The organism is Rhodococcus sp. GQ147 (genome assembly GCF_059759155.1).
Window position 1 is genome coordinate 1 of the sequence record NZ_JCAXDU010000005.1, and the last position, 56,551, is coordinate 56,551.

Sequence of the window (56,551 nt, forward strand, 5' to 3'; positions counted from 1 at the left end):
TGTGCCGACTTTACCCATCGACTGGGTGACGCCGAGGTCGGCGCAGAGGGAAGCGAAATCCTTCGAGGTGTATTGCGCGCCGTGATCGGAGTGAAAGATAGACCCGGACAATCCATTACGATCTCCATGAGCAGCAAGGAGAGCGTCGGCGACGAGGTCGGTGCGCATATGGTCGGCGATCGCCCAGCCGGGCGAGTTTGCGGGAGTAGCAGTCGATCACCGTCGCCAGATACAGGTTGGCACCGCCCTCGATCGGTAAATATGTAATGTCGCCGACGTAGATACAGTTCGGTGCAGGGGCGGTGAAGTCCCGCTCGAGCAGGTCGGGCACCTTCTGGTCCGCAGGTTCGGGGACGGTGGTCGTGACCCGTCGTCGACGGCGGTAGCCGACAATGCTGTTCTGACGCATCACCCGGGCCACCCGCTTGTGGTTGACCCTCTCGTTCACGGTGACGCCATCGTTGAGTTCTGCGGTGATCCTGGGTGCTCCGTAGGTGTTGTCCTCGGTATGGATCGCCCGGATTCGTTCGGCCAGCTGCGCGTCGGCCGCGGCGCGAGCGGTCCTGTCCGGCTCGGCGGATTTCCAGGCGTAGTAGGACGAACGCTCGAGCTCGACGAGCTCGCACAACCGCTTCACCTGATAGGTGTCGGAATGGTCGGCGACGAACTGGAAGCGGGTCACCAGTTCGTCTCCCCGGCGAAATACTTGGCCGCCTTACGAAGGATTTGGCGTTCGGTGGTGAGCTTGGTTGCTTCCGCTCGTAGGGCGGCGTTCTCGGCTTCGAGACGGGCGAGTTTCTGCTCGACGGTCTCCGATTCGCTACCCGTGCCGGAGCTCAGGCTATGAGGCCGTGCCGGAGTATGCACCCGGGTGCCGTCGACGTGGGTTTTGGTGCCGGTCCCGTACTGGTCGATCCAGCCTGTCAAGGTACCGCGCACGACCCCGAGGTCAGCGGCGATACCTCGGATCGTCGCGCCCGGCGTGGACTCGTACAACTCGACCGCCTGGCGCCGGAACTCCTCCGAGTAGTTCTTTCGTGACATGACTGAAGATCATCTCGCTTCCCCAGCAGATGCTGGATTCAGCGTGTCCAAGAACCGGGGTCAAGGCCCTGTCTTGCCTATGAACTGTCCGGCTGCGGTGGGTGACCGGCGCCTTCCCGGCCCACCTCAGTAGCTTGATCAGAAGCATGCCCGACCTCGCGGTCGTGGCTCATCACAGGTATGCCCCGAAGTGATCCTCTCCGGGCCGGCGCCGGTCGTCAGCGACCGAGTCATCACCCATCTCAGGAAAGGACCGGGTCCCTGTGAGCACCATTGTCGCGCACACTCATCTGTTCGTCATCGGCGTGGACACTCACGCTCGAACCCACACCTACGCCGTCCTCACCGCAGCCGGCGAGCACCTCGGGACGAAAGACGTTCCCCAACACCGCGGCGGGCCGTTCCCGGGCGATCTCCTGGGCCGGGCGCCGTGCCTGCGGCGCCGCCGACGCCCTTTGGGTGATCGAAGGAGCCAACACCGGCTACCGCGTCGTGGAAGCTGCCCGGATGAGCGGTGGCCGGTACGGGATCGGCAAGTCCGACCCCATCGACGCGCACCGCATCGCCGACGCGGTGCTGTCCTTACCCGCCGACCAATTGCGCAACCCGCGTCAGGACGAGGGTGTGCGCGCTGCGACGCAGATTCTGCTGACCGTGCGCGACGAGCTCGCTGGGGAGCGGACGCGAGCAGTCAACGCGCTTACCGCCCTGTTGCGCATCACCGACCTCGGCATCGACGTTCGTCGCCCCCTCGGTGCTCGCCGGATCGCGGAGGTCTCACGTTGGCGAACGCGCGAGGAGCACATCGCCACCGCGATCGCGCGGACCGAGGCGATCCGGATGGCCAGACGCATCCTCAATCTCGACGCCGAGCTCGACCAGAACGTAGCGCGCCTCCACGAGCTTGTCTAGGACAGCCCGGCCGCCGACCTGCTGCACAAGACGGGCATTGGGCCTGTCACAGCGGCGAGGACTCTCGTCGTGTGGTCCCATCCGAGCCGGATCACCAGCGAATCGGCCTTCGCTGCGGTCGCGGGAGTGAACCCCATTCCGGCGTTCTCGGGCAACACCACCCGGCACCGTTTGAACCGCGGCGGAGACAGGCAAATCAATCGAGCTCTGAACGTCATTGCGATGGTGAGAATGGTCCACGACCCCAATACCCGCGCCTACGTCAACCGACGCCGTGCCGAGGGCAAGACCGACCGTGAGATCCGTCGTATCCTCAAGCGTTACCTCGCCCGGAGCATCTACCGACACCTCAACGCGGCCTCGAACACACAATTGCGGGGTTGACGAGATATAGAAGCTTCATAAAAGCGTCCTTTTGGGTGAGGCTTATCCTCGCCCAGGAACATCGACGCCTGCCGGATGATCGACAGCTCCATTTCGAGCTCCCGGATTCGCTTGCGCGCCGCGCTCAGCTCTGCAGATTCGGCCGTGGTGTTGCCGGGGATCTCCCCGCGATCGATACGGTCCTGCTTGAGCCATGTGTGCAGACATCCCGCACTGATGCCCAGTTCGTAAGCGGTCTGTTTGACCTGTTTACCGGATCGAACCAACGCGACAGCACGGGCGCGGAACTCGGGAGGATAGGGACGAGGCATGGTCGGAGCCTTCCAGGAAGGCCTTCGACTCATCACCAGATTTGGTGACCTAACCGTAGGGCAGGTCAAAACTGTCACCAAATCGTGCAGTAGTCCCAACCTCCTGGCTTGGAACATCTAAGCGCGTAAGAGAATAGTTGATGTTAGTCGGCTGTCTCTACCTCTACTCCACGGTAGGTAGAAGCAGCGCGATGCGCAGTTTTGAATCGATAGTCTGCCCCAGTTGCAACGAGGTATCAAGGAGAGGAGCCAGAGCCTGAACCTTCGCGTTGGCATCGGACAGGGTGGAAACGATCTCTCCTGCTGGTACGGCGGCGGCATTCGCCTGATCGGTTGCTGCCGCACCGGCTGCGATGATTCCGACGAGTGGCGCATCGGCCGCCATCAGGGCATTGCCGAGAGCGCCTAATTGCGTGCCGAGTTCTCCGAGAGTCTGATCCGCGCGACTAAGCGAATCAAGGACGCCCATGACGTGCGGCAGACCTTCGTTTACCGCAGCATTCGCAAAGGGCAATTCGGCAGCACCCTCAAGGGCCTGATCCGTAGTTCTGTCAACCAACTCAGCCTGACGCACACCATCTTTGAAAATGTCATTGGTCACGGCAAGATCGCGCGTGACAATCAGAATCCCACTCAACAACGCAATCGTGAAACCGGCAGCGATTGCCCAAGAGATCCGAAGCATTATGTGCACTTTGCCTTTCGCAGTGAGTGGAAGCCATCGGTGTCACCGAGTCTCAGTGACACCGATGGCGGGGAGATCGAGGGAGTTGACCGCAGGACCGAGAACGGCCAGAAGTGGACCAAATACCTGGACGTGCCGCGCTTCCTCCCGCACGTTTGCCAACGTCGCCGAGATCGCTGCAGCGCGGGGACCGAGTGAAGTCAGACTCGATCCAACTGTCGCTAGTCCATCATTGATGGCTTCGAGTTGCGCTGTGACAGAACCCACAGCGGTTGAGAGACCGGAAACTGTCGGCCTTGCTTGATTTGCACGGCCCGTAATGTTGGCGATCAGATCCGGAAGAGGCGCAGCGATCGAACTGACGTTAGCGGTTGATGAGTTGAGCGTTCTTGCCTGTGTCGTTAACCCAGATGCGTTGTCGGTGAGAACAGCTAGGTCGTCGGCTAGAGGCCCCAGGGCCTGGATGTCACCGGAAAGATCGGCATGTTTAGGCACCAGAATTTCCGTCAATAAGTCGAACTGATGAGCAGAGTCGATAACTTCTAGACTGAGTTGCGAAGGCCTTCCTAGAGGATCAATCAGATCCTCGGCCCCCGGAAGGAACCGATTGACTGCGCACAGAACGATTGCCGGCAGGGCTCCGAGTGCAAGCACAGTCGCGAACCATACCTTTTTGGTGATCATTCAGTTACCTCCCGGTGCGGGAATAAGCGAATCTTGCGGAGGAATGAGTGCCAGTTTGTTGGTGGTGCGCATCAGTTCGGCATTTAGTTCGTTTACGAGATCTGTAACTGTTGTGAGCTCGTTGTCCACTTCGGTGACAGTCTGGTTGGCTGCAGCAGAAATCTGATGCAGCGAGGACGCGGACTGTTGCAGAGACCCGGCGATGATCTCAAGCTGATCAGCGACGGCTACGTCGCCTTGGCCGGCAGCGAGCAAGGCCTGCGCGTCTGGAATAAGGCTTGCAAGTAATTCGACATCGGTGGCTGTTACCGTATTGAGCTGAGCCAGTACGCCTGATAGTTCATCGAGCTGAGCTCGGGCGGTGGCTGGTGCCGAGAGGTCTGCCCGTTGCGCAAAGTAATCGTTGGTCAAGCGAAAGTTGTCCACAATGGTTCGTGCGCTTTCCTGCACAAGTCGGCCCTTGTGGACGGTCATGAGTACCATCGCGAACAGCACGATGGCCAAGACAGCGGCCGTACGGCCCATCCAATTGGTGACTGCGGAATAGCTGGTAATGTGATCTACCGGTTCGGGGGGGTCCGGTATCTGAACATCGAACCGTTGCGGGATGACGCCCTTGCGATACGGCAATGCAGACGCTGGGATGTCGAACCGTCGAAGTTCGTTTAGGTCACGCTGCGAGTTGATTTCTTGCAGCGCATTCGTGCCCAATTCCATGTCGGTCCAGTCGTGATGGTGTTTCGGAAGGATGGTGAATGAGTCGTGGCTTATATCAACCGGGGAGCGGCAGCATCTGATTAATAGTCCGCGCCGCCTCCACAGAGTTCTTGAGATCGCCGGAAATTCCTTGCACAATAGCCAGCAGCTGTCGTCCCTGGCCTCCGAAGGCACTCGCCGACTCGACCAGCGGTCTGACGGTGCCTTGTACTTCGGTAAGGATTTCTTGAACGGTTGTCAATTGCTCATACGTCAACTGGGCGCCATCAGTATTGGATGCCAACATTTGCGCCGCTGGAGAAATGGCGCTGCCCAAACGCTCCAGGAGAGGTCCTAACGCAGAAGTTGCGTCCAAGGCGTCCTGGGCTGTATGAGTCAACTCGGTCAACTGTTGGAGTTGGTTGGTCAACCGGTCGTTGACGTTGACGATTGCGCTTGAGGCCTCGATGCTGGCTTCATTGGCGCGCTGTTGGTTGTCTAACCGCGCATTAAGATTGAATATGACGAACATGAGTAGGACGAGTACACCTACTGCGGTGATAGATAGCACCATTCGGGATGGGCCGCCGCGGCGACCGAAGAAAATCACGGTACGTCTCCTATTTTCCGGACAGATCGTTCGCGGATTCTTCCGCGGCTACGCGTGCATTGTGGATCTTCGCGGCGGTTGATCGAGCGTCGGCGAGAATCGCTTCCAAGGTGGCCCGGTCAGCGACAACAGCTGCGGTAGCGGCGTCCGCTGCAGGTTGCAGTGCGCTGATATGGGAAGTGAGTGTGTCGAGTGAATCTACGAGGCTGGTTACGTTAACGCCGGCATGGTCCAAAGTGGATTGGACATCGTCACTGATCTGGCCGATGAGCAGGTTCAACTCCGCCTCAACCACTGCATCCGTGTTCAGTACGCTGGCCAAGGATGCTTTCATTTTCTCAAGAGCGTCGAATGCAGCGAGCGTGTCTTCTTCGTGCCGAACTATCTGGTGGAGCGCCGGATTATAGTTGTCTGCAGAGACTACAGCGTGGTCGAGGCGATAAGGTGTAGCTGCCAGATCATATATTCTGGGATACAGGTAAAATACACCCACAGGTATCAGCGCAAGTATCAGTAGTCCCCGCGCAATTTTTATCCCAGTCGTTGGCTGTGGACTTCGCAGTACTTCTTTGCAGTTCCCCTCCGAGAGATCGCCTCTCGCTCTGGATCTTTTTCCAATCGCGTGACTCACAACGCGGTATCGCCCAAATCCAGTGTTCATCCGTCGACTACCGAGACCAATGCGATAACCCGTAACGCGGTCACAGTGTGGGTCATCAGTCCGTTAACGACGAGATCGCGTTTAAGGATGCTTTTGAGTACAAAAATTCCTCGACGCGTAAAAAATCCTACCGGCAATAGGCCGCCGGCTTTCATACGAAGTTGAGAAACGTCGAGAATCTGGTCGACAGTAGCTTGCACTGTCACAACGGGTTTGCCAACGATGTCGTTGTACACAATCGCTTCGGTGTCTCCGAAAATGATTGTGCAGGCGGTTTCTGTGTCACTGCTGTAGATTGCCACGGGCCGAGAGATGCGGCGCGCGAGTTTTATCCGGGAGGGGAATGACTCAAGGTTTTGCCCAAGTAACATGCCCACGATGCTGGCGACACCATTGGCGTCTTGTCCGTCATATAGGGATACAACGTAGCCTTGTTCGACTGACGTCATTAATCCGTACCTTCCATCCGATTTGTTGAAACCGTGCGGGGACCCGTTCTCGGAGCGATTCGAGTCCCCGCACGGTTTATTGGAGCTGTCGATCATGCAGGCGATCTGGCTGATCAAACCTGCCAATCGGTAGGAATCTGACCCCAGGTACGCAGAAACGCGTTGAGCGCTCCAGCGTTCTCGATGGCCGCCGACATCGGACCCTTGGCAAATTTGATCTTGCCCTTCATGAGAAGCTTTCCTGCCTCCTCTTCCCCTGCCGCTGCGGTCTGCCAGGTCTCAAGATCACCGTTGATGACCAGCCACAGTTCCGAATCATCAAAGGTTCTCGGCGACCAGGACACGACCTTGCCCTCCTTGAACTCAAGGTGGGTGGCGACAGTTTCGTGGCCGATCACTCCGAACTCCATTTTGTTGGTGAAGGAGGAAGCATCCTTGAATCCAGCAAGGACTTCGGGATTCGCGTTGACCGCGTCGATCGCCGCGTCGCACCACTCCTGCGAAAAGAACTTAAAATTGTTGCTCATGTGATTCATCTCCTTTGGTCGCCGACTCCCCGCTGAGTCGGTGGGATCAGGGTCGTTGATTCGAACCCTGAACGTGGACCGAGCGATTGCTCGGAAGATGCGTAGTTGCACTATTGGCCATGTCCTGCACGCGTCCGCGCCGACGCGAAACTGCCGAGTCTTCATGCTGAGGGGGATTTCACTCGGATCGCAGAGCGCTGTTTTACGACGGCGCTGGATTGCCGGCGCCGTCGGATATACGGTGACAAGAACGCTTGGGACTCCGGGTCGGATCCAGCACCGTATTAGATTCGACGTACAGCTGAGCTGGATGCATGCAAAGTCGTTGTCGACCACAGGGAGAGCTGTAGCCGACAACGACTCGCAATCGCGACACCCTGCGGCCGAGGGGACGTCGAAGGGTGTCACCGAACGGATCGGGAGCCGAGTTAACCCGAACCGTCCAAATCGAAATCAGAGGATGATCGTTACGACCTTCTCCTCGGTGTTAGAGAGAATGCCCGCATAACCGAGTTCACGCCCGATCCCAGAGGTCTTCATACCACCCCAGGGAAGGGCCGGATCGATAGCTGCCCACCCGTTTACCCACACAGCTCCGGCACGTACGCGGCGAGATAGAGTGTGCGCCTGCGCAACGTCTTGCGTCCAGATGCTGGCGGCGAGCCCGTACCTAGTGCCGTTGGCCAGCTTTACGGCTTCTTCTGCGTCATCGAACGCAATGACGGTCCCGACAGGACCGAAGATCTCGTCCTGTGCGATTGTCATATCGTTGTGCGCGTCAGCAAAGACAGTCGGTCGTACGAAGTATCCTGAGCGGTCAAGGGCGGTACCACCGGCTGCGACACGTGCTCCATCCCGCTTCCCCCGCTCGATATAGCTCATTACCGTGTCTTGCTGTTCTGCGCTGATCAGGGCGCCCATTGTCGTGGAGGGGTCGAAGGGATCGCCGAGTATCTGTGCGTCGGCGGCGGTACTGAGCGCGTCTACCACATCTTGGTAGAGTGACCGATGGACCAGCACTCGTGTCCCCGCTGCACAAACCTCGCCTTGGTTGAAGAAGAGTCCCATGGCTGTCCCTCGCACGGCCGCTTCGACATCGGCATCGGCAAGGATGATCTGGGGAGACTTGCCCCCAAGTTCGAGAGTCGTTCGCTTGAAACTGTCAGCGGCCTTCCGTTGAATTAATCGGCCTACCGAGGGGGAACCGGTAAAGCTGATCTTGTCTACGCCGGGGTGTTCGACCAATGCGTTTCCGGCGACGATTCCGATTCCCGGGATGATGCTGACGACACCAGCGGGAAGACCGGCTTCTTGAAGTATCTTTCCCAGGTGGAGAATCGACAGCGGTGCTTGCTCCGGCGGTTTGAGAACGACGGCATTGCCGCAGGCGAGGGCCGGAGCGAGCTTCCAGGCCGCGATCATCAAAGGAGTGTTCCAGGGAACAATCGCTCCGATGACACCGATCGGTTCGCGGACGGTAAACGAATGGGTGGGACGCCCGAAGTAGCCCGCTGTGGGGATGGTACTTCCCGAAACTTTATCGGCCCATCCGGCGAAGTACCGAAAGGTGGCAACAGCGTTAGGAACATCGAGGCTCGCAGGTTGTCCGACTGGTTTTCCTACATCGAGCGCCTCAAGTCGGGCTAACACCTCAGCGTCGCGTTCTATCAGGTCGGCAATTTTGTTCAGGATTTGCCCACGTGTGCTTCCCGATGTGGCACCCCATACACTTTCGAGCTGAGCCCGAGCGCCACGTACTGCTGTGTCCACGTCTGTAGCGGTGCCGGCGGCCACATGAGTCAAGACCTGCTCTGTAGCCGGGTTGACAACGGTGATGGTGCCGCCATCGGAGGCGGGCGACCACTTACCGTTGAGGAAGAGCTCCGTAGGTGTTCCGGACGGAAGTCCCACGTCCACGTCGGCAAAGGTATCTGTAGTCATCATGTCCTTGCAGAGATTGTTACGGCATTGTGGGATAAGCCGTAGTGACAGCGTGGAGACGGCTATAGCCGCTGATCTCGACGCATCGTCTGGAGGTTCACACCAGCAGCATGCGTCCATCTACCTCGATCGGACCACACATCAGTGGTCGAGTGAAGGCTGGTGGTATGTGCTTGCGAAGAACATCAGCGGTGAGCCGTCTTCGGAGTCGCATCGCATGACCCGAGCGAGAAACAGTGTGTGGTCTCCCACGGTGACGGTTTCGAAAACCTTGCATTCGAAGCGTGCAAGACTGCCGAACAAGGTCGGCACCTGGTCACCTGATACGAACTGTGGTTGCCAATCCACATCGCGGCTACCGCAGAAGTAACGAGAGTGCTCCTGCTGACTCTCGGACAGCACACTGACCCCATACCATCCGCTTCGACTGATCAAGTCGTGCGCATAGCCTGGCTTGAGTGAGATCATTACCGTCGGCGGATCGAGGCTAATCGAGGTAAAGCTGTTGATGGTAGCACCATGTACTCCACCGTCGCCGTCCTGCATCGTAACTACAGCGATTCCCGTGGCAAACAGAGCAACGGACTCACGGAATTGAGTGCGGTCGGCAATCCCTTCTTCCATCGCACCCTCGGCCTCGATGACGCGGGTCATGCCGACACTCCTGTCTCTGCGAAAGGGTGGTCGGAGCTCGGCTCCGCTCCGGTTTCATTAGCTTCGATCCAGGCACGCATGTTCGCCGGATCGGAGAAGATGTCCCACTGCTTCTCGGGATAGTTGAAGTTGTTGGTGAACCTATCCGCGAGCTGACGATCGGTGAGCACTCGGCCGAGAAACTCAACGAGCTCGTTCGGCAATTCACGCAGGTTCTTCAGCATGTAGTTCGTCCACCGCGTTGCTCCCAGGACGCGATTGGCGCGCCGCGCATCGACACGTTCGCAGAACAGTTCGTCGAAGACGTCCCGTTCGATGATCTCCTCACCAAGGACGTGAGCGGCGTAGGAAGCCATGTTGCCGCCTTGACCCAGGACTGGATCCACGGTTGCATGGGCATCGCCGAGAAGAACTGCGTACTTGCCGTTTTCGAGCTTTATATGTCCTTGCCGTACGGTGGGAGTCACGCCCCCCTGCAGAATGTCGAGGTGGCTGTTGGCGACATCGAACTCGTCCTCGTCAATCCGTTCCGCCGTGATCGGATAGTACTTGCGCAGCTTCTCGATCATCAGCTCGCGAAAAGCCTGAGGGTCGTCCTCGTATCGAGTGTGTGCCAAGATCTCCAAATCACCACCGATGTGGTTCTCCATCACTAGAGCACTCGCGTTTCCGCTGAAGGTGACTGTTGGGATCTCGATCATTTCGCCAGCGCCGGGGGCGATGCAGAACGTCACCGCTCGGGTCTCTGCCGGCGCGATACCTTTGAACAGTCCCACGCACAACTGACGCTGAGGTTCCTTGAATGGCGAGCTCTGCTCGTCGCGAGCGAATAGTGCCCCCAGCCCGCCCTTTCCAGTACAGATCACGGTGAGGTCGTATGCGTCGGACAGATCGGTCAGCTCCTCAGCCCCGACAGCGCGGTACTCGATCTTTCCGCCCCTGGACTCGAAATCGCGCATCAGCTCAGGCTGCAGAATTCGGTAATCGACAGCGCGGCTCGGCTTAGCGAGGTCTCCGTAGGATCGAATCGGCATATTCGGGATCCCCACATAATAGTAGTGGCCGAAGTAGCCGTCGTTAGGCCAATGGTTGACACCGAGCGCGTCCTCGCGGTCGATCGTCACCGAATGGTGTGCCACCGTATTGAGCAACCGAATGTTCCGGTATTCTTCAGGCCGGCGGTCGGTGAAAATGGTGGCTTCTACGCCCTTCTCAATCAAGTAGAGGCCCAGATGCAGGCCCGCCGTACCGGCTCCGACAATTGCGATGCGCTTGCTCATGGATAACTCCTCATACTGACGCTCCGAGGCGTCGAGTGTGTGACTCGGGAATTTCGGACCCGACTACCGTTTCGCGACTTCAACGCTTGGGTTGGACCAGAGATTCCATTTTTGTGATCCGCATCACGAGTATGCACCGACTTGATGATCGGGTCATGTACATGGACGCACTGATACTTGGAGATATCCGCACACCGCCTCAACTTGCCAGCGCACATGCAGGAAGTAGAAAACGCAGGCGCTCCCTCACCTGTTGATTCCCGGACGGAAAGGCGCACATCCGAAAATAACAAGGTTCCGCCTCCTGCACTGTCGACATAATCCGAACCGGTTCGCCGTCCGGATCGACTGCAAACGAATCGCTAGTCTGCCCATGACATTTTCCCAACGCAACACGCCCGCATACGAAAGGCCGGGAAGAACTAAAACCTTCTGCGGCAATATCGTTTTCGGCGATTTTGGTATTGCATGTTACGCCGTGCACACCACGCGGCAGTAAGATCATGCGTCGAATTCATCAGAAATTTCAACGGCAACCTATGAATAGCCTGCCCTTGCTTCACTACCGCCCAGCGATTTCAACGCTTACGTAAGTACATTGAGACGTCAGGAAACGTGCTAATGCTCAAGAAGCCTCGAACGCGACACCTTGGTTGCAATTTACTTTTTGTTGCTTTTTGTTGAAAGTCGGCACCAGTCTAGACTGCCACAGCAATGACTTCAGTACCCGTACCGCCGAATCGGAATGGTTCCGCGCCGGGCATATGAAGCCTTGCCGGTACGGCCGGCCCTATACTTTTCGAGTGCACGATACGACGAAGTACGACCGACATCCACAGCCGAAAGAGATAAATCTGAGAACGCTCGATTGTTTAGGCGGTCTTTATTGCGCGACTATCTCCACGAAATTCGGCAATGACGATGCCAAAGGAGTCCTTCACAGTGACGTCATATATTCCGTTACGGCCGAACCTAGATCGCTCAATGGCCGTCGCGGTGAGTACCGTGCCGAGACGTGTAGAACGCAGATATCGAATGTCCGCCCGCGCTGCAACAGCCGGCTGATCGTAACTGTTGCACGCTAGTGCAAAGGTGGTATCTGCGAGCAGGAATACGTATCCCCCATGGGTGATTCCGTGCCCATTGACCATTTGCTCCGTCACAGTCATCGATGCGGTGGCTCGTCCCTCGGCCAGTTCGATTACCTCGATGCCGAGGGTTTGCGACGCGTTGTCGGCGGTAAACATGTCGTGGGCGACACGGAAGCGATGTGGGTCCAGTATTGCCATCAGACCTCCTCGGTACATGGCGTGGAACGGATCCAGGAGCCGCCGGAGATTTGGGTAATGACGAAATCCCGGCAGCCCCTGGAAGCAGTCATCGAATGATCGAGTCGAGTTGCTGGGTATACATCGCTACCCCACCGGTCGCGAAGTTGCGCACATCCCTCCCAGCTGATTTCATCTCGTCCGATGTCAACGCCTTCTGCAGATCCTCGGCGTTGTTGAATTTCAGGTGAGCAACTGCGTAGTAAACCGGTTCACTGCCATCAAGGGCGGCGCACTTTCCCCATGTGAAGCCAGAGAGCCCCGGGATCGTAGCAGCTAAGGGGATGTGAGTGCCTCGGTAGTACTCGTCGAATGCGTCCTGGTCGGCAGGCTCTCCGTAGCAGATGGTGATCTGGTGAGTCACTGGTCTTCTCCTATCTGCTTGGCCACGAGCGTAAGGACGTCGTATGTGGCGACTGTGTCGCTACTCTGGTTGACCACTTGCGCGTCCCAGCGCACCTCGCCGTAGTCGGCGCTGTGACGTGGGGTGATCTGTTTGGCTGTCAGGGTTACGGTCAGATCGTCCTCGGCCTTGACAGGGGTGAGGAAGCGAAGGTTGTCGACTCCGAAGTTTGCCAGTACCGGGCCCGGACGAGGATCGACGAACAAGCCTGCCGCCAGGGACACCACGAGATAGCCGTGGGCCACGATGCCGCCAAAGAGAGGATTTGCGGCAGCAGCCTCGGGATCAGTATGAGCGTAGAATGTGTCTCCGGTGAACTCGGCGAAATGGTCGATGTCCGCCCGGGTGACTTTTCGGGGACCTCCGACGATGGTGTCGCCGAGGGCGAGTTCGGCAAGGTTCTTTCGGAACGGATGCACGGTGCCTTCGGTGCGTGCCGCACCTGCAACCCAGCGGCGGCCTACAGTTGTAAGCACATCTGGTGTGCCCTGTACCGCCGTCCGCTGCATGTGATGAAGCACCCCGCGGATCCCACCGAGTTCCTCACCGCCACCAGCGCGGCCGGGACCGCCATGGACAAGGACGGGAAGTGGCGAACCGTGTCCGGTGGATTCCCGAGCATCGTCCCGATTAAGGACCAGCACCCGACCATGATGGGACGCGACGCCAAGCACGATTTCGCGCGCGATGTCGGTGTCTGTAGTGACCAATGAAGCGACGAGGCTGCCGTTTCCTCGGGCGACCAACTCGATTACTTCGGCATTGTTCCGGTAGCCGAGGATGGTGCTCACCGGCCCGAAAGCCTCGACCTCGTGCGGCTCCGTAGCGTCGCGGTCATCGCATCGCAACAGAATTGGTGACAAGAACGCTCCGGCAGCGGGGTCTGCTCCAACCGAATCAACCGAGGCCGGGTCACCGTACACAATTCGTGCGCTTTTCTGGAGCGCACGAATGGATTTGAGCACCTCATCGCGCTGCTCAATGCTTGCGAGCGCGCCCATGGTGACACCTTCGGCATCCGCCGCGCCCAGAACAACTTTCTCCAGGCGAGCACTGGCAGCTGCGACGATGTCGTCGATCAGATGTTCCGGTACGAACGCGCGGCGGATAGCGGTGCACTTCTGGCCGGCTTTGACGGTCATCTCCGTGACCAGTTGCTTGACGTAGAGGTCGAACTCCTCACTCTCCCGGCTGACATCGATTCCGAGTATCGAAGCGTTGAGCGAGTCGGCTTCGGCATTGAAACGAACACCGGCCGAGACCACGTTCGGGTGTGCCCTTAGGGTTGCGGCGGTATCAGCAGAACCGGTGAAGGCGACCGAGTCTTGACCTCCGAGATGATCAAGTACGCCTCTGGCACTACCACACAGCAACTGAACCGAGCCCTCCGGCAGCAGACCTGTTTCGATGATGCGCCGGAAGACTAGCTCTGTTAGATAAGCTGACTGGCTGGCTGGTTTGACGATCGAGGGAACACCTGCGATGAAAGCGGGGGCAAGCTTCTCAAGAAAGCCCCACACCGGAAAATTGAAGGCATTGATCTGCACGGCGACGCCTCGGCGTGAGGTGTAGATGTGCTGCCCAAAGAAGGTGCCCTTCTTTCCGAGTTGCTCAGCTGGTCCGTCGAGATAGACGGTGTCGTTGGGCAGCTCCCGACGAGCCTTGCTGGCATAGCTGAGCAGAGTGCCGAATCCACCGTCGATGTCGATGGCCGAGTCACGCTGTGTAGCACCGGTTTCGGCAGAGAGGGAATAGAACTCCTCCTTGCCCGACATCAGAGTCAGCGCGAGCGCTTTGAGTGCTGCGGCCCGCTCGTGGAACGTCAGCGCCGCCAAAGCGGATGCGCCTACAGTGCGTGCGTAATCGATCATGCCGGGAACGTCTACACCGGTCGACGAAATGCGGGCGACTTCGTGCCCGTCCACAGCGCTGAGCAGCGGGACGCCCTCGTCAGGCGCGGTGTGCCAGCGCCCCTGTACATAGCTCTGAAGCAAGGTGCTCACGAGATCTCCATATCACCGTACGTTCGGTCAGTAATTACGATCCGTGAGGAGCAGTACATCTGTCAAGGACGAGTGTCGAGCCAGCGTGGTTGAATGGGCCCTCAGGGGCGCCTAAGACCCGTGAAGAGTATGGCTACCACGGTGTCGGCGAGCTCGTCGACACCGCCGTCGGCACGTGGGCGATACCACTCGACGATGGAGTTGACCATACCGAATGTAAGCCTGCTGACCAGTGCGGGATCGACGCCGGAGGGTAGGTCCCCCTCGTCCTCTGCCGCCTGGACCAGTTCACTGACGAACGCATCGAACTCCCGGCGACGTGCCAGCGCCCGCCGCTCCACCGGAGTGTTCCCCCGGACTCTCAACAGCAAGGTTACGTAGGGCAACTCTGCGACGAGGACTTCAACACTGCGCCGGACCAGGTACTCAAGTCGATTGATATAGGGACCGGTTGTAGCACCGTCCTCGGTTGTGGCAGCGAATAGGGCATTAAGTGCGCGAGAGAGAGCAAGCTCGAGCAGTTCCGACTTCCCGGCGACGTGGTGGTAGATAGCTGATTTGGAGATACCAAGACGTCTGGCCAGGACCTCCATGCTGGTCCCGTCGTAGCCCTTGTCGTTGAAGACTTTGACAGCTACGGCCAGCAACGAGTCAAGGTCATATCCGGGCCTGCCGGGGCGTCCCGTTCGATGGACTACGCGCGCCGATGTCATGAATTCATCTTCGCATGCGTCCCTGCTCCATCTAATCTCCACACGATGAAGCTTGTTACCGACCGAACATTCAGTTCATAATCGATCGAGACGCGAACAAGGAGTAGCAGAATGAGTGAGGTCTTTCTCATTGACGGCGCCCGGACCCCGCAGGGCCGTTACGGTGGCGCTCTGGCCGCAGTGCGTCCGGACGATCTAGCCGGACTGGTCGTAGCGGAGGCAGTGCAACGCGCCAAAATTCCCGGTGACGCAGTCGACGAAGTGATCTTGGGCGCAGCGAATCAAGCCGGTGAGGACAACCGTGATGTCGCGCGGATGGCGGTTCTTCTTGCCGGACTGCCTGATACGGTCCCGGGTTTCACCGTCAATCGACTCTGCGCGAGCGGATTGACGGCGGTAGCACAGGCCGCTGCGATGATCCGCAGCGGCGAGGCGGACCTGATAGTGGCAGGCGGCGTCGAGTCGATGACCCGGGCACCGTGGGTGATGGCCAAGCCCGGCGTTCCGTGGGCGCGACCGGGCGAGGTCGCTGACACCTCATTGGGTTGGCGTTTCAGCAATCCACGCTTCCTCGCTTCCGACCACGATATTCCCTCAGGGTCGGGTCCGGAGACACGCAAGATCACCTTGTCTATGGGTGAGACCGCCGAAGAAGTCGCAGTACTTGAAGGCATCACCCGTGAGGAAAGCGATGAGTTTGCACTACGTAGTCAGCACCGCGCCATCGCGGCCGTGGACGCGGGGCACTTCCAGCACGAGATCGTCCCAGTCTCGGTCAACGGCAAGTTGGTGAAAGAGGACGAAACCCCCCGTCGAGGTGCAACGCTCGAAAAGCTTGCAGCGTTGAAACCTGTTTTTCGCAAAGATGGCATCGTTACTGCCGGCTCGTCGTCCTCATTGTCGGACGGTGCAGCAGCGCTCGTCGTCGCTGGAGAGAAGGCGGTCGCAAAGTACGGTTTGACGGTGCGGGGACGCATTGTCACCTCCGCCAGTGCCGGTATTGCGCCCCACCTCATGGGACTTGGACCTGTCCCGGCCACTCATAAGGCGTTGACCCGGGCCAATTGGTCGATCGACAGTCTCGGCGCCGTCGAACTCAACGAAGCGTTCGCCGCGCAGTCGCTTGGCGTGATCCGTCAACTCAAACTCGACGAGCAGATCGTCAATGCTGATGGAGGAGCCATCGCGCTCGGTCATCCCCTCGGCTGCTCGGGGGCCCGGATCCTGCTTACGCTGCTGGGTCGGATGGAGCGAGAAAAGGCCCGCCGGGGCCTGGCCACTCTGTGCGTCGGGGTCGGCCAAGGTGTCGCGATGCTGATTGAGGCACCATGACCGACTTCACAACTCTTGAGGTTGAAGAGCGTGAGGACCGCGTCATCGTCACACTTGATCGACCCGCACAGCGCAACGCCATCACAGCAGAAATGATTGCAGAACTCCACGCGGTGTGCGCCCATATCGAAGCACACCCAAAACCGATGCTCCTCACCGGCCGTGGGGAACATTTTGCCGGCGGCGCCGATATCGGACAGTTGCGAGACCGCACTCGTGATGACGCTTTGGCCGGCATCAACCGCAACCTATTCGACCGGATTGGACGGCTATCCCTACCCACAGTTGCATCGGTCAGCGGATTTGCCCTCGGAGGTGGGGCTGAGCTGGCCTATGCCTGCGACATCCGAATTGCTACCTCTACCGCCAAGTTCGGTAATCCCGAACCCTCACTCGGCATCATTGCCGCAGCAGGCGCAAGCTACCGCTTACCCCAGCTCGTCGGCGTGTCAGTTGCAAAGCAGGTTCTGTTGGGTGGGCACCTCCTCGACGCCGAGACTGCCCTTCGTACTGGTTTGGTTCTTGAGGTGACCGAACCTGGCGCCCATGTCGAAGCAGCACACCGACTACTCGACCGCGTCGCGCGTTCCGCCCCTCTTGCACTGCTCCTGACTAAGACTCTCGTCGATGCTCCGGGCACGCATCCTTTTGCTGACGACATCGCCCAGGCCGTGTTGTTCGAGACCGCTGACAAACACGCTCGGATGAGCGCATTCCTAGAGAGGAAGAAATGACCGATATTCGAACTCCGGCGCGCGTTGCAGTAATCGGTGGCGGCCGCATGGGCGCCGGTATTGCTCAGGTGTTCGCCACCCTTGGTAGTGAAGTGGTGATCGTCGAATCCGGTGATCGAAGCGCTGCTCTGGATCGGGTCGCCACCGGGCTGCAACGCGCGGATGAGCGTGGCAAACTCCTGCAAGCAACTCCCCGGAACATACTTGCCCGCGTCAGCACAGTTCCCGATCTATCAGAGATCGCACAAGGGACAGACCTGGTCATCGAAGCCGTTCCCGAGGATGCCATCCTCAAACGTCGTGTCCTGATCGCGGCTGAAGAGGTAGTTAGCTCTGAGGCGGTATTGGCTAGCAATACCAGTTCCTTGTCGATCACCGATCTCGGAAAGCACTTGGCGTACCCGGCTCGGTTCATCGGCATGCACTTCTTCAATCCTGTTCCGGCTTCTGATCTCATCGAGATTGTCGTCTCCTCAGCAACATCCAGGGAGGTTGTCGACCAAGCCGTGGGGTGGGTAAGACTGTTGGGGAAGGTCGAGATCGTGGTCAACGACTCTCCCGGCTTCGCTACCAGCCGACTGGGCGTCTTCCTGGGCCTCGAAGCGATCCGGATGCTTGAGGAAGGTGTCGCTGACGCTGCCGCGATCGACCGTGCCATGGAACTCGGATACCGGCATCCGATGGGCCCCCTGCGCTCGACTGATCTAGTTGGGCTCGATGTCCGTCTTGCCATCGCGGAACATCTCGCCACTACGCTTGGGCCCCGATTTGAACCTCCTTCATTGCTACGCGAGAAGGTCGCGCGAGGTGAACTCGGACGTAAGAGCGGGCAGGGGTTCTTCGATTGGACGTCAACAACCAAGGGAGCATTGTCATGAGCACTACAGAGACCAGCCCAGTGCAAGTGCACGTCAGCGAGGGGCTCGCCACCATCACTCTTTCGCGGGCAGCAGCGTCAAACGCGCTTGATGTACCCACAAAGACAGCTTTGCTTTCGGCAGTACGTGGAGTGGCAGTGTCCTCGTACGTGCGGGCGGTGCTTCTGACCGCAGAAGGAAAGAACTTCTGTGTCGGGCAAGACTTAGGTGAACATGTCGAGGCGCTGCGCGCGGACGCGGGTTCCGCGATGCACACGGTTGAGGAGCACTACAACCCCCTGCTGGAGGGCTTAGCAGGCTTGGAAGTCCCTGTCGTGGTTGCAATCCGTGGTGCATGTGTTGGCGCCGGGCTGGGATTGGCACTGGCCGGCGACATTCGGGTAGCTGGGGAGAGCGCAAAGTTCGCGACCGCTTTCACCGGTATCGGTCTCGCATGTGACTCCGGCTTGAGCCATACTCTCATCCACTCCATCGGTGTTAGTCGTGCAGCAGGATTAATGCTGCTCGGGGACCGCTTTTCCGCCGCCGACGCCGCATCGTGGGGCTTGGTGCATCGCGTAGTTGCCGACGACGAGGTCGATGCCGTCGCGCGTGATCTTGCTGTTCAGCTCGCAACCGGTCCCACTGAAGCTTATCGCCAGGTGAAACGTCTTTTGAAGTCCGAAGCTCCCGGTCTATCCGAGGCACTTGAGCGTGAGCGAGTAGCGCAGCAAGCACTGGGCTCCAGCGCCGATCACAGCGCTGCGGTCGAGGCCTTCTTGGCGAAGTCCCGGCCCGTATTCACGGGTCACTAGTACTCGTCGCTGCAGGCCAGAACCTCGGAAAACCTTTGGGCCTTGTGTGACAACGGCCAGGCACGCATACTAATACTGACCGAATATTCGGTAATGAAACGAGGCCATATGACTATTCCCGCAATCCCAGAAGACCTACAGACCTTGTTCGATACCACCATCGCCCGCGACCAGCGGATCGAACCTCGCGACTGGATGCCTGAGGACTATCGCAAGACCCTCATCCGTCAGATCGCCCAGCATGCGCACTCGGAGATCATCGGGATGCAGCCTGAGGGAAACTGGATCACACGCGCCCCCTCGCTGCGTCGAAAATCGATCTTGATGGCCAAAGTTCAGGACGAGGCTGGACACGGCCTCTATCTGTATTCCGCTGCCGAGACCCTCGGCGCCGACCGGGCCGATATGACCGACAAGCTAATCACCGGTAAGCAGAAGTACTCGTCGATCTTCAACTATCCGACGTTGACGTTTGCCGATGTGGGGGTCGTCGGATGGTTGGTCGACGGAGCGGCGATCTGCAATCAGGTACCGCTGTGCCGTACTAGCTTTGGCCCGTACGGGAGGGCGATGATTCGCGTCTGCAAGGAGGAATCGTTCCACCAGCGCCAGGGTTACGAATTGCTGATGACGATGATGAACGGCACTGAGGCCCAGCGAGCAATGGTCCAGGACGCGGTAGACCGCTGGTGGTGGCCCGCGCTAATGATGTTCGGCCCCCCCGACGATCAATCGCCGAACACCGAACAGTCCATGACATGGAAAATCAAGCGGCACACCAACGATGAGTTGCGTCAACGCTTCGTTGACATGAGCGTCCCGCAGGCAGAGGCCCTCGGAGTCACATTTCCCGACCCGAACCTGGCGTGGAACGCCGAGCGAAACCACTACGACTTCGGCGAACCCGCTTGGAGCGAGTTCATGGAGGTCATCAAAGGAAACGGCGCTTGCAATGTCGAACGCGTCACCAACCGCCGCGCCGCGCACGAGAACGGCGCCTGGGTACGTGAAGCCGCCACTGCTTACGCTGCCCGCCAACGAGAAAGTTCGTAAGACAATGCCCGATACCCCATTCACTGCAGAAGGTGGCCACGGTGCCGTTCCCACCACCGACGTGCCGATCCGGCCTACACCTTCAAAGGTCAGGGCAGACTGGCCCCTGTACGAGGTGTTCGTCCGAGGCAAGCGCGGCCTGAACCATGTCCATGTCGGTTCGTTGCACGCGCCGGATGACGCGATGGCCTTGCATCACGCCCGCGACGTCTACACTCGCCGAAACGAGGGCGTGAGCATCTGGATCGTGCCGTCGGCTGCGATCGTCGCCTCCAGCCCGTCGGAAAAGGATCCCTTCTTCGCCCCCAGCGGAGACAAGGTGTATCGACATCCCACGTTCTACAACATTCCCGACAACGTCCCCCACATGTGAGGCAGACCCCATGATCGATCACGATAACGCTTACGGGGATTTGGTAGACGAGAATAACCATGGCCAGTGGGCCTTTGGGACCAGCTTTGATGATCCTCTCGCCGGTGTCGATACTACCGTTCCTGACGATGTCGACCTTGATGTCCTCGCCCGGTACTGTCTGGCACTGGGCGATGACGCATTGGTCTCTTCTCATCGACTTGCCGAGTGGTGCACTCGTGCACCGGAACTCGAAGAGGAAATGGCCCTAGCCAACATTGGCCTCGACCTGCTGGGTCAGGCACGTCTACTACTCGCTCGCGCGGCTGCCGCCGACCCCACGATCGTTCCATTTATCTCCGAGTCGTCCCCCGTTCCTTCTGAGGACGCGTTGGCGTTCTTCCGCAGTGACGCCGATTTCCGGTGCGTTCGACTCTGTGAACTTGACAACGGCGACTTCGCTCGGACGATCGTGCGTACCCTCGTGCTGTCGACGTGGCGCCTAGCCGTGTTTGCCGCACTGCGCGACAGTCGCGATCCGGTCCTGGCCGCCGTCGCTGCCAAGGGCGTTAAGGAACTGACGTATCACCGGGATTACTCTGCGCGTTGGGCCGTGGTCCTTGGTTGCGGCACCGATGAGTCTCGGCGCCGTATCCGTGAAGCAGTCGACTTCGTTTGGCCGTACACCGCGGAGCTGTTCGTACCTACACAGGATGATCTGACACTAGCCGCTGCCGGCGTAGGCATCGATCCCCGGACTGTGCGCGAAGAATTTGATTCCGTAATCGAGACTATCTTTCATACCGCGGAAATTGATGTGCCACAAAGCCATTCAATAGGTTCGGTAGGAGGACGGTCCGGACGTCACGGACTGCATACTGAATCTCTCGGCCTATTGCTCGCCGAAATGCAGTCGGTCGCACGCGCCCATCCCGAGGGGTTGTGGTGAGCGTAGTGACTGCAGTCCCCGAAGATGTCCGTGCACTTGTCGACTCGGTTCTTGATCCTGAGATGCCGATGTTGACCCTTGCCGACCTCGGAGTCGTACGACAGGTCCAGATGAACCAGGACGGCGCTATCGTGGTTACGATTACCCCGACCTATTCGGGTTGCCCCGCTTTAGCTACCATGCGTGCCGACATTATCCGGGTGCTAGCGGGTCATGGCTTCGACAACGTTCAAGTTGATACCCTCCTAACCCCTCCCTGGAGCAGCGACTGGATCAGTGAATCCGGTCGACGCAAGCTCCGTAGAGCGGGTTACTCTGCACCGGGCCGAGCACCTGCACGCACAGCCGGCCCGGTTCCGCTGACGCTGACTGCCTGGCGTCGACCAGTGTCTTGCCCCCAATGCGGCTCCGACGATACGAACGTGGTCTCAGAGTTCGGTGCGACCTTGTGCAAGGCGCACTACCGCTGCGGAGCGTGCCTGGAACCCTTCGACCATGTGAAGGAAATCTGACATGACCACCGTCGAATCACCTGGTACTCGACGCGCATCACGTACCGACTTCCATCGCCTCGACGTCGCCGACGTCGAGCGCCTGTGTGACGACGCCGTCGCAATCACTTTTGCAGTCCCCGACAAGCTCGTTGCTGAGTTCGAGTTCCATGCAGGGCAGTCCCTGACGTTGCGCCGCTTCATTGACGGGGTCGAACACCGACGTTCGTATTCGATCTGTGCTCCCGTTGGCGCCTCTCCGCGGGTGGGCGTGCGGGAGGTACCGGGTGGTTTGTTCTCCACGTGGCTCGTCAACGAAGTCCGAACTGGTGACAGCATCGACGTCCAGACTCCGACCGGAAGCTTCATTGTCGATCCTGCCGTGGCCGGACGACACCTGCTTATCGCCGCCGGCTCTGGGATCACTCCTATGCTGTCCATCGCCGCATCTGTACTTGAAAACCCCGATTCATCAGTGTTTCTGATCTTCGGCAACCGACGTACCCGCTCGGTGATGTTCGCTGAGGAGATTGCCGATCTCAAGGATCGCTACGGCACCCGGCTGGAAGTTGTCCACGTGCTCTCTCGTGAACCGCGCGACGTGGAACTGTTTACTGGCCGTCTCGATGCAGACCGACTCCGCGCCATCTTCTCCGCGCTCGTTTCTGTCAACACAGTCGACGACGTGTGGTTGTGCGGGCCCTACGGCATGGTCACTGACGCACAAACCGTTCTCGACGAGTTCGGCATCGACCGAACCCGTGTCCATCACGAGTTGTTTTACGTAGACGACGTTCCTTCCCCGTCTCAGATCCATCGTGAGCCCGGTGTCGAAGGCCCCTCGAGCGAGGTCACCATTATCCTTGATGGTCGAAGCACGACCGGTACCCTTTCCCGGGATCAAAGCATCCTCGACGCTGGTGAGACCGTCCGTTCCGATCTGCCCTTTGCCTGCAAGGGCGGAGTCTGTGGGACGTGTCGCGCCAAGGTCACCTTCGGTGAGGCGAAGATGCTGCGTAACTACGCCCTGGATGAAGCCGAAGTTTCCGAGGGCTTCGTCCTTACCTGCCAGACCCTCCCCATTAGTGACGTGGTTACCGTCGACTTCGACGTATAAACATTCTCCGTTTTTCGCTCTGTCCGCCATCGTGACTTTCGAAAGTCCTGTACATCAACAGGTACTGGCTCTACCAGCTGAACAACACTCTCGCTGTCGATGCGATGGGTACATCCATACGAATCCGTCTCAGTTCTGCATCGAGAACACAACGAGGAGCATTATCATGACGACGCTGCAAGAACAGCCGTTCAATAGTGCAATCGAGTTCGCGTCCCGCGACGAAATCGCGACACTTCAACTTGAACGACTCCGCTGGTCGCTGGGCCACGCCTACGAAAACGTCCCTCACTATCGAGCGACGTTCGACAAGCATGGTGTGCACCCCTCCGATCTCAAGGATCTGACGGATCTGGCAGAGTTTCCCTTCACCACCAAAGCGGACCTACGTCAGAATTATCCCTTCGGCATGTTCGCCGTCCCGCACGACCGAGTTTCCCGGATTCATGCGTCTTCTGGCACAACCGGGCAACCCACTGTCGTTGGTTACACCCTGCAGGATCTAAACACCTGGTCAGATCTGGTAGCCCGCAGCTTGCGCGCTGGCGGTGTTCGCCCCGGCGATAAGGTACACGTGGCCTACGGCTACGGACTGTTTACTGGTGGACTCGGTGCCCATTACGGAGCGGAGCGCCTCGGCGCGACCGTCATTCCCATGTCCGGCGGCATGACCGACCGACAAATCCAACTGATCGAAGATTTCTCTCCGGACGCGATCATGGTTACACCGTCGTACATGCTCACCATCATCGACGCCATGATCAACAAAGGCATTGACCCCAGCACGACCTCTCTCCGGACTGGCGTGTTTGGAGCCGAGCCGTGGACAGAGCAGATGCGCACAGAGATTGAAGGCCAACTAGGCATCGATGCTGTCGATATCTACGGCCTGTCCGAGGTCATGGGGCCTGGTGTCGCAATGGAATGCGTCGAAACCAAAGACGGACTGCACATCTGGGAAGACCACTTCTATCCCGAGATCATCGATCCCATCACGGGAAAGCTTGTTCCGGACGGAGAGGAAGGCGAGCTGGTATTCACGTCACTGACGAAGGAGGCGTTGCCGATAATTCGTTACCGGACACGTGATCTGACACGGCTCCTTCCTGGAACAGCGCGAACGATGCGACGTATACAAAAGGTCACTGGCCGCACCGATGACATGATCATTCTTCGCGGAGTCAACCTATTCCCCACCCAGATCGAGGAGCTTCTTCTTACTGTTCCAGTTTTGGCGCCTCAGTTCCAATGCGTGCTTGAACGTCCCGGCCGCATGGATACTCTCACGGTCCGAGTCGAAGCGCGGCCAGGAACTACAGGCGAGGCCCAAACGTCAGCTGCCAGTACACTCCAGAAACTGATTAAGAATCGCATCGGCGTCACCGTTGCCATCGACGTAGTCGAACCCTCTGCACTCGAACGGTCAATCGGCAAGGCACGTCGACTGATCGACAATCGGCCCAAGACCTAGTGTTTGTCGCATCTTGCGATCGCGTCAGATTTGAACGGGGACGTGCAGCACCACTCATGTCAAGCGCACGACCATATGCAAGTCGCAAACAGCACTTCCTGTGGTACACCGCAGGTACCGCGGTGCGAAAAAAATATCTCACACAAGGACAATAATGTCACACGAGTTGCACCATTTCACAATGGGCAAGTGGGTGTTCTTTCTAGCATATGCCACATCTTTCGGTGGAGCGTTCCTTGGATTGATTTGTGCTCGCAACGCGGCGAGGAGCAACACAGGTCGTGGCCGATGGCGTTTGATAGCCGCTATGACGATCGGAGGGGTGTGTATCTGGCTGATGCATTTCCTAGGGATGATGGGATTTGCTGTGCCAGGCTCGGCGATTCGTTACGCGCTCGGGCCTAGGAACTGCTGCACGATCCGGTGACAGATTCGGTCACGCAGCCTGTGTGGCTGGTGTGGTCATGATGGTCTCGAACTCGACAGGCGTCAATCTGCCGAGCCGGAGCTGACGTCGCCGGCGGTGATAGGTCCGCTCGATCCAAGTCACGATCGCGATGCGCAACTGCTCGCGTGTGGCCCATCTCTGCCGGTCGAGGACGTTCTTCTGGAGCAGCGCAAAGAACGATTCCATCGCGGCATTGTCGCCGGCTCGCCGCGGCTGCCCACCGAAGCGACCGCGCCGGCCTCGGCAAGGCGCTGGGTGTAGCGGATAGCTCGATATTGAGCTCCGCGGTCGGAGTGATGTATCAACTGCGACAGGCCCTGACCTGCATGCTCGCGGGTCCAGATGCCCATCTCCAATGCATCGAGTGCGAGATCGGTGCGCAGACTCGTCGACAACTGCCATCCCACGATGCGGCGTGAGAAGACGTCGATGACGAACGCGGCATACGTCCATCCGGCGAACGTGCGGACATAAGTTATATCGGCGACCCACAGCTGGTCCGGTGCTGAGGCGGTGAATCCGCGGTTGACCAGGTCAGCAGGCTTGTCGGTGTCCGCTGCGGCGATCGTGGTCCGGGGGTTCTTCGACCGGGCGATGCCGCGTAACCCTTCGGCGCGCATCAGGCGCTCGACGGTGCACCGGGCCACCCGGACACCCTGCCGCTGCAGCTCCGCATGGACCTTGCGGGCACCGTAGACGGCGTAGTTCTCGGCGTGGACCCGGTGGATTTCTTCGATCAGTTCCGCGTCGCGGACCGCCCGCGCTGAGGGTGGACGGGTCTTTGCTGCGTAGTACGTCGACGGGGCGATCTGCACACCGGTCCGAGTGAGGACTCTGCAGACATCGCATGTGGCCAATCGGTCAAGGAACGGTCGTCGTAGCGAGCTCTTGGTGGGGGTGCGCGAACGCTGCGGTGGCGTCGTAGAGCTGCCGTGTGTCCAAGCAGTGGTGGAGCATGCCGAGGAAACGATTGGCCAGGTTACGGGACGCTGCGGTATGGGTGTCGCCTTTGTTGCGGCGCCGATCGTAGTGGGCTCGGGCCTCGGTGGAGTGCAGGATCAGCGGCAATGCCCACAGGTAGGCGGCATGGTTCAGTCGCTTGTTCCGCACGAGGCGAAATCTCACCGTCGTCTTCGTTCCACTGGCCCGAGTCACCGGCGCGGTGCCGGCATAGGCTTTCAGCCCGCGTGCGGTCGTGAAACGCTCACGATCGTCGCCCATTTCGCCCAGGATTCGGGCACCAAGGATCGTGCCGAGCCCTGGAAAGCTCGTCAGGATCGGCGCGTCGGGATGCTCGGTGAACTCAGTCGTCAGCGCCACTTCGAGGGAATCGACGTTGTCGGCTGCTGTCGCGAGCGCCCTCGCGTATGCCTGTGCTTGTCGACCCATCGCGTCCTCCACCGATGGTGGTTGGCGCAGATGCGGACTGCGAAGTCCGGCGACAATCCTGCGGGCCTCGATATCGACGCCGCGTTTGCGTCCTCCGCGGCGTAAGGCGGCGGCCACCGTCGACGGACGCAGCATGGCGGCCGCTGCCGGAGTCGGCGCCAAGCGAAGTACCGTCCGAGCGCCCATCGTGGTCAGGTCGTCGAAGGTGGCCAGAAATGCGGGAAAGTACTGCCGCAGCAGGGAGCGCGCCTTGCTGGCGATCTGCTGCCGATCCCAGATGGCGTCCTGGTGTGCGCGGGCGAGAACTTTGATGGCCTGGGCTTGGTCGCTGTCACGCGGTAACCGTCGGTGATTGTCGCAGTCGGTGCGCAAGATGTTGGCAAGCACGAGTGCGTCGGCGGTGTCGCTCTTCGCTCTGCTCGGTGAATAGCGATCCCGATACCGGGACACCGACAACGGGTTGATCGCGTACACGTCGGCTCCGGCGGATCGCAGCGCCGCCACGAGCAGACCCTGTGTTGTTTCGATGGCGATCGGCAGTCCGTTCAGGCCTTCCGGCCGGTGGTCCAGGATCAGCTCGGTCAGTCGGCCGACGCCGGCGATGTCGTCGCTGATGCGTTCTGTGACCAGCACGGCGCCACGGTCGTCGATCACCGCTATATCGTGATGTTCTTCTGCCCAATCGATTCCACACCACAGTTCGTCCATTTGGAATCTTCTCCTTCCCTTTTTCGAGGCGCACAGCCAGGTCGGCTGCCCGTCCCCTTGTCGAACCGGGAAGGTTCGTCGGCGCTCTAATGAGCAGGCCTCTGGGGCCACCATCGCATCGGCCGTCTCGCTAACCTTCCACCGACCGATCGGCCTCACGCGCTGCCCGCCAGGACTGTGGTGTCCTGATCGACGAAGTGCTCACCGACCAGCGGTCCGATATCCCACCCTGCACCTCACCTCAGGCAAAGGGTGGGAGCCGCGCCGGGTCCGGCTCACGGTCTGCCGCATAAGAGCTGCGGGCTCGGATCGGCTCGAGAAGTCCGGGCAGGCACGGCTACCGATTTCATTAGATCGGCTCGACCCCGTGACCGGCCTTGTGGGCGTCGATGTAGTCGACGATCACTTGAGTTTGCGGTCGAGCTCCGCTGCCGCGAAAAACGCCGACGCCGTCTTCAGGATCTCGTTGGCACGGCGCAGTTCTCGGTTCTCGCGTTCGAGTTCGGCGATCCGTTTCGCCTCGTCCGTCGTGGTGCCGGGGCGGACACCACCGTCGATCTCGGCCTGACGAACCCAGGTGCGCAGGGCCTCGGGATGGATGCCCAACTGCTCGGCGATCCGCTTGATCGCTCCTGTTCTCGATCCTGGATCGCGGCGTGCCTCGATCGCCAGCCGCGTCGCTCGTTCCTTCAGCTCCTCCGGATACTTCCTCGGTGCTCCCATGGATCTCATCCTTCCGTGTGATGAGACCCTCCAACAGACCCGGTGCGCAACAGACAGCACGGCGTTTCGAGTACTGCCAGACCGCCCGCCACGAGGTGGGATGCCGAACCGGCTCCCCAGATCGGTTCCGCGCGTCTGTTCACGGTGTTGACCACGCTGCGGGCGTGGCGGGGTGTGACGGTGTCGATGATCTGCCCATCGACGAAAACGTCTCCATTCCAATGAAAATGGTTGGCCAGATCCGCCGGGGCCTTGGTGACCCGAGACCCGACGATGAACTTCAGACCGGCGGCGTCGAGATCTGCGAGGTTACCGGCGGAAAGCATGCCGGCGTCGGCGGCGACGACCATTTCGACCCCGGCGATGTCATGTCGGGCCTGGAACTGCCGGATCATCGGGACGATGGTGTGGGTTTGAAGCCTTGTTGCCTTCGAAGCAGCCGATCTCCAGTGGGAAACCGGTTCGGTCCACGAGCAGGCCGACGACGATCTGCGGGTCGACCCTTCGTTCCTTCGAGTACCCGACCTTGCGGAGATCGTCCTCCTTCTCCGCCTCGAAATACAGGGTGTTGGGTGGACCCGGGGCGCGGTGGCGGCATTGCTGCTGCTCCGTTTCCCCGGGCCTCCCGCCGAACCCGCCGTGCGCCTTTCAACGCAACGGGCTCTCCACGACGATGATGCCGGTCAGGCAGCCATGACCGGGTCGTAGGGACTGGGGATCTTCGTCCCGCGGTACCAGTAGCGCTCGATCCGCACTCGCGTGGGATCGAACAGGACCGCATCCGAGGTCGCGATGGGTCTCCAACTGCCGTCGGGACGGCGGAGCCATCGTCTGACCTTGGACCAGTTCCAGCGACGCTGCTCGCGCTGCCAGGCCACGAACCTTCGCCAGGTGAAATACCGGAGGAAGGAAAACCGTCGCCCGGCCAGCGCATGGCGGAAATAGTATGTCCAGCCACGCAGTGCCGCGTTGACCTCGCCGATCACCGCTGTCAGGGGCCGAGGAGACCGGCGTGGGGTCAACTGGCGGATGGTCTGCTTGATCGACCGGAACGCCTTGTCGGCGATGAAGGTCATGCAATACCACTTTCCGCCTCCCCGGCGTTGTCTCCACTGGAGGTGGAAGCCGAGGAAGTCGATCCCATGCTCGAGGTGCGTGATGCGGGTTTTGGTCTCGGACAATCGGAGTCCGATCCCGCCGAGCACCTCGGTGACTTGTTCCTTCAAGGCGAGTACGTCATCTCTGCTGCCGTTGGTCATGATGACGAAATCGTCCGCGTAGCGCACGATCCGCCAGTTGCCCATTCCGTTACGCATCCGTTTGCGACGAGCCCACTGCGTGGCCTGCTCGCCTCCTGGTTGCCACGGAGCCATGATCGCCTCGTCCAGAGCGGACAACGCGATGTTGGCCAGCAGCGGCGAAATGATCCCGCCCTGCGGCGTTCCCGCATCGGTACTGTCCTGGCGGCCGAGCTCGTCAAGCACCCCGGCCTTGAGGAACGCCCGCACCAATGCGACGGTCTTCTTGTCCGCGATCCGTGCCCGCACCCGTGCGAGCAATGCCCGGTGATCGATGTGGTCGAAACATCCTTCGATGTCCGCATCCAGCACCCACCGGTACCCGCGTTGGGCGTAGTAATGGATCTCGGCGACCGCATCGTGGGCCCGCCGCTTCGGCCGGAAACCGTATGAGACCGGCAGAAAGTCGGCCTCGAAGATCGGTTCCAGCACCATCTTCAACGACTGTTGCACGACCCGGTCGGTCACGGTCGGGATCCCCAACGGGCGGGACTCGCCGCCCGGTTTGGGGATGAGCACCCGCCGCACCGGCGCGGGCCGATACGTGCCGTCCTCGATGCTTGCGGCGATCCCGGACAAGAACGCCTGGACCTCGCCGCGCTGTTCGATCCGGTGCACTGTCACACCGTCGATCCCAGCAGTGCGAGCCCCTTTGTTGCGTGCCACCACCGACCAGGCCATCCGAAGATAGTCCGGGTGGGACACGAGGTTGAACAAGTCCCCGAACCGCGCACTGCGGTCGGTCTTGGCCCACCGGTGATACTTGATCTGCGTCCGCGCTACCCGATCCCGGGCGATATCCGCCCGAGGCCCGGCGCCGGAGTTCACCGACGCGTCTTGCGCCATCGCAGTACCTCCTATCCATTGTCGCTGCCGCCCTTCCCGATGTGTCCGGCTCTCCCGGACTCGCAGTACTACGGCGGCTCCGCCAGCTCCCGGATCGGTCGGTGGACGACGCACCCAGCCACCCCGCAGCACCGGCTGCACCACGGTCGTGGCAGATCCGAGAACCTTCCCGTGTTCACTCGCTGTTCGCTCACCGAAGGAGGCACCCGGCTATCTGCCTGCGGCACCCACCGGCGACTACTCCGTAGTCATTCGCCGCCGGCCCCGCCCGGGAAAGTAACTCGTCCCCCGGACGGTCTGTCTGCCCGTCACTCCGGCAGACAGCTCACCGCACCCGCCCCAGATCCGCAGGGTTAGAGGCGGTTATACGTCAAGACAGGTGATGACACCGGTTCCTCGCGTATACCTCTTCGGCATCGCTCGCCGCGCCCACGCCATCCAGCGGTGCTGACGCGACACGGCTTTGTCAGGGCTGCTCCCACCCTCCCGGGCGTCTCCCCGGTCAGGCTGCCCCCAGCTTCATAGACTCCTGGCTACGGCCAGGCGCAAGGCAAAGGTCTCTCACCTCCGCTCGAACAGCAAGCGCCTCACGGCGCACGGTCACGTCGTAGAGCACCAGGGACAGACCCCCGGTCGCCGCGGCATGCTCGAAACATCGCGTCGCGACCCGATCCCGGTAATCACTTGTGGCACAACGTTTCAATGCATTGGCGTAGGTGTTGCGGTGAAGCGGGGCCAGACCGATCTCGCCGACCACCCTGGCCGTGTCGCTCATCGACGTCGGCTCCACGATCCGGGCAAGTACCAGCTGGAAGAAAGCCTCGTCGTCGAGGACGTCGAACCCGAGCCGGTGCCAGGCGGTCTCGATCGCCTCGATCAGCCAGCGCGAGCGCTTCGCGGTGATCAGCGACGGTCCCTTCCCGGAGTTGCCGGGCACATCCAGTCCCAGGTCGAGTTCTTCCTGGCCGGCGTGGAGCTTGCCGCGGGCGAGCTGCATCAACGCGGCCAATTCGCTGTCGGTGTGGGCCGAGCCGACATGCTCGACAATCGTCCGGCGACCACCCTGCTTGACCGCGATCTGCACCGCCGTCGCCCCCGACGCGGTCCGAACCTTGCGAATGTACGCCGCCATCTGCCAGATCCTACCGACCGTTTAGTGCCCCAAATCGACAACCCGCGATCCCGCTACCAGCGGAAATGCTCGGAGAACCCGGAAATCCTCCTCAACTTGTGCAAGTCAGGTTGTCCAGTCGCAGCGAAACGGCGGGCATCAGTTTGACGAAACGAGAAGCGGCACCCGGCGGAACGGGTTGTATCCCGCCGGGTGCCGCTTGGATCGGGTCCCTTGCCGTTGTTCAGCGGGCGCTGGCAGCGATGAAATCGACGACCTTCGTCGGCGCTTCATGCATCGGAAGGTGAGCCGCACCAATTTCTTCGATTCGGGCGCCGGCATGATCCGCCATCGCACGCTGTAGATCCGCGGGAATGACCAGGTCGTCCAGGGTCAGTAGATAAGACACGGGTGTTTCGCCCCAGCCTGCTGTCGAGCTGGGGGTTGTAAATGCAGCAACTGCATGTGGAACCATTCGACGGACATGTTCCTCCGCGTCAGCTGTAGACGCCAAACCGCTCGCCATGAGCTCGCGGGCTCGCGAGTTCTCAACGACGCAGAATGCGCCCTCGTCCTGCACGTCGATCCAGTCGGGCAACGTTCCACCTACCAAGTCCAGAACCGCCTGACCTTTTTGAGGAAGGAACCCAGCAATATACACCGCTGCCGCGACGGAGTCGTGTCCTGCGAGTTCCGAAAGAACCATCCCGCCATATGAGTGACCGACCAAGGTCACTAACTGATCTTGCTCGGAGACAAGGTCTCTCAAAAAGTCCGCATCCGCAGTCAGGCCCAGGGAGGGATCCCCGGTCGTCGACGGCAGGGAGTCCACAACCGTGACGGTCGCTCCGCGCTGCCTCAACTGTTGAGGAAGATCTTCCCAGGACCAGCCTCCGTGCCATGCTCCATGCACCAGAACGATGTTTGCTGCGTCGATAGTCACCGTCTTCTCTTTCTGTTCGTCATGTAGAGGTGATCCTCGAATGGATCGCGCTTCCTTGTCGAATGTGCTCGCAGTCGATCGACGCCGTTGCTGTCACGCTTCTGTCAGGAGCGCAGCCAAGGCCGCCGGATCGCTGATGAAAGGCGAATGATCGGAATCCATCTCGGTGATAGGCGCGTTCGCCCGGTGAGCGAATTCTCGCTGCAATGAAAGAGGCACGGCCTGGTCGTCTGTTCCTGCAATCCACCGCTTGGGGACAGAGTGAAATCCTGCGCCTAATCTCAATGACGTGGCCAGAGGCGCGATGTGTTCCGGCACAAGACGATCGATTGCGCAAGCCACGTCCGTCGGATCGCAGCGGTTGTAGAACGCCGCCGTTGCCGCATCAGGCGGCACGGTTACTGTTTTTCCGTCCTCGGACGTAACGAGTCCCCCCGGTGCGAGCAAGCGACTCGTCGCGCCAGCCTGATGTAGAGCCTCCAGACCTGATTGTCCGTCGGAAGGCACCACTGCACCGACGAAAATTACCTGTGCGATATCGTCCGGAAAGTCTTCGGCGAATTGGGACGTAGTGAGCCCGCCCATGCTGTGAGCGACGATGACAGGTTTGCCGTGGGCGGACTCCTTTACAGAATCGACTGTGTCACCCAAAGTTCGAACCCACTCGGCGAGGGTGACATCGGCGTGGGGGTCCTCACGGCCAGGTAAATCAACTGTGAGAACATTGTGCCCCGCCGACTCCAGAATCGGCTTCAAAGCGTCCCAACACCAGCCTCCATGGCAACCTCCATGGACAAGGATGTAATTCGTCATTCGAGTTTTGCCCTCTCGTCAAATTCACTCGGAAATCAGTGCACGCCCGATGCTACTTTCGACCGAGTGATCGAACTCACGTCCGTGCCGCTGTTCGGAACGCTCGACCACGACTTGCACAGGAGTCGGGCTTCGCGGTAGCGCTGCCCTCGTGACGGTGTTGGGGCCTTCGGGCCCCGATATATACCTGTCGTCACTGCCCGACAGCGCAGCAGAATTCTCGGTTCCCGCATCCACCGCCCAATTGACGTTGACGGTGTTCCTGTTCGCGATAGGCATCGGCCAACTCGTTTTCGGCCCGGTTGTGGATGCGTACAGGCGTCGCCGCGTGTTGCTGGCAGGTACAGCGGGGTTCGCCCTGACCTCGCTATGGGCGGCGTACTTCTCGGGTGCCGTCGCTTTGTTGTCCGCACGATTCTTCCAGTGACTCTGTGCTGCAGCCATTCTTGTAGTCGTGAGCAGCACGGTTTTGCGACGTAGTGGTCGGCATACGGGCCGCTCAGTTGCTCGCTGTGTTGGCGACTCTCGCGGAAAGTTCGAGTCTCAGGATGGCTACACCGGCGTCTCACTCATGTTCCAGCTCGGCTCCGCTCTCCGTGCAGACACCGCTCCCCTGACGGCGAATTAGCTGTTCCGCCTTGACAACCACGGCGATACTGACAACATCGCGTGGTACCTCATCGATCCGATCACCGTCTCCACCCCCGCTGGCCAGCTCCACCAGGAAACGCTGATCCGCCCGGCCCGGGGCGCCAGCCACGCACGGGAAGGTTCGGACGACCTCGTCGCCAACAGTTGACATCTCGGGTCGACCTTTGTCTGTCCGGATGGGTTACGCCCGTCCGGACAGTTTGCGTTACTGAGTGCTATTCGGGCCGAATTGACGCAGTTGAGGGAGGGTTGTTACAACATGCGCAGTGACCTCGTCACTCAAGCATTCGTAGACGTAGGGGACGTCACCGGGAAAGCGCACGAAGTCTCCCACATCGAGCGTCACCGGATCGGTGACCGGCCCGATTCGCAACCGACCGGCGATGAGGTACACGTGATGGAGGGTGCCTGGCGGCTCGCCTGCATCGGGCCCTGAGAATGTCGCACCTTTGGTGAGCCGCAACAGGTTGTTGCGCACGTAACCGGATCCGTACACTTCGTCGAAAAGCCGCTCGAACCGGCCCTCCGCTGTCGTCCACACGTCCTCGTGGTGACGCTGGACGAAGACAGGGGACCCCCACTCGGTGAGTAGACGCCGCGCGGGCATGTCGAGTGCCGCTCCCAGCAGCGCGAGTGTTTCTACGGTGGGATTGCCGACACCTTGTTCCACTTTCGACAAGGTCTGCTTCGAGAGTCCGGAACGGCGGGCGAGTTCGGCGAGCGTCAGACCACGCTCCTGCCGATAACGACGCACGTTACGAGCCACCAGTTGATTGCTGTCAGACATCCCCACCGTCACTTATAAGTTGCCATCGTCCATCTTGACGGACGACATCCTTCGCCGTAATGATTGTCACGTAAAAGTTACACTTCGTCCACTGAAGTAGTCGTTGGGCGCGACCTTTGCGTGGACAATGACCTATCGAGGTGGCCGGACATGACGATGACCGCAGCAGCAGGGCGTGACGACCGGGCCGCCGTCGACAAGGCCGTCAGCCTTCTGGCGTGCTTTGGCGACGAAGGTCTCACCGGTGTCGGGGTCAGCGAACTCGCGCGTCGCGCAGACTTGAGCAAGTCCACCGCACACCGGGTACTGGCCATGCTGGAACGTAACGGCGTGATCGAACGGGTAGGCACCAATTACCGGCTCGGCACCCGGCTGCACGAGCTCGGCCGGACCGTGTATGCCCCTGGCCAGGAAGAACTGCGAGACCTGCTGATTCCGTTTCTAGCCGATCTGTACGCCGCGACGCAGGAGACCGTCCACCTCGCTGGGCTCTATGGCACGGATGTTGTGTACCTGGCCAAGCTGTACGGACATCGTCAACTGGCCTCTCCTGCACGTATCGGGCACCGTATTCCTGCGCACTGCACCGCGGTCGGCAAGGCGATGCTCGCATACGACCCAGACGCGACCGATGCAGCGCTGGCCGGCACACTGCGGCGATACACCGATGACACGATTACTGAACCGATGGTACTAGCTTCCGAACTCGCGTCGATCAGGCGACTGGGAATCGCGGTGGAGAACGGGCAGGTCCAGCGTGGACTTAGCTGTGTGGCCGTTCCCATCATCGGCTCCTCCGGACGCGCGGTCGCAGCGCTGTCAGTGTCCGGACCTACCGGGCGCCTCGACATACGGTCCCACGCTGCAACGCTGCGTCAAGTGGCCAGCGCTGCAGCGCGGGTCGTGCCAAGCGGACGCAGACAGTCGTCACCAGCACTGTACCTCCACGCCCTCGCCGGCTGATTCCCGTCGTGTGCCGTCAGGTTCCCGGCACGTGGTCGAGATCCATGTCCACCGCAGTGACCCACTCTGGCTCCGCGACAAGCAAACTCAACTCGGCGTCGGCGATGTCGACATCGACGACATAGCGGAACCCGGCCTTTTCGGCGGCTGCGAGCGCGGCAACAGTACCCAGGGGTTCATGGCCGGATCCACTGCGTTCGACCGCGAACACGACTTTGCGGCACTGGGGATCTGCTTGTTGCACTGCGGGAACCACCGCTTGGAGCACTGCGGTGAGACCCTCGGAGTTGGTTACGTCCGCTACCCGGACTTCGACGTCATGTGCAGCGACAGGATAGGCACGGCGCAGCCGTCCGGTTACGCACCGCGCCAGCTGGATCGTCGCTGCTCGTTCACCGTCGCGGCACAAGATGGCTCTACCTCCGGTGTCGGACCACGAAAGGACATCACTCGACCATGGCTGCTGGAAGCGAGGTCGCTCGAACGATGTGTTCATTGTTCTCCTGCTTTCAGAATCGAGCGGATCGTCATCTTCTCGAGCTTGCCTGAGGCATTGCGCGGCACGCGATCGATGATCTGCAGCCGCTGTGGGAGCTTGTACCTGGCAAGCTGGGTGGCGGAGAACTCGCGCACATCGTCGAGGGTGATCGCAGTGTCACTGTCGAGCGAGACGACGGCGACAACGACCTCGCCCCACTTCTCATCCGGTACACCGACAACAGCAACATCACCGATACCAGGCATATTCGACAGGACGCGTTCGACCTCGGCGGGGTAAACGTTCTCCCCACCGCTGATCACCATGTCCTTGAGTCGGTCGACGATGAACAGATAGCCGTCCTCGTCCAGGTAGCCGATATCACCAGAGTGGAACCAACCCTCCTCGTCGAACGCCGAGTCGGTTGCTTCCGGGTTCTCCCAGTAGCCGGGGGTGACATTCGGTCCACGCACCACGATCTCACCGCTGACACCCGGTTCGACGGGAGTATTCGTGGCCGCGTCGACCACCCGAACCTGGGTGTAGGGCATGGGGATGCCAGCGGAGCCGAGCTTGTCGAGCGTGCGTTCGACGGGCAGGTGTGTGGCGAACGGCGCGGTCTCGGTCAGTCCCCATGCCTGCTGCAGCCAGATACCGTGGTCGGCGTACTCGCGGATCAGTGACGGCGGCACCGGAGCACCGGCGACAACGACGGACCGCAGATGCGATAGGTCCGCGTCGAATACCCCGGGAACCCGGCTCAGTGCTGCAAGCATGGCCGGCACCACGAACATCGAGTTGACCTCGTACTGGACAAGGTCGGAAAGGAGCTCGACCGGGTCGAATGTCCGCCGAAGTACCACCGTGCCGCCCCGGACGATGGTCCGGACGACGAAGCTGTTGAGCGCCCCGACGTGGAACAGCGGCGCGGATGCATAGGTGACGTCGCCGCGGCGGGCGTCGAGTCGGGTGTCGACGTTGATCGAGTTCCACCAGATATTCCCGTAGGTCAGGATGACGCCTTTGGGGGCGCCGGTGGTGCCGGAGGTGAACATCAAGATGGCGGGGTCGTCGAACCGGCCGGGCACGATCCGGTCGGTCGGCGCCGATGCGGTGAGGAGCTCGGACCACGGCTCCCATTTACCGGTGTCGCCGGTGACCGGCACCGCGGGGTCGTCGTCGACGAGGAGAAACCGCTTGACCTCGACCGCATCCCGAACGGCGTCGACCACCGCTTGGTGTCCGGGTTCGGCGACCAGAGCGACCGAGCCGCTGCGGTCGAGCACGGTCTGCAGTTCAGGTCCGGCGAGGCGGAAGTTCACCGGTACAAACACCGCACCGATCCGCAAGGTGGCGAGCAGGGTAGTCAGGAACGCGGGGCTGTTCAGTCCCACATACGCCACACGGTCACCTGGCCCGACCCCGCCGTTGACGAGAACCTCGGCGAGTCGCCCGGTCCGGTCCTCGAGGTCGGCGTAGGTCAGGTCCGTGCCCGGGTACCGCAGGGCCACCGCGTCACCGTTCCAGCCGGCGTTGCGCTGCAGGGCAGCAGCGGGGTTCACGTCGACGGCGAAGCCCGAGTTGGCGGGATGTCCGAATATCATGACAGGCCTTTCCAGTCTCAGAGGTGGTCGCCGCCGGCATCGGAGCTGAACCCGCGCACGCCCATACCGCCGTCGATGGAGATCGCCTCTCCGGTGATCGGCCCACTCTGTTCGCGAGAGGCGAGCAGAACGTACGGTCCGGTGAAGTCCTTCGGATCGGTGCTCGAATCGTGCAGCGGAATCGGCGGGGGCGGGGCGTCCGGGCCGCGCTTGGCGAATGACGCCGAGATGGACCGCTCCTTCATCGACAGCGACTCGGGCCCGCGCAGGTCGGTGTTCATGCCACCGCAGGCGACACCGTTGACCCGCACCTTCGGTGCGAGCTCGTACGCGAGCTCACGCATCAATCCGAGGCAGGCGTGCTTGCTTGCCGTGTAGACCGGTCCGCCGCCGTTGACGTAGAACGAGGCGTTCGACAGGGTCATCACGATGCTGCCGCGGGTCTTGACCAGTTCCCGCCACGCCGCTTCCGCGGCGAGGAAGTAGCCCTTGACGTTGACGGCAAACACCTCGTCGAAGGTCGCAGCGATCTCCGGCCCGGACAAGCGGGTGAGCTGACGTTGGTAGTCCCAGACCCCGGCGTTGGCGACGAGTGTGTCGAGTTTGCCGAATCGGGCGACGCTCTCGGCGACGGCAGCGTGCAGTTGCTCGGTGTCACGGACATCCGCCGCCACAGCATGCATACGGGACGGGTCGGACGAATTGGCGACCACCTTGTCGAGCTGGTCTAGATTGCGGCCAAGGATGGTCACCGAGGCGCCCTCGGCAAGGTAACGTTCGGCGACCGCTCGACCGATTCCGGTTCCACCGCCGGTGATCAGCGCGGAGTAGCCCTCGAGCCAGCCGCTCATGCGAGCTCTCCCAGGAAGTCGGCCACCAGGCGTTCGAACTCGGCGGCTCGTTCGAGCTGCACCCAGTGACCGCACTTGCCAAACACGTGCATCTGCACGTTCGGGATCTGCTTGAGCATGATCTGGGCGCCCTCAAGGGTGATGGTGCGGTCATCGCGCCCCCACAGCAATAGGGTTGGGGCCTTGATCTTGTGCAGGTCCTTCCACAGCGGATCCATGCCGTGCCTCTTTGCGAAGGCTGCGTTGTAGTGGTGGTAGAACGCGATGTGGCTCTCGTCGAGGGACGCCTCGTACCGTGCCCGCACGACATCCTCACCGAACTGCTTGTGGTCGAAGACCATCGTCCGGATGAACGCGGCCATCTTCTTCTCGCTCGGCCCGCCGCCGTTGAAGTACTTGAACATCTCCTTCTGCCCCTCGGTGGGGGTGGGACCGAACGGCAACCAACCGCCGCCTGGCGCCATCAGCACGAGGCCGGTGACGCGGTCGCGTTGCGTCTGCGCCATGGCGATGGCTGCGGCGCCACCGAGGCTGTTGCCCAGAAGATGGAACGAATCGACCCCGAGGCCATCGAGGGCCTGAAACAGCGCGTCCACGGTAATCTGCGTGATGGACCGTTCGTCGAGGTCGGTTTCGGTAGGCCGGTAGCTGTCACCGAAGCCGGGCTGGTCGGGCAGCAGGATCCGAAAGCGCTTCGACAGCGCGGCGAGATTTTGGCGGTAGTTGCTCACCCCAGACGCGCCGGGGCCTCCGCCGTGCAGCATCACGAGGACGGGGCCGTCGCCGGGTACCTCGGCCACGGCGATCTGTCCGAGGGAGGTCTGCACTTTGTGGTGGCGAAGTTCGATCTCGGTGGTGGTCGCGGTAGTCACTGAAAATCCCCTAGGTGTGGATCGAGTCGATCCGGCTGTCGGTGGTCAGAAGAAGGTGGAGATGTTTTTCGCCTGCAGAATGCTCTGGTCGAGCAGGATGGTGCGGCGCGCGACCTGCAGTCCCGCGGCGGTGCGGCGCAGCACGTCGGTGCGACCGCCGGCGAAGATGTTCTCTTCGCGTTCGAGTCGGTTGCGGTAGACGAGAAACGCCGAACGCACGACGAGGTCGTTTGTGGTGAACCCGGCGTGCTCGGTGGGGTCAACGTGTCGGGCGACGACATTGGTGACGAGGTGACGGGTCCGTGACGGCGGGTCCTCCGCCCATGCCATTCCGGAGTCGAAGCGGCGAATCCGCCAGGCGAGACTGTCCTTGGTCTCGTCGTAGAACGCGGCCTCACCGCGCGCCGCGATCGACAACGCCTGCTGGCGGCGCAGCCGGTTGGTGCGGGTCGGCATCCAGTAGTCGAGGTCGTCGGCGAGCAGGTCGAGCCAGTCGGTGAACCGTCCGTCGTCGAGGAGCTCGGCCTCTTGGTAGTAGAACTGTTCGACTTCGAAATGGGTGTCGCGGTCCGCGCGGCGACCCGTCAGCGGCTCGGTGGGCTGTGTTGATTCGGTGGTGGTACTCACGGTGTTGGATCCCTTCCACGGGCTCTGCTGCCGGTGACCGGACAGCTCAGCCGCGCAGCAACTTTCGGAGGTCAGTGGCGGTATCGGCGAGACGATGCGGGTCGACCTTGAGACTCCGATCGATCATCCGGCGCGCTGCACGAACGGCGTTCGAGTCGTTAACGGCGACAGCACCGACAACGACGCCGTTGCGCAGTCCGAACGCAGAGAACGCGCCCGCACCGACTTCACCCCGAATCACAGTGGTGTCGGCGTCGACCATGTGCCCAACACCTTCCACGTGACGGTGGTGACGGTCGGTCCAGAACCAGGGTGCGGTCGCATCCGGCGCGGCGACGCCAAGGATTGTCGCCGCGGCCCGGCGGCCGTCGTGCTGGGCGGCATCCCAGTGCTCGGCTCGCGGCGCAAGTACGCCGTCTCGGCGGATCCGGGTGGGATCGCCGACGGCAAGCACAGCTGGGTTCGAGGTCACCTGCCACGGATCGACAACGATGCCACGGTCGACTTCGAGGCCGGCCGCCTGTGCGAGGTGAGTGTCCGGCACCATGCCGACGCCGAGGATCACGACGTCGAAGGAGCGAGGTTCGACCTCACCGGTGATGACGGCGTCGATGCGCGCACCTGTGTCGGTGAAGGATTCGACTCCGGCAGTGAGTGTGGTGATGCCCCGAGCAGCGTGCAGACCGTGGAGCCACGCCGCGACCTCATGTCCGACTGCGGCGGCGATCGGCACGGCAACCGGGTCGACGAGGGTCACATCGCATCCGAGGTCGATGGCTGTGGACGCCACCTCGGCGCCGATGAGGCCCGCCCCGACGACCAGAACTCTGGCGCCCGCGACCAGAGCAGCGCCGAGTCGGTCGGCGTCCTCGTTGGTGCGCAGCACATGCACCCGCGGGCTGTCGACGCCGGGGATGGGGGGCCGGGCGGCGTGCCCGCCGGTGGCCAGGACGACGCGGTCGGCATCAAGCAGTGCGCCGTCCGTCAGTTCGACGCCTCCCTCGCCCGGTCGTAGCGCCACAACCGCAGTGTTGGTACGCAAGTCGATCGCGTTGTCGTCGTACCACTGTGCCGGTTGCAGGGCGATCTGTTTCAGGTCCTTCGCCCCCGCCAGGTAGTCCTTGGACAGCGGCGGCCGGTCGTAGGGGAACTCACCGGCGTCCACGAGGGATAGTTCACCGGAGTAGCCACCGGCACGGAGGGCGCCAACGGTGCTCACACCTGCGATGCCGCCCCCAACGACCACGATCCGGTCGACTGCGGTCGCCATCAGGGCGCCTCGTTCGGGAACAGGAAGACCTCACCGTCGCGTACCTCGACGCGGTGCGGGCACGCATCCTTGGTCGCCGGAAGCCCGTCCACTGCACCGGTTTTGAGACAGAACTTGCTCGAGTGCAGGGGGCACTCGACGTGTCCGTCCTCGACCCATCCTTCGGCGAGGGAGGCGTCCGCGTGAGTGCAGGTGTCATCGAGCGCCCAGACGCTGCCGTCGTCGTCACGGAGCAGCGCGATGTCGTCGGTCGTGCCGGTGACGGACTTGTCGATAGCGATGCCCTCGCCCTCGGGGATGTCGTCAAGCGCCGCGACGCGGATTCCTGTGGTCATCGTGCCTCCTCGTGCCAGGCGGGGGTGTTCATCAGCTCGCGCCACCGCGCGTAGAACGCGCGCCCGGCGGCATCGCTGTAAAGTTCGCTGGTCCTGCCCGGGTGCCGGCCGTCTTCGCGCTCCGACCCCATGCCCATCTGGTAGTTCAGGGCGACACCATTGGTGATGAAGCCACGGGAGATGGCCTGGACCTCGCTCCAGTTCTCACCGTCGTCCTGCTCGAAGATCCCGCTGGGCCCGAAGGTGCGCAGATTGTACAGCCGCTGGGCTTCGCGGACCTCCTCGGGCATGGATTTGTCGACGATGGTCCACGCCCAGACCTCCATCTTGTCCGGTCCCTTCGGGTGCCAGATGCGAATGGAGCCGTTGACCGGAAGGTAGGAGAAATTCGGGAACACCGTGGCATGGCCGTTGGTGAGCGGGCCTTCCACCCGCGCCTCACCGAGCCGTTCGCGCAAGGCGTCGTAGTTCATCCAATCGTGCACGGTGCGAGCATCGAACCGGTTCTTCGGGTGCACCGGGAAACCGGCACCGTGCCCGTTCGGGTCGGCGTACTGACGACCGGTGCGGTGCACGATTTCGTCTTTGGGAGTCTTGCCCGTCGGGGACAGCACCATCAGCGCCGAGGCGTGACTCATGTTCACGTGGTACCAGTCGGTGGCGAACTGTTCCGCGGACAGTTTCCAGTTCCCCTCGAGCACCCACTTGTGCACGCCACCGACGACGACCGTGCCCTCATCGTCGTGGTCGAGCATGGCGTCCATGTACCACGCCATATCGCCGAGTGATTCCCGCAAAGACACCGGTTCCGGGTTCCACGTGCCGAAGATCAAACCGTGATAGATCTCGATGTGCGGAACCTCGACCAGTCCCCAATCCTTGACGTCGAACGACTCGGGGTAGCCCTCCTTGTTCGGGACGCTGATCAGCTTGCCCTCGAGGTCGTACGCCCAGCCGTGATAGGTGCAGGTGAAGTTTCGGGTGGCGCCGAAGTCTGCCCGGCACACCCGCGCACCGCGGTGCCGGCACGAGTTCAGGTATGCGCGGATCTTGCGGCTCTTGTCCATTGTGACGATGACCGGATCCTCACCCATGTAGGTGGTGAAGAAATCGCCGGGCTTATGGAACTGGTCGGTATGAGCGAGGAACAACCAGCTCGGCGCGAAAATGCGGCGCATTTCCTGCTGATAGAGCTGCTCGTCGGTGAAGATAGCACGGTCGAGCAAACCGCCCTCGGCGTCGACGAGACCGGAAACGTCGACGTTCCGGGTCATAGCCGCCGGACGCTGCAGTGCCCCGCGCGGAGCCCTGGTCGCGGCGCCGCGAGGCAGTTCGCATGCACCGCCGCACGCGCCGGGCTCGGCCGCGGGTCGGATGGTGGAAGTCATGTCAACCACACAAGCCGGATTAAACACAGGTTTCCAGAAGTCGTTGCCTACAATGGAACAGCAATCGGAAGCGTTCCGTGCAGCGGCACACCTACTCGATGGTCGCGCGAGCTGCGGGTCAACATCGTGGTCATGCTCGCTGCAACCGCTATCTCCCAAAGTGCCACCGACCCACTGAGTGGTCTCGTCCTCGGAGACGTCCCCAAGCCCGAATCGAAGCCCGGTTGGTCCGTCGTCCGCGTGGTCGCGTCCTCGCTGAACATGCACGATCTGTGGACCCTGCGCGGTGTCGGCCACCCGCCCGAGCGGCTGCCGATCATCCTTGGTTGCGATGCAGCCGGATACGACGAGGACGGCAATCCTGTAATCATCTACCCGGTGATCGCGGACGCCGACGCGGGAATGGGCGACGAAACCCTCGACCCGAACCGAGCGCTGCTGTCCGAACAGCACAACGGCGCCTTCGCCGAGTACATCACCGTCCCTACCCGCAACCTTGTTCCGAAGCCGGACTGGCTCTCCTTCGACGAGGCCGCGTGCCTGCCTGTCGCCTGGACCACCGCTTACCGAATGCTGTTCACGCAGGCCAAGATCACCGCCGGAGACCGAGTATTGGTCCAGGGCGCAGGAGGTGGCGTCGCCTCTGCAGCAATCAAGCTGGCCATCGCCGCGGGCGCGGTCGTCTATGCCACGAGCCGCAGCGAGGACAAGCGCGCCGAGGCCGTGTCCTGGGGTGCCCGCGCCGCAGTGGGAACCGGTGAGCGGCTGCCCGAACGGGTCGACGTCGTCATCGAAACCGTCGGCGAAGCCACTTGGGCACACTCGATGAAGTGCCTACGTCCGGGCGGCACCATCGTCATCGCCGGCGCCACCAGTGGCGCCAACCCACCCGCAGACCTCAACCGGATCTTCTACCTGCAGCAACGCATTCTCGGCTCCACCGGCTGCACCCGCAGCGAACTCGTCGCGATGCTCAAGATGATGGACGCCACCGGACTGCGCCCGGTCATCGACCGCACCTTGCCCCTGTCCGAGATTCACAAAGGCTTCCAGCTCATGATCGACGGAACCCTGACCGGCAAGCTCGTCATTCAACCAAACCCCGAGCAGCAGTGAGGAAATCACCTATGACCGCCGCCCTCGTCGGACTTTCACATTCACCTCTGATCGGTAAGAACGATCCGGCTCCCGAGATGCTCGCTCGTATCGACGCCGCAATCGAGGACGCTCGCACCTTCATCCGCGACTTCGATCCTGAACTCGTCGTGCTGTACGCACCGGACCACTACAACGGCTTTTTCTACAAGGAGATGCCCCCGTTCTGTCTGGCCACCGAGGCCCACGGCGTCGGAGACTTCGGCTCCCAAGCCGGACCGCTCTCCGTCGACACAGTAGCGGCGAAGGCTCTAGCGCAGGGCGTCCTCGATCGCGGGGTCGACCTGACTGTCTCCGCTCGGATGATCGTCGACCACGGCTTCGTGCAACCTCTCGAAGTTCTCTTCGGTGGTATCGACCGTGTTCCGGTGGTGCCGATCTTCGTCAACGGTGTTGCCACTCCCCTCGGCCCGGTCAGTCGTATTCGCGCGCTCGGCACCGCCGTTGGTGAGGCTGCCTCCACGCTGGACAAGCGAGTTCTGTTCCTTGCTTCCGGTGGCCTGTCCCATGACCCGCCGGTCCCTACCCTCGACGGGGCGCCTCCGCGGGTTGCCGACGCGCTCATCGAGGGCCACGTGCCGACGCCCGAGCAGCGGGCAAAGGGCGAGGAGCGAGTGATTCAGGCCGGACGTGACTACGCCGCCGGGTCGACCTCGATGCTTCCGATCAATCCAGCTTGGGACAATCAGGTACTCGACACCTTCGAGAGCGGGAACCTGGCCGATGTTGATGACTGGACTGTGGACTGGATGAACGCCGAGGGCGGCGGTTCGTCACACGAGGTGCGAACCTGGATCGCCGCGTATGCCTCCCTCGCGGCCACTGGTCGCTATACGATGAGGTCCCGTTTCTACGAGCCGGTCCCCGAATGGATCGCCGGCTTCTCCGTCACTACGGCTGTCGTGCACGCGCGGTAATCCTTTTACCTCGAAGTCGCTGAGGCAGGGCCCGTCCCCGACAACAGTGTCGGGGACGGGCCCTGCCTCAGCATTGATGTTCGGGTGTGAAGCGGACCTTCCGCGCTACTCAGGCGGTGATCGCGCGACGACCGGGGCCGGGGTCGCCCGCATAGGCCTGGACGATATCCAGCCAACGGTCTGCTAGCTCACCGTGCGCCACCACGCGGCAGTCACGACGATTCCGCCGCCGGGTGGCAAGGAGAGCGAAGTCCAGTGCTTCACCGATGACGACCTGACTCGCGCCCTCCGGACCGGATGTCCACAAGTGTTCACCAAGGCGAAGTTCAACGCGGAACGGTTCGGCAGGCGCTGGTAACCCGTGCGTTCGGAACGCGAAGGTCCTCGCCGCGACTGCCAGATGCGTGATGTGGCGCAGACGGAGCGACGAAATAGGTGCGATTCCGAATACGTCGCGTATGTCCTGGCCGTGCGCGAACACTTCCATCAGGCGTGCACTGGCAGCCATCATGGTTCCCATTGGCGGACCGAACCAGGGGATTCGTTCCCCCGCAGGCACTTCCGTGAGCGCTTTCCACACGTCGGCACGTCCGCGACGCCACAGCTCGAGCAACTCGTCCGGTGCGCGCCCAGCTAGCTCGTCGGCGGCTCGATCGATCGTTCCGCTGTCCTCCGTGAAGCGCTCGGCCGACACGGCGAACTCGTCCGGCCGCCGGATGGCCGCGACGAGCATGCCATCCGTCCAGGTCAGATGCCCGATCTGGTGCGCGATCGTCCACGCAGGCGCGGGCGTAGGGGACGTCCACTCCTGGCGAGAAATGCCGCGGACCACCTCGTCGAGTGCGGCGTTCTCGGTCTCGAGATCGGCAAGCACCGTCGACAGCAGGACCACCACTATGCGGCACCGTTCCTGAGCTGATTCTTGAGAATCTTCCCCGTTGCGTTGCGCGGCAGGTCTTCCCGGAACGTGAACTGTGCAGGAACTTTGAAGGGCGCCAGTCGTTCGCGGCACCACGCCCGCAGTTCATCCGGATTAAGCGAGCACCCTTCAGCGCAGACAACGTAAGCGTGGCCGACCTCGCCCCATTTCTCGTCGGCGATCCCGACCACGGACGCGAGCACGATGTCAGGATGCTGGTAGAGGGCGTTTTCGACTTCCGCGGGGTACACGTTCTCCCCGCCGGAGATGTACATGTCCTTCCAGCGGTCCACTATGTGGTAGATGCCGTTCTTGTCACGACGCGCGGCGTCTCCGGTGCGGAACCAACCGTCCGAGGTAATCGCCTTCTCCGTCTCGTCCGGCCGACCCCAGTAGCCGAGCATCGTCATCGGCCCACGGAGCCACAGTTCGCCAACCTCACCCTGCGCGACCTGCTCACCCGCAGTGGTCCTGATGCTGGCCTCGGCGTGCATCACGGGGGTTCCGATGCCCTCGGCACTGTCGGCGGAGGCCGGCATGGTCAGCAGAGTGGAGCCTGCCTCCGTCGCGCCGTACACCGGCATCATTCTGACCCCGGACCGGCTCCATTTGCGAATCATCGCCGCCGGGACAGGGGATCCACCGACGGAGACGACGACCGGGCGCATCCGGAGTTCGTCGAACGTGGGGTGCGCCGACATGAACTGGAACATCGCCGGGACACCACAGAAGTGCGTCACGCCCCGCTCATCGTCCGTGAAGAGCTGGAGTGTCTGTTCCGCATCAAAACTTCTGGTCATAAGCACCGAACCCCCGTGCATCAATGCCGCGTTCGCGTACAGGTGCAACCCGGCGACGTGGAAGGTGGGTAGCACCGACAGCACCACCGACGTCGAGTCGATGCGACCCGCGAACGCCGAGTTCTCGATGTTCGCCTTGACAGAACGGAAGCTGTGGACGGCCCCCTTCGGTAATCCGGTGGTCCCCGAGGTGTAGATGATCAGCCACGGCTCGTCCTCGTCGAGCGAGGTCAGGGCGGCGCGGGGCTGGGACGCCTCTAGCGCTGCCTCGTATCGGTCGTCCTGACCGCCCCAACGCACCGCCGTCATTGCCCGGTCCTTGAGCAAAGCACGCACCGCGTTTTCGTTCTCTTCGTCGAAGAACACCGCCGTCGGCCCGAAATCGTCTGCGATCGCTCGCAATTCGTGAACGGACAGCCGCCAGTTCATCGGCACCAGGATGGCGCCGACGTTGGCGCACGCGTAGAGCAATTCGAAGACATTGGGGTTGTTGTGACTCAGCACGGCAACGCGATCTCCGCGGTTGACGCCGAGTTCCGTGAGGTGACCTGCCAGACGGGCGACGCGATCGGCGATCTCCCCGTAGGTGCGGCTGACGCCGCTCGACAGATCGGTGATGGCAATCTTGCCCGGAACCTGGCCTGCTTGATAGTCGATCCAGGCCGCGTGCCTCCAGCACACGGGCCGGGCTGCTATACCGTCCGCCGCCAGCCTGGTCGCTTGGGCTGTCGCCATTCTGCGTTCCTCCGTGAACTTCTTTGCGATTGTGCTCTGCACGACAACGCTAGAGATCCTCGGACGGAATGGGAACGACGAAAAAACCGACGTCACAGGACGGAAAGTTGTGCTTGACCAGGTTCTGCGACCTTCGTCAACATTCTTCAAGCACTGTGATGCACACCACCTCGAGCGCCGCCGTCCGGACCCGGCACGCCACGGATGCTCGAACTTGCTTCGAAGGAGCCTGACTGTGAGCGACGAACTTCTCGCCTTCACCCACTCACCGGCGGGGTCGTCGTCCGAATCGCCGCCGGCACGAAGGCGAAAGGACATGATCGCGGTCAACATCGGCAACGCCATCGAGTGGTTCGACTGGAACGTCTATGCGATCTTCGCGCCATTCTTCGCAGTGCAGTTCTTCAGCTCCCAGGACGAACTCTCCGCAATGCTCTCCACTTTGGCGATCTTCGGAGTCGGGTTCCTGATGCGACCTTTGGGCGGTTGGATCTTCGGCATCATCGCGGACCGCAAGGGCCGTCGCTTCAGTCTGACGCTGGCGATTTTGCTCGCGGCAGTCGGCAGTCTCATCATCGCGGTCGCGCCCACCTTCGCCCAGGTCGGTGTGCTCGCATCGCTCATCCTGTTGTTCGCCCGACTGATTCAGGGGCTGTCCCATGGCGGCGAGACGGGCTCCGCGTTCACCTATCTCGCCGAGATCGCCCCGAACGACAAGCGCGGTCTCTGGGCATCGACCCCATGGGTGGGTGTCGCGCTGGGCACCATGATCGCTACCGGACTGGGCTTCCTTTTCACATCAGTGCTCACGACCGAGCAGATGAACTCCTTCGGATGGCGTATCCCGTTCGTCGTCGGCGCGGTGCTCGGCGTTTACGGACTGATCATTCGCTTCAAGATGGCCGAATCCGATGTGTACGAAGGACAGAAGGACGACGCCCCGCACAACGTGAGCATGCGTGAGACCTGGCGCATCCTCAAAGAAAACCGCACTGCGGTCAAGTACATCGCCGTGCTGTCGATGAGTGGCGTGGTGGTCTTCTACACGTGGTTCATCTTCGCTCCCTCGTACGCCACATCCGTCTACGGCGTGCCCGCGAACCATGCGCTGCTCGCGGCGCTTCTCGGTCAGGCGGTCTTCCTAGGTCTCATCCCCGTCATGGGTTCCTTGTCCGACCGAATCGGCCGCCGCCGAATGGTGTTCCTTTTCGCCTTCGGATTCGCTGCCGCAGCTTTCCCGCTGGAGTGGATCCTTGCGGACTCGGCGATCCGACTGTTCCTCGCGATGGCGCTCGGTTCGGTCTTCCTGGCAGTATGCTGCGCTCCGCTGGGTGCAATCTTCACCGAGCAGGTCCCGACCAGGGTTCGCGCCACAGTGGTCGGCATCACCTATGGCGGCTGCGCTGCGGTATTCGGCGGTAGTGCCCCATACCTGAACACGTGGTTGTCGAGTCTCGGACTGCACTACCTCTTTGTGGCCCTCCTCGTGGTCCTGGCTCTGGTCACGGCGGCAGTGTGCTGGCGCATGCCCGAAACCAAGGGCATCACAATTCGGTAGGGTGAATGCCGACCTTCGCGGAAGGACGGCTCCGATGGCTCGATTCACGTTGCGGCAACTGGCGTACTTCAAGGCAATTGCCGCAACGGGAAGCATCAGTGCCGCCGCCGCGAACGAGGCCGTCTCCCGCTCCGCACTCACCTCGGCCCTGGACTCGCTCGAGCGTAGCCTGCGGACCCAATTGTTCGTGCGACACAAGGCGCACGGTGTCATCCTCACCCCCACCGGGGAGCGGGTACTGGAGATGGCGACCGTGCTTCTGCACGACGCCGATCAGCTGGAGGCGTCCGTCGAGGAGGGTCACCTGACCGGCACGGTCGCGGTCGGCTGCTTCAGTTCCCTCGGCCCGTTCGTTGTTCCCACGCTCTTCGATGCGTTCGCCGAGCGTCATCCCGATGTGAAGATCAGGGCCTACGCCGAGCCCGAGGACAAACTTCTTCGGCTTTTGGCATCGGGCGAGATTGAGATCGCTATCGGCTACAACATGCACTTGGACCGGTCCTTGACCTCGGTACCGCTCTACGAGACCCGAATGCACGTCATACTCTCGGCCGAGCACCGATTCGCAGATCGGGCAACGGTAGCTGCGAAAGACCTCGCCGACGAACCACTCATCCTCCTTGACACTCCGCCCAGCCCGGACTATGTGACGACATACTTCCGCGACCTGGCGATCGTGCCGTACATCAAACACCGGTTCCCCAGCTTCGAGGTCATCCGGTCCCTGGTCGCGCGCGGTTACGGCTACTCTCTGTACATCCAGCAGCCGGTCTCCCCCTTGAGCTATGAAGGCCAGGAACTGGTTTCGCGGCCCCTCGATCCGCCGCCCCGCTCCGAGCCCGTCTCCGCGTCCTGGCCCAGGGGTCGTCGATTGTCGAGCAACGCCAAGGCGGTCATCGAGGCGCTGGGGGCGAACACCGACCGGATCCGCCCTCGCGATCTCTACGGCATCTGAACTCGGCGAGGCACGCGAGCCCTGACTCCACGTCACCTACCGCATCAAGCATGTCGAGACGATTCCGATAAGACTGGACAGGTGTTCGCCGAACTCGGCATCGCACGAGCAATCGTACGGAGTAATGCTCCAATTGATTCCAAGCGCAACATGACGCCCGGTCACTTCCCGGACCCACCACAGGCAACTCTACAACCCCGGACGCAGCTTCCCGGTTGACACAGACCTCCGATGAGGCGAAGGAGTCAAGCAACCCGCCGCTGCGACCTATGCGGCCACCGCAGGTTGATGCATGCCGAAGGCCTTGACGGGATCGTAGATCTGTCGGGTGCCGAGGCAGTGATATAGCTGACCGAGGAAGCGGTTGAAGAGGTTTCGCAATGCGGCCGGATGTCCATCACCGACACCGCGGTGTCGGTCGTAATGCGCTCGCGCCGGACTCGAATGTGTGATCGCCATGAACGCCCAATTGAAGCCCGCGGCGGCCAGTCGATCGTTCTTGATGCGTCGGTGTGTGACGATATGACTTCGCCCGGAGGCGCGGGTGACCGGTGCGGAACCGGCATAGGCGCGCAATGACCGGGCATCGGCGAACCGGGTTCGGTCGTCGCCGATTTCAGCAAGTACCCGGGCACCGGTGAGCTCCCCAAGTCCCGGAAAGCTGGTCACGATCCCATAGTCGGGGTGCTGACGGAACGCGACAGCAGTGGCCTGGCCGAGCTGTTCGGCGCCCTCGCACGCCGCATTCAGCATGGCCAGCAGTGCGAGCGCCTGCTGGCCCATTGCCTGCTCGACCAACGCTGGGTGACGCAGCTGGGGTTGACGCAGGACGCGATGCACGTTGTCGGTGACCGCCTCGAGGTTGCGTTGCCGCCCACCGCGGCGTAGTGCCGCGGTGATACGCGGTCGGGTCAGCCTTGCGCCGTCGGCCGGGGTCGGCGCGATGGCCAGCACGGCGCGGGCGTCGGCGCCGGCGAGGTTGGTTTGGCCCTTCTCGGTGAACGCGGCCAGGAATCCCGGGTAGTACTCGCGCAGCAGTGAACGCAATTCTTGGACGGCCCGGGTGCGCCGCCATGTGGCGTCCTGGTGGGCGCGCGCAAGCACCGCGACGGACCGAACGAGCTCGCTGTCCGCCGGCAGCGGTCGGTGCCGCTGCCGGTCGGTGCGCAGAATGTTGGCCAGCACCAGGGCATCGGCGTGGTCGCTCTTCGAGCGGGCCGGCGTCCAGCGTTCCCGATAGCGGGCCACCGCCATCGGGTTGATCGCATACACCTGCCGCTCCGTGGCACGGAGCGCGGCGACCAACAGGCCGCGAGGGGTCTCGATCGCGACCGGAACGGGATCTTGTTCGTGGTCGCCGAGCTCGGCGAGCATCGTCAACAGCTCTGCGAGTCCGTCGGCGTCGTCGCCGATACGGCGTTTGGCGACCAGGTTTCCGTCCTGGTCCACCACGGTGACATCGTGATGCCGTTCCGACCAATCGATGCCACAGAGCATCGCCAAGGGGTCCACCTTCTTCCACCTTCGAGTCGACGTCGGCTCTGCAGCCCTGGCGGGGAGCGCGCGGCACTCTAATAGCGAGGCTCGTTGGCCTACCCTCCGATTGAGCCGTTCGCGGTCCCAGCGACCAGCACGACACCCGTCTATGTCCAGAGCTCGAGGCTCGGGTCGGCGAGGCTTGATCGTGCAGGCGGGCAAGAACCATGATCGATAACAGTGTGCACATGTCAGGATCGTCGATCTGCCATTCTGCAGACTTCGCTGAACCGAAAACTCCGAGAACGGCCGATCGAACTCCCGTTCGCTCGGTCTGTGTCAAAGCCTCACCGGGCTCGAGAGGCGCCAGGCGTCAGACAAGTCCGGTCGGCCGTTCGGGTTCTATTAGAGAGGTGCCGTAGCGCCCGCGCGACCTATCTCGGAAGATTGCTTCGTCATCGAACGCTACCGAGACGGCTAACTCAAAGCGCATATCGCCAGCGCAATGGGGATTTCCCGCAAGTGTGTGTCCACCTGGGTGGCCGGCGACGAGACCGAGGGCGAGGCAGGACTGCACGACCGGTCCTCGCGCCCGCACACGATGCCGACCCGAACCGCGGGCGAGGTCGAGGCACGGATCGTGGCACTGCGCACGCGTGAACGGCGTGGACCGGACTGGCTCGCGGCCGAGCTCGGAATTCCGGCCCGCACCACCTTCCGGGTTCTCCGACGCCACCAAGTGCCCCACCTGGCTGACTGCGACCCGTTGACCGGGCACGTGGTCCGGGCGTCGAAGACGACCGCGGTGCACTACGAACGTCGGCGCCCGGGCGAGCTGGTGCACAAGCCGTGGCCTCGGTCCAGACCTTGAGCTGTGACGTCGGCGCGAACCTCCCAGATGCCCCCCACCGACTCGATCCGGTCGCGTGACCTGTAGTGCGCGCGAAGCGCGATGGGTGCACTGCGTGCACTGCGTGCATGCAGTGCACGCAGTGGGGCTGGGACATAGCGCGGGTACTTCGAATCCGGGCCTTCGCGCAGATCACGCTGTCGCCACGGCCACAATCCGAGACAGGGACTCGAAGCGAGGAATAGGCCCGCGAAAGGCCGCGTTGTACCGGTCGGATCGGGTGCGTTTCGTGTCCCCCGGGCTCAACCCTTTGCCTTCACGGATGTCTGTTCGGCTGGAGCCGTGCTGCGCCTTTCGCCGAGAGGCAACCGACCGCACCCGATCCTCTATCCTTCTGCGGTAGGCGTAGAGACGCCCTTCATGGTCGTGACCCGGTCTTTGTGCTGCTCCTACTTCCCGGGCAAGGATGAGCCGATCACCTCGACTGCCGCCTCAGATCTGTTCGAGTTCGGGCAGTGTGTGCACGAGATGCTCGGTGATGCGCCCGTAGCGGCGCCCCTGGTGCGCGCACAGTCCGGTCCGGGATGGCCGTAGGTCTCGGTGACCAGCTCCTGGACGTGCTCACGCACGCTGATCAACGTTGTGTGTGTGGATCGTCGACCGGTGATCAGCGGCGGATTCATGTTGCGACCCCCTATTTTCCTCAGTTCCTGGAACGACTTCCAGGTAGCGGCCACCATCGTCGTTTCGCTCGCATGCGGTCGTGTTCGGCAAGGAGCTCGTCGGTGCGTGTCCACGGCACTGCCCGGCGAAAGGCAGCGCACTGCGAGGAAGGGATCGCTCTCACCTCGGTGACCGCGGCGCACAGCACCTGCGGGCGAATCCTTCACCGGGACCGAGGGGCGCCCCGACCCAAGGGCAGTGAGCTCACGAACAGATCGTGCGCCCGCTCCATATCCTCTAGGCGTCTCACTTCCGCATCCGACACTGCCGCACCCTGGCTCCATGTGAGCCGACGCGCCTCACGCATCCGATTGTTCATCGATCCACGTCTGCAGACTCCGCCCCAACGAGGCCAACGATTTGTCGAGCGCGGACAGCAGGTCGCTCCCGGATGCAGGAACCTCCACACTCTCGCGCAGCAGGGCAAGCACCACGGACTGCACCGCACCCCCGACAGCGTCCGGCACCACCGCCGCCGGACGAGCATCGATACGGGACGCCACGAAGCTCGCCACGACCTCGGCCCACGCCGACCACCGTTGCGCACCCTCGGCCTGCAGCTCCGGTGAGGTGTCCAGAATCCGGAACTGGGCACGCCAGAGACCCGCCTCGTCGAGCAGGGGCGCCCCCGAATCGAGCACCGCGGCCCGAATCGCCTCCATGACTGGTACATCATCGTGCACCGTGTCTAATGCAGCTTGCAGGTCGCGGGTGCCCTCCTGGAGAAGAGACCACACCAGTGCCGCCTTGTTGGGGAAATACCGGAAGAACGTGGTCTTGCTGATCCCCGCGGCCGCCACGATATTGATGATCGACGTCTCGCTGTAACCCCGGTCGCGGAACAGCTCGAACGCGGCGGCCTCGACCTGCGCCCGAGAAGACACCTGCGGACGTCCGCGCCTGCCGGCGGCCATCATGGTCCCCCTTTTTGCTACCCACTCTTGATTTTAGGTACCGACGCCTCGGCCCCCAGGTCACGCCCACCCGCGGAGCACCCGGTTCGGAAAGTTCGTCATCTGGAAGTGTCGGGGCTGTGCCACGGTGCTGGCACCGTCGACGACCCGCTGTCCCGGGTGCGGCTCCGAGCGTCTCGAGCCGGTCGAGTCGGCCGGCGCGGGGGTGATCGTCTCGTCCCGGGTCGTCGACGACGCCCCCGATCCGCTGGGCGGTGCACCCTGCCCATCGGTCCTGGCCATCGTCGAACTCGACGAGGGACCGTGGGTGTATTCGTGGATCGACGGTGAGGTCCTGGTCCGGCCCGGCCGCCGCGTGCGGGTGTCGTATCGATCCACGCAGCCAGGCGAGCGTTTCCCGCACTTCGCACCACGCGACTGACAACGAAATCCGTTCCCGCCCGACCTGAAAGACCGCGCTGAAAGAACAGTGCGGATGCCACAGTGCGGATGCGGCACTCCCCGACCCCGCCAGTGCAGCAAGACGATTCGGCACCGCGATGACCGTCCGCACCCACGCGCTTGCACGGACCGGCGCAGACATCCCCTGCCGCAGACACTCGGGTACGGCCGACGGCCGACTCGAGGGGCTGCAACGACAACCGCCCCCACTGCCTGCAAGAGTGGGGGCGATCCGGGCCGTGACGCCGGGGCGAAATCACAGCACCCGCAGACTAACGCGCGCCGCGCTCGGAACCACCGCACAGCCCGAGTGACATCGAACACCCCACAATCCGCCGACCGAACCCCCTCGTCGCGCGTGCCGCGGTCGCGGGCATCTGCGAGCCGCGCCTGCTCGCCGACCCGGACACCGCGCTAGCCGCGCTCAACGCGTGCGCCGCCGCGACCGACGTGCTCCGACGCGTCCCCGTCCCGCGCAGACGCGAAACCGACGTCCGGGCGCTGCGCAAGGGACTCGGCTACTGCTGGAGCGTGGCCGTCGCCGGGGACCCAGTGCACGGGCTCCCCCTATTCGCGGACCTTGCCCAGGACCCCGACCCCGACGTGCAGTGGATCGTGTGGGAGAACCGCGGCAAGGCGCGGCTACAGCGGCTGCTCGGCGAGTGAGCCGCTACCGTCGGCCGGGACGTGCAGGGCTCAACCCGAAGCTATGCCCACCCGCGAAACGGAAGTGCACGCAGGGAATGCAATGCACGCAATGCGTGTGATACATGCCCTGCGTGCATATTCCCTTCCCTGCCAATAGGGCACTCTTACGTCAACCGTGCGTCCAATTGCCAGTGCAGGTCACGGAGTGCCAGCACGATAAGGACCGTCGGTGCGCAGTGCGTGAGGATAGAGATAGCCAACAGCGCGGGACTGGGAAATAGACTGTGCCGGTGACTACGAAGGTGGTGTCCCCTGCGGTGCTTGTGCCCCTGCAGGAAGCCCTGGCGTGTGCGTATTGGTACAAGGCAGATCTCCGGGCCTTCCTGCGAAGCGCCACAGGAGAACCTGAGCTGATTGCCCAACTCGACTGGAGCAGCGGCTCCTACAAAAGATCCATCGTCCGTCAGCTGGTCACCACGCTCGCCGAGAACCAGCACCGCTATCTCGATACTCTTATCGGACTGATCCTGGCGACCGTCGAAATTGACCCCTCTCCCCTCAAACGGCTCGACGATGGCATCACCAAGTACGAGACCGCAATCGCAGCCCTGAGCGCCCTACGGAAACTGGCTGAGCCGTACCGAGCCATGCGATCGGAAGCCGAGGCTGCAGCGCAGCGTCGACGTCTCGACCAAGAGCGGGCCGAGCGAGAGCAGGCTCTCGCACGCGAGACCGCTGAGCTGCACGCCGAGTTCCTCGCCATGCACTCTCAAGAAGCGCAAGCACGCGGATACGCTCTGGAAGGCTTGCTGAACCGGCTCTTCACGTTGTACGACATCGACGTGAAAGGGCCATTCCGGATCCAGGGAGAACAGATCGACGGAGCCTTCACCTTCGAGGGAACGGACTACCTCTTGGAGGCCAAATGGAGGAAGGAACTGAGCACCACAGCAGACCTGTCGATCTTCGCCGACAAGGTACGGCGCAAACTCGACAATACTCTGGGACTTTTCCTTTCCATCAGTGGATTTCAACCCAACGCCATTGAATTGAGCGGAGACGGTGGGCGACGAATGCTCCTTCTCGCCGAAGGCTACGACCTGATGATGGTGCTCGACGGGCGTATCCGACTCGATGAACTGTTGCGTCGGAAAAAACAGCACGCTGCCCGTACAGGCGAGATCCTCCTTCGTGCCGCGGACCTTCTGATGTAGCGCTTACGATTCCGTGCGGAGTTTGATGAGCGGCTGCGCACTTACCGAGACCGGATCCGCGCTCTATAGCCCTTCCAGCACTCCCATCAGATCCTGGAGTAATGCGTCGGTGCGGGCTTCGATCTCGTCGAAGACATCGGTAAGGCCTTCGAGTGCCTCGTGGGCGCGGCGGCGAGCGACGGTGCCGTGGTCGTAGTAGTTGGGATCGAGCTCGATCTCAGGCTCGACCCAGGTGTCGCTGTCGTCCTGCGGAGGAACAGGCAGCGCCCGGCGCACCGGAGCCCGGTCGGACAGGTGTGCTCGTACCAGTGCCGAGATCGACTGCGGGGTCATCGATTGCGCGTGCGGGAGGTGTCCCCAGCGGTCGATCGGACACAGCAACGGCTGGCGGGCCTCTTCCACATCGAGCGGATCCGCGACGATCTCGACGGGATCGGTGAGGTGATGGCGCAACAGATGGGTGCCGGGGTGCTGGTCGAGAAATGTCTGAATCTCGGCCCACCGCCGATAGATCGAGACCGCAAGATTGTCCCCGGTCTCGGGATCCGGTCCGAGCCGGAACCGTTCACCGGCCCGGGTCGTGATCACGAGGGTGTTGCCGTCGAGGCGGATATCGCGGCGGCGCAGCCGGGTGAGGTCGGTAAAGCTCATCCCGGTGGCAGCGAGAATCAGCAGCAGGGCGTCG

The 56,551-nt window shown here is 61.9% G+C and carries 55 protein-coding genes, 6 pseudogenes and 1 other annotated feature (1 of these 62 cut by a window edge); of the genes and pseudogenes, 22 read left to right on the plus strand and 39 right to left on the minus strand.

From position 1 onward, the window contains the following. Nucleotides 1-1,044, minus strand: a pseudogene (locus AC6CID_RS07445) (IS3 family transposase); the annotation flags it as partial. Nucleotides 1,045-1,307: 263 nt separating this feature from the next. On the opposite strand from AC6CID_RS07445, the pseudogene AC6CID_RS07450 reads away from it, so the two are divergent. Beyond that, nucleotides 1,308-2,340, plus strand: a pseudogene (locus AC6CID_RS07450) (IS110 family RNA-guided transposase). Nucleotides 2,341-2,384: 44 nt separating this feature from the next. On the opposite strand, the pseudogene AC6CID_RS07455 reads toward AC6CID_RS07450, so the two are convergent. The 15 genes and pseudogenes from AC6CID_RS07455 to AC6CID_RS07525 all read right to left on the minus strand — a co-directional run. Next, nucleotides 2,385-2,651: pseudogene (locus AC6CID_RS07455) on the minus strand (transposase); the annotation flags it as partial. Between the two features lie 163 nt (nt 2,652-2,814). Then, nucleotides 2,815-3,336 carry a hypothetical protein gene (locus AC6CID_RS07460; RefSeq protein WP_498353746.1) on the minus strand — a complete coding sequence of 174 codons (522 nt, stop codon included), beginning with the start codon at nt 3,334-3,336 and terminating at the stop codon, nt 2,815-2,817. Nucleotides 3,337-3,378: 42 nt separating this feature from the next. Continuing rightward, nucleotides 3,379-4,020 carry a hypothetical protein gene (locus AC6CID_RS07465; protein ID WP_498353747.1) on the minus strand — a complete coding sequence of 214 codons (642 nt, stop codon included), beginning with the start codon at nt 4,018-4,020 and terminating at the stop codon, nt 3,379-3,381. After that, entirely contained in the window at nt 4,021-4,737 is a 717-nt protein-coding gene (locus AC6CID_RS07470; protein ID WP_498353748.1) for a hypothetical protein, read from the minus strand. Nucleotides 4,738-4,792: 55 nt separating this feature from the next. Then, nucleotides 4,793-5,326 (minus strand): hypothetical protein, encoded by a 534-nt coding sequence (locus tag AC6CID_RS07475; protein ID WP_498353749.1) that lies wholly within the window; start codon nt 5,324-5,326, stop codon nt 4,793-4,795. Between the two features lie 10 nt (nt 5,327-5,336). Next, on the minus strand, nt 5,337-5,888 hold the full coding sequence (locus tag AC6CID_RS07480; protein ID WP_498353842.1) for a hypothetical protein: 552 nt from the start codon (nt 5,886-5,888) through the stop codon (nt 5,337-5,339). Nucleotides 5,889-5,983: 95 nt separating this feature from the next. Continuing rightward, the gene (locus tag AC6CID_RS07485) at nt 5,984-6,436 is read right to left on the minus strand and encodes a hypothetical protein (protein ID WP_498353750.1); all 453 of its coding nucleotides are present in this window, start codon (nt 6,434-6,436) and stop codon (nt 5,984-5,986) included. 113 nt (nt 6,437-6,549) lie between these two features. Next, entirely contained in the window at nt 6,550-6,963 is a 414-nt protein-coding gene (locus AC6CID_RS07490) for a hypothetical protein (RefSeq protein ID WP_498353751.1), read from the minus strand. Nucleotides 6,964-7,416: 453 nt separating this feature from the next. Then, nucleotides 7,417-8,904, minus strand: a complete 1,488-nt coding sequence (gene styD, locus AC6CID_RS07495) for a phenylacetaldehyde dehydrogenase StyD (protein ID WP_498353752.1) — start codon at nt 8,902-8,904, stop codon at nt 7,417-7,419. Nucleotides 8,905-9,045: 141 nt separating this feature from the next. Continuing rightward, nucleotides 9,046-9,558, minus strand: a complete 513-nt coding sequence (gene styB / locus AC6CID_RS07500) for a styrene monooxygenase NADH-dependent flavin reductase subunit StyB (protein WP_498353753.1) — start codon at nt 9,556-9,558, stop codon at nt 9,046-9,048. Further along, the gene (gene styA / locus AC6CID_RS07505) at nt 9,555-10,838 is read right to left on the minus strand and encodes a styrene monooxygenase subunit StyA (protein ID WP_498353754.1); all 1,284 of its coding nucleotides are present in this window, start codon (nt 10,836-10,838) and stop codon (nt 9,555-9,557) included. The genes styB and styA overlap by 4 nt, the downstream gene beginning before the upstream one ends. An 872-nt stretch (nt 10,839-11,710) precedes the next feature. Next, nucleotides 11,711-12,127: a hydroxyphenylacetyl-CoA thioesterase PaaI gene (gene paaI / locus AC6CID_RS07510; RefSeq protein ID WP_498353755.1), complete on the minus strand. Its 417-nt coding sequence runs from the start codon at nt 12,125-12,127 to the stop codon at nt 11,711-11,713. An 88-nt stretch (nt 12,128-12,215) separates the two neighbouring features. Next, entirely contained in the window at nt 12,216-12,530 is a 315-nt protein-coding gene (locus AC6CID_RS07515; RefSeq protein WP_498353756.1) for an EthD family reductase, read from the minus strand. After that, nucleotides 12,527-14,572, minus strand: coding sequence for a phenylacetic acid degradation bifunctional protein PaaZ (gene paaZ, locus AC6CID_RS07520; protein WP_498353757.1), 2,046 nt, complete (start codon nt 14,570-14,572; stop codon nt 12,527-12,529). The genes AC6CID_RS07515 and paaZ overlap by 4 nt, the downstream gene beginning before the upstream one ends. Nucleotides 14,573-14,673: 101 nt before the next feature. Next, nucleotides 14,674-15,285, minus strand: coding sequence for a TetR/AcrR family transcriptional regulator (locus AC6CID_RS07525; protein WP_498353758.1), 612 nt, complete (start codon nt 15,283-15,285; stop codon nt 14,674-14,676). A 111-nt stretch (nt 15,286-15,396) separates the two neighbouring features. Between AC6CID_RS07525 and AC6CID_RS07530 the strand changes: the two genes are divergently transcribed. From AC6CID_RS07530 to AC6CID_RS07580, 11 genes are all read left to right on the plus strand, one after another. Further along, nucleotides 15,397-16,617 carry a thiolase family protein gene (locus tag AC6CID_RS07530; protein WP_498353759.1) on the plus strand — a complete coding sequence of 407 codons (1,221 nt, stop codon included), beginning with the start codon at nt 15,397-15,399 and terminating at the stop codon, nt 16,615-16,617. Further along, entirely contained in the window at nt 16,614-17,351 is a 738-nt protein-coding gene (locus AC6CID_RS07535; protein WP_498353760.1) for an enoyl-CoA hydratase/isomerase family protein, read from the plus strand. The genes AC6CID_RS07530 and AC6CID_RS07535 overlap by 4 nt, the downstream gene beginning before the upstream one ends. After that, nucleotides 17,348-18,229 carry a 3-hydroxyacyl-CoA dehydrogenase family protein gene (locus AC6CID_RS07540; RefSeq protein ID WP_498353761.1) on the plus strand — a complete coding sequence of 294 codons (882 nt, stop codon included), beginning with the start codon at nt 17,348-17,350 and terminating at the stop codon, nt 18,227-18,229. Before AC6CID_RS07535 ends, AC6CID_RS07540 begins: the two co-directional genes overlap by 4 nt. After that, a complete protein-coding gene (locus tag AC6CID_RS07545) occupies nt 18,226-19,023 on the plus strand; it encodes an enoyl-CoA hydratase-related protein (protein WP_498353762.1) in 798 nt (265 codons plus the stop codon). Before AC6CID_RS07540 ends, AC6CID_RS07545 begins: the two co-directional genes overlap by 4 nt. Nucleotides 19,024-19,131: 108 nt before the next feature. Further along, nucleotides 19,132-20,076: a 1,2-phenylacetyl-CoA epoxidase subunit PaaA gene (gene paaA / locus AC6CID_RS07550; RefSeq protein WP_498353763.1), complete on the plus strand. Its 945-nt coding sequence runs from the start codon at nt 19,132-19,134 to the stop codon at nt 20,074-20,076. A 4-nt stretch (nt 20,077-20,080) separates the two neighbouring features. After that, a complete protein-coding gene (paaB, locus tag AC6CID_RS07555; protein WP_498353764.1) occupies nt 20,081-20,449 on the plus strand; it encodes a 1,2-phenylacetyl-CoA epoxidase subunit PaaB in 369 nt (122 codons plus the stop codon). Between the two features lie 10 nt (nt 20,450-20,459). Continuing rightward, complete coding sequence (gene paaC / locus AC6CID_RS07560) at nt 20,460-21,377, plus strand: 1,2-phenylacetyl-CoA epoxidase subunit PaaC (RefSeq protein WP_498353765.1); 918 nt, start codon at nt 20,460-20,462, stop codon at nt 21,375-21,377. Further along, a complete protein-coding gene (gene paaD / locus AC6CID_RS07565; protein WP_498353766.1) occupies nt 21,374-21,889 on the plus strand; it encodes a 1,2-phenylacetyl-CoA epoxidase subunit PaaD in 516 nt (171 codons plus the stop codon). The genes paaC and paaD overlap by 4 nt, the downstream gene beginning before the upstream one ends. Nucleotide 21,890: 1 nt before the next feature. Further along, the gene (gene paaE, locus AC6CID_RS07570) at nt 21,891-22,985 is read left to right on the plus strand and encodes a 1,2-phenylacetyl-CoA epoxidase subunit PaaE (protein WP_498353767.1); all 1,095 of its coding nucleotides are present in this window, start codon (nt 21,891-21,893) and stop codon (nt 22,983-22,985) included. Between the two features lie 166 nt (nt 22,986-23,151). Then, the gene (paaK, locus tag AC6CID_RS07575) at nt 23,152-24,456 is read left to right on the plus strand and encodes a phenylacetate--CoA ligase PaaK (protein WP_498353768.1); all 1,305 of its coding nucleotides are present in this window, start codon (nt 23,152-23,154) and stop codon (nt 24,454-24,456) included. Between the two features lie 307 nt (nt 24,457-24,763). Continuing rightward, nucleotides 24,764-24,883, plus strand: a complete 120-nt coding sequence (locus AC6CID_RS07580; RefSeq protein WP_498353843.1) for an MHYT domain-containing protein — start codon at nt 24,764-24,766, stop codon at nt 24,881-24,883. Nucleotides 24,884-24,892: 9 nt separating this feature from the next. On the opposite strand, the gene AC6CID_RS07585 is transcribed toward AC6CID_RS07580, so the two are convergent. The 9 genes and pseudogenes from AC6CID_RS07585 to AC6CID_RS07625 all read right to left on the minus strand — a co-directional run bounded on the left by AC6CID_RS07585 (nt 24,893) and on the right by AC6CID_RS07625 (nt 32,735). Beyond that, nucleotides 24,893-25,090: an IS3 family transposase gene (locus tag AC6CID_RS07585; protein ID WP_082921096.1), complete on the minus strand. Its 198-nt coding sequence runs from the start codon at nt 25,088-25,090 to the stop codon at nt 24,893-24,895. Further along, a complete protein-coding gene (locus AC6CID_RS07590) occupies nt 25,003-25,761 on the minus strand; it encodes an IS3 family transposase (RefSeq protein ID WP_498353769.1) in 759 nt (252 codons plus the stop codon). The genes AC6CID_RS07585 and AC6CID_RS07590 overlap by 88 nt, the downstream gene beginning before the upstream one ends. Before the next feature lie 4 nt (nt 25,762-25,765). Further along, nucleotides 25,766-27,001 carry an IS110 family RNA-guided transposase gene (locus AC6CID_RS07595; protein ID WP_498353770.1) on the minus strand — a complete coding sequence of 412 codons (1,236 nt, stop codon included), beginning with the start codon at nt 26,999-27,001 and terminating at the stop codon, nt 25,766-25,768. 329 nt (nt 27,002-27,330) lie between these two features. After that, nucleotides 27,331-27,446: a sequence feature (AL1L pseudoknot), on the minus strand. Next, on the minus strand, nt 27,404-27,724 hold the full coding sequence (locus AC6CID_RS07600) for a transposase (RefSeq protein WP_498353771.1): 321 nt from the start codon (nt 27,722-27,724) through the stop codon (nt 27,404-27,406). Its footprint overlaps the feature before it by 43 nt. A gap of 55 nt (nt 27,725-27,779) precedes the next feature. After that, nucleotides 27,780-28,291 (minus strand): annotated as a pseudogene (locus AC6CID_RS07605) (IS1634 family transposase); the annotation flags it as partial. 116 nt (nt 28,292-28,407) lie between these two features. Further along, nucleotides 28,408-29,868, minus strand: a complete 1,461-nt coding sequence (gene ltrA / locus AC6CID_RS07610) for a group II intron reverse transcriptase/maturase (RefSeq protein WP_498353772.1) — start codon at nt 29,866-29,868, stop codon at nt 28,408-28,410. 526 nt (nt 29,869-30,394) lie between these two features. Then, nucleotides 30,395-31,000: pseudogene (locus AC6CID_RS07615) on the minus strand (IS1634 family transposase); the annotation flags it as partial. Between the two features lie 223 nt (nt 31,001-31,223). Next, nucleotides 31,224-31,922: an alpha/beta fold hydrolase gene (locus AC6CID_RS07620; RefSeq protein ID WP_498353773.1), complete on the minus strand. Its 699-nt coding sequence runs from the start codon at nt 31,920-31,922 to the stop codon at nt 31,224-31,226. 93 nt (nt 31,923-32,015) lie between these two features. After that, nucleotides 32,016-32,735 carry an alpha/beta fold hydrolase gene (locus AC6CID_RS07625; protein WP_498353774.1) on the minus strand — a complete coding sequence of 240 codons (720 nt, stop codon included), beginning with the start codon at nt 32,733-32,735 and terminating at the stop codon, nt 32,016-32,018. 151 nt (nt 32,736-32,886) lie between these two features. Here AC6CID_RS07625 and AC6CID_RS07630 point away from each other — a divergent pair, with 151 nt between their 5' ends. Next, nucleotides 32,887-33,162 (plus strand): MFS transporter, encoded by a 276-nt coding sequence (locus tag AC6CID_RS07630; protein ID WP_498353775.1) that lies wholly within the window; start codon nt 32,887-32,889, stop codon nt 33,160-33,162. A gap of 429 nt (nt 33,163-33,591) precedes the next feature. Here AC6CID_RS07630 and AC6CID_RS07635 read toward each other — a convergent pair whose 3' ends face one another. Next, complete coding sequence (locus AC6CID_RS07635) at nt 33,592-34,173, minus strand: helix-turn-helix domain-containing protein (RefSeq protein ID WP_498353776.1); 582 nt, start codon at nt 34,171-34,173, stop codon at nt 33,592-33,594. 150 nt (nt 34,174-34,323) lie between these two features. Here AC6CID_RS07635 and AC6CID_RS07640 point away from each other — a divergent pair, with 150 nt between their 5' ends. Beyond that, nucleotides 34,324-35,136: an IclR family transcriptional regulator gene (locus tag AC6CID_RS07640; protein ID WP_498353777.1), complete on the plus strand. Its 813-nt coding sequence runs from the start codon at nt 34,324-34,326 to the stop codon at nt 35,134-35,136. Nucleotides 35,137-35,152: 16 nt separating this feature from the next. Here AC6CID_RS07640 and AC6CID_RS07645 read toward each other — a convergent pair whose 3' ends face one another. From AC6CID_RS07645 to AC6CID_RS07680, 8 genes are read right to left on the minus strand one after another with little or no spacing between them, the layout of a single operon-like run. Further along, a complete protein-coding gene (locus AC6CID_RS07645; RefSeq protein ID WP_498353778.1) occupies nt 35,153-35,632 on the minus strand; it encodes a hypothetical protein in 480 nt (159 codons plus the stop codon). Then, a complete protein-coding gene (locus tag AC6CID_RS07650; protein WP_498353779.1) occupies nt 35,629-37,218 on the minus strand; it encodes an acyl-CoA synthetase in 1,590 nt (529 codons plus the stop codon). The genes AC6CID_RS07645 and AC6CID_RS07650 overlap by 4 nt, the downstream gene beginning before the upstream one ends. Nucleotides 37,219-37,235: 17 nt before the next feature. Continuing rightward, nucleotides 37,236-38,069 (minus strand): SDR family NAD(P)-dependent oxidoreductase, encoded by an 834-nt coding sequence (locus AC6CID_RS07655; RefSeq protein WP_498353780.1) that lies wholly within the window; start codon nt 38,067-38,069, stop codon nt 37,236-37,238. Next, nucleotides 38,066-38,941: an alpha/beta fold hydrolase gene (locus tag AC6CID_RS07660; protein WP_498353781.1), complete on the minus strand. Its 876-nt coding sequence runs from the start codon at nt 38,939-38,941 to the stop codon at nt 38,066-38,068. Before AC6CID_RS07660 ends, AC6CID_RS07655 begins: the two co-directional genes overlap by 4 nt. Before the next feature lie 45 nt (nt 38,942-38,986). After that, nucleotides 38,987-39,568, minus strand: coding sequence for a 3-phenylpropionate/cinnamic acid dioxygenase subunit beta (locus AC6CID_RS07665; RefSeq protein WP_498353782.1), 582 nt, complete (start codon nt 39,566-39,568; stop codon nt 38,987-38,989). A gap of 46 nt (nt 39,569-39,614) precedes the next feature. Continuing rightward, a complete protein-coding gene (locus tag AC6CID_RS07670; protein ID WP_498353783.1) occupies nt 39,615-40,838 on the minus strand; it encodes an NAD(P)/FAD-dependent oxidoreductase in 1,224 nt (407 codons plus the stop codon). Next, nucleotides 40,838-41,173, minus strand: a complete 336-nt coding sequence (locus tag AC6CID_RS07675) for a non-heme iron oxygenase ferredoxin subunit (protein WP_498353784.1) — start codon at nt 41,171-41,173, stop codon at nt 40,838-40,840. The genes AC6CID_RS07670 and AC6CID_RS07675 overlap by 1 nt, the downstream gene beginning before the upstream one ends. Continuing rightward, nucleotides 41,170-42,342 (minus strand): aromatic ring-hydroxylating dioxygenase subunit alpha, encoded by a 1,173-nt coding sequence (locus AC6CID_RS07680; protein ID WP_498353844.1) that lies wholly within the window; start codon nt 42,340-42,342, stop codon nt 41,170-41,172. The genes AC6CID_RS07675 and AC6CID_RS07680 overlap by 4 nt, the downstream gene beginning before the upstream one ends. A gap of 351 nt (nt 42,343-42,693) precedes the next feature. On the opposite strand from AC6CID_RS07680, the gene AC6CID_RS07685 reads away from it, so the two are divergent. Both AC6CID_RS07685 and AC6CID_RS07690 read left to right on the plus strand, forming a co-directional pair. Next, nucleotides 42,694-43,677 carry a zinc-binding dehydrogenase gene (locus AC6CID_RS07685; protein ID WP_498353785.1) on the plus strand — a complete coding sequence of 328 codons (984 nt, stop codon included), beginning with the start codon at nt 42,694-42,696 and terminating at the stop codon, nt 43,675-43,677. Nucleotides 43,678-43,688: 11 nt separating this feature from the next. After that, entirely contained in the window at nt 43,689-44,633 is a 945-nt protein-coding gene (locus tag AC6CID_RS07690; RefSeq protein ID WP_498353786.1) for a 3-carboxyethylcatechol 2,3-dioxygenase, read from the plus strand. Between the two features lie 109 nt (nt 44,634-44,742). Here the strand turns inward: AC6CID_RS07690 and AC6CID_RS07695 are convergent, their stop codons facing one another. After that, nucleotides 44,743-45,528, minus strand: coding sequence for a TIGR03084 family metal-binding protein (locus tag AC6CID_RS07695; RefSeq protein WP_498353787.1), 786 nt, complete (start codon nt 45,526-45,528; stop codon nt 44,743-44,745). After that, nucleotides 45,528-47,087 carry an AMP-binding protein gene (locus AC6CID_RS07700; RefSeq protein WP_498353788.1) on the minus strand — a complete coding sequence of 520 codons (1,560 nt, stop codon included), beginning with the start codon at nt 47,085-47,087 and terminating at the stop codon, nt 45,528-45,530. The genes AC6CID_RS07695 and AC6CID_RS07700 overlap by 1 nt, the downstream gene beginning before the upstream one ends. A 316-nt stretch (nt 47,088-47,403) precedes the next feature. On the opposite strand from AC6CID_RS07700, the gene AC6CID_RS07705 reads away from it, so the two are divergent. Beyond that, nucleotides 47,404-48,645: an MFS transporter gene (locus tag AC6CID_RS07705; protein WP_498353789.1), complete on the plus strand. Its 1,242-nt coding sequence runs from the start codon at nt 47,404-47,406 to the stop codon at nt 48,643-48,645. A 34-nt stretch (nt 48,646-48,679) separates the two neighbouring features. Further along, on the plus strand, nt 48,680-49,600 hold the full coding sequence (locus AC6CID_RS07710; protein WP_498353790.1) for a LysR family transcriptional regulator: 921 nt from the start codon (nt 48,680-48,682) through the stop codon (nt 49,598-49,600). A 267-nt stretch (nt 49,601-49,867) separates the two neighbouring features. Here AC6CID_RS07710 and AC6CID_RS07715 read toward each other — a convergent pair whose 3' ends face one another. Beyond that, entirely contained in the window at nt 49,868-51,097 is a 1,230-nt protein-coding gene (locus tag AC6CID_RS07715) for an IS110 family RNA-guided transposase (protein ID WP_498353845.1), read from the minus strand. 426 nt (nt 51,098-51,523) lie between these two features. Between AC6CID_RS07715 and AC6CID_RS07720 the strand changes: the two are divergent. Then, a pseudogene (locus tag AC6CID_RS07720) lies at nt 51,524-51,920 on the plus strand (helix-turn-helix domain-containing protein); the annotation flags it as partial. A 1,028-nt stretch (nt 51,921-52,948) separates the two neighbouring features. Here AC6CID_RS07720 and AC6CID_RS07725 read toward each other — a convergent pair. Beyond that, a complete protein-coding gene (locus AC6CID_RS07725) occupies nt 52,949-53,533 on the minus strand; it encodes an acyl-CoA-like ligand-binding transcription factor (RefSeq protein ID WP_498353791.1) in 585 nt (194 codons plus the stop codon). 157 nt (nt 53,534-53,690) lie between these two features. Between AC6CID_RS07725 and AC6CID_RS07730 the strand changes: the two genes are divergently transcribed. The 3 genes from AC6CID_RS07730 to AC6CID_RS07740 all read left to right on the plus strand — a co-directional run bounded on the left by AC6CID_RS07730 (nt 53,691) and on the right by AC6CID_RS07740 (nt 55,866). Further along, nucleotides 53,691-53,984 carry a Zn-ribbon domain-containing OB-fold protein gene (locus tag AC6CID_RS07730; protein WP_498353792.1) on the plus strand — a complete coding sequence of 98 codons (294 nt, stop codon included), beginning with the start codon at nt 53,691-53,693 and terminating at the stop codon, nt 53,982-53,984. Nucleotides 53,985-54,454: 470 nt separating this feature from the next. Then, a complete protein-coding gene (locus AC6CID_RS07735) occupies nt 54,455-54,670 on the plus strand; it encodes a hypothetical protein (RefSeq protein ID WP_498353793.1) in 216 nt (71 codons plus the stop codon). 272 nt (nt 54,671-54,942) lie between these two features. Continuing rightward, nucleotides 54,943-55,866: a hypothetical protein gene (locus tag AC6CID_RS07740; RefSeq protein ID WP_498353794.1), complete on the plus strand. Its 924-nt coding sequence runs from the start codon at nt 54,943-54,945 to the stop codon at nt 55,864-55,866. Nucleotides 55,867-55,929: 63 nt separating this feature from the next. On the opposite strand, the gene AC6CID_RS07745 is transcribed toward AC6CID_RS07740, so the two are convergent. Beyond that, a protein-coding gene (locus tag AC6CID_RS07745) for a site-specific integrase (RefSeq protein ID WP_498353795.1) crosses the window boundary here: on the minus strand, nt 55,930-56,551 show its 3' portion. Its footprint extends 392 nt past the window's final position; only the last 622 of its 1,014 coding nucleotides appear in the window; its start codon lies off the right edge, out of view; the stop codon is at nt 55,930-55,932.

What these genes read in the sequence shown, in the direction of transcription:
- AC6CID_RS07530 (WP_498353759.1), top strand. Translation starts at nt 15,397, where the DNA reads ATGAGTGAGGTCTTTCTCATTGACGGCGCCCGGACCCCGCAGGGCCGT.
- paaE (WP_498353767.1), top strand. Translation starts at nt 21,891, where the DNA reads ATGACCACCGTCGAATCACCTGGTACTCGACGCGCATCACGTACCGAC.
- AC6CID_RS07540 (WP_498353761.1), top strand. Translation starts at nt 17,348, where the DNA reads ATGACCGATATTCGAACTCCGGCGCGCGTTGCAGTAATCGGTGGCGGC.
- AC6CID_RS07470 (WP_498353748.1), bottom strand. Translation starts at nt 4,737, where the DNA reads ATGGAATTGGGCACGAATGCGCTGCAAGAAATCAACTCGCAGCGTGAC.
- AC6CID_RS07705 (WP_498353789.1), top strand. Translation starts at nt 47,404, where the DNA reads ATGATCGCGGTCAACATCGGCAACGCCATCGAGTGGTTCGACTGGAAC.
- AC6CID_RS07710 (WP_498353790.1), top strand. Translation starts at nt 48,680, where the DNA reads ATGGCTCGATTCACGTTGCGGCAACTGGCGTACTTCAAGGCAATTGCC.
- paaC (WP_498353765.1), top strand. Translation starts at nt 20,460, where the DNA reads ATGATCGATCACGATAACGCTTACGGGGATTTGGTAGACGAGAATAAC.
- AC6CID_RS07700 (WP_498353788.1), bottom strand. Translation starts at nt 47,087, where the DNA reads ATGGCGACAGCCCAAGCGACCAGGCTGGCGGCGGACGGTATAGCAGCC.
- AC6CID_RS07685 (WP_498353785.1), top strand. Translation starts at nt 42,694, where the DNA reads ATGCTCGCTGCAACCGCTATCTCCCAAAGTGCCACCGACCCACTGAGT.
- styA (WP_498353754.1), bottom strand. Translation starts at nt 10,838, where the DNA reads ATGAGCAAGCGCATCGCAATTGTCGGAGCCGGTACGGCGGGCCTGCAT.
- styD (WP_498353752.1), bottom strand. Translation starts at nt 8,904, where the DNA reads ATGACTACAGATACCTTTGCCGACGTGGACGTGGGACTTCCGTCCGGA.
- AC6CID_RS07650 (WP_498353779.1), bottom strand. Translation starts at nt 37,218, where the DNA reads ATGATATTCGGACATCCCGCCAACTCGGGCTTCGCCGTCGACGTGAAC.
- paaK (WP_498353768.1), top strand. Translation starts at nt 23,152, where the DNA reads ATGACGACGCTGCAAGAACAGCCGTTCAATAGTGCAATCGAGTTCGCG.
- AC6CID_RS07640 (WP_498353777.1), top strand. Translation starts at nt 34,324, where the DNA reads ATGACGATGACCGCAGCAGCAGGGCGTGACGACCGGGCCGCCGTCGAC.
- AC6CID_RS07715 (WP_498353845.1), bottom strand. Translation starts at nt 51,097, where the DNA reads ATGCTCTGTGGCATCGATTGGTCGGAACGGCATCACGATGTCACCGTG.
- AC6CID_RS07585 (WP_082921096.1), bottom strand. Translation starts at nt 25,090, where the DNA reads ATGGAATCGTTCTTTGCGCTGCTCCAGAAGAACGTCCTCGACCGGCAG.
- paaB (WP_498353764.1), top strand. Translation starts at nt 20,081, where the DNA reads ATGCCCGATACCCCATTCACTGCAGAAGGTGGCCACGGTGCCGTTCCC.
- AC6CID_RS07635 (WP_498353776.1), bottom strand. Translation starts at nt 34,173, where the DNA reads ATGTCTGACAGCAATCAACTGGTGGCTCGTAACGTGCGTCGTTATCGG.
- AC6CID_RS07460 (WP_498353746.1), bottom strand. Translation starts at nt 3,336, where the DNA reads ATGCTTCGGATCTCTTGGGCAATCGCTGCCGGTTTCACGATTGCGTTG.
- AC6CID_RS07580 (WP_498353843.1), top strand. Translation starts at nt 24,764, where the DNA reads ATGACGATCGGAGGGGTGTGTATCTGGCTGATGCATTTCCTAGGGATG.
- AC6CID_RS07645 (WP_498353778.1), bottom strand. Translation starts at nt 35,632, where the DNA reads ATGAACACATCGTTCGAGCGACCTCGCTTCCAGCAGCCATGGTCGAGT.
- AC6CID_RS07655 (WP_498353780.1), bottom strand. Translation starts at nt 38,069, where the DNA reads ATGAGCGGCTGGCTCGAGGGCTACTCCGCGCTGATCACCGGCGGTGGA.
- AC6CID_RS07490 (WP_498353751.1), bottom strand. Translation starts at nt 6,963, where the DNA reads ATGAGCAACAATTTTAAGTTCTTTTCGCAGGAGTGGTGCGACGCGGCG.
- AC6CID_RS07670 (WP_498353783.1), bottom strand. Translation starts at nt 40,838, where the DNA reads ATGGCGACCGCAGTCGACCGGATCGTGGTCGTTGGGGGCGGCATCGCA.
- ltrA (WP_498353772.1), bottom strand. Translation starts at nt 29,868, where the DNA reads ATGGCGCAAGACGCGTCGGTGAACTCCGGCGCCGGGCCTCGGGCGGAT.
- AC6CID_RS07465 (WP_498353747.1), bottom strand. Translation starts at nt 4,020, where the DNA reads ATGATCACCAAAAAGGTATGGTTCGCGACTGTGCTTGCACTCGGAGCC.
- AC6CID_RS07525 (WP_498353758.1), bottom strand. Translation starts at nt 15,285, where the DNA reads ATGACATCGGCGCGCGTAGTCCATCGAACGGGACGCCCCGGCAGGCCC.
- AC6CID_RS07625 (WP_498353774.1), bottom strand. Translation starts at nt 32,735, where the DNA reads ATGACGAATTACATCCTTGTCCATGGAGGTTGCCATGGAGGCTGGTGT.
- paaA (WP_498353763.1), top strand. Translation starts at nt 19,132, where the DNA reads ATGACTATTCCCGCAATCCCAGAAGACCTACAGACCTTGTTCGATACC.
- AC6CID_RS07690 (WP_498353786.1), top strand. Translation starts at nt 43,689, where the DNA reads ATGACCGCCGCCCTCGTCGGACTTTCACATTCACCTCTGATCGGTAAG.
- AC6CID_RS07675 (WP_498353784.1), bottom strand. Translation starts at nt 41,173, where the DNA reads ATGACCACAGGAATCCGCGTCGCGGCGCTTGACGACATCCCCGAGGGC.
- paaI (WP_498353755.1), bottom strand. Translation starts at nt 12,127, where the DNA reads ATGGCAATACTGGACCCACATCGCTTCCGTGTCGCCCACGACATGTTT.
- AC6CID_RS07535 (WP_498353760.1), top strand. Translation starts at nt 16,614, where the DNA reads ATGACCGACTTCACAACTCTTGAGGTTGAAGAGCGTGAGGACCGCGTC.
- AC6CID_RS07600 (WP_498353771.1), bottom strand. Translation starts at nt 27,724, where the DNA reads ATGGGAGCACCGAGGAAGTATCCGGAGGAGCTGAAGGAACGAGCGACG.
- AC6CID_RS07545 (WP_498353762.1), top strand. Translation starts at nt 18,226, where the DNA reads ATGAGCACTACAGAGACCAGCCCAGTGCAAGTGCACGTCAGCGAGGGG.
- AC6CID_RS07485 (WP_498353750.1), bottom strand. Translation starts at nt 6,436, where the DNA reads ATGACGTCAGTCGAACAAGGCTACGTTGTATCCCTATATGACGGACAA.
- AC6CID_RS07595 (WP_498353770.1), bottom strand. Translation starts at nt 27,001, where the DNA reads ATGGACGAACTGTGGTGTGGAATCGATTGGGCAGAAGAACATCACGAT.
- styB (WP_498353753.1), bottom strand. Translation starts at nt 9,558, where the DNA reads ATGACCCGCGTCATCGAGGCCGAGGGTGCGATGGAAGAAGGGATTGCC.